This window comes from Micromonospora craterilacus, assembly GCF_003236315.1.
Classification (GTDB): Bacteria; Actinomycetota; Actinomycetes; order Mycobacteriales; family Micromonosporaceae; genus Micromonospora; species Micromonospora craterilacus.
Genome location: NZ_POTY01000009.1, coordinates 1 through 51,925 on the forward strand (window position 1 = coordinate 1; position 51,925 = coordinate 51,925).

Consider the following 51,925-nt stretch of genomic DNA (forward strand, 5'->3'; position numbering starts at 1 on the left):
CCAACTCGACGACACCGTCCCCCCACCAATCAACCGACACTGGCCCTACCACACCGACCCCACCTACGAAACCGCCGTCCGCGAACTCGCCGGCCGCCTCGACCCGAACGGGTTCCCCCCGAGCCGCGGCCGATAACCCGCCGCGGGTCCGGCCGCCGTCACCGGCACGCGCCGTGGACGGGTCGTCGCGCTACGCGGTCGCCGCGATGCCGCGGCGTGGTCTCCGCCGCGTCGCGTGGCGGCCTGTCGTACTCCTCCGGCAGGATGCAGGGCGTGTGTGCCGACCGCGACGACCAGCCGACCGGAGCTGCCCGATGACTGACGAGGGATTCGACCGCCCGGGCGAGGGGGTCGGTCGGGTGCTCGGCACCGCCGACGCCACCCCGCTGCAGTTCTGGACGGCGGTGTCCCCCGGCAGCTATCTGCAGCTCGACGACGTCGTGGTCACCCGACGCGAGCTGCCCGACCGGGAGCCGGTGACCATCGCCGGGGTGGTCACCCAGGTCCGGGCCCGGCACGAGGGCGCACAGTTCGACTCCGACGTGTTCGCCATCGCCGACGGCACGCTGCCGGCGCAGGTGCAGGAGGCCGCCGAGATCACCACCACCCGGGTCGACCCGGAGTTCTACGTGCCGCCGCAGCCCGGCGCGCTGGTGCACCGGGCCGAGGGCGACGCCCGCGCCCGGGCGCTGCACTTCGACCGGATGGAACGCCGCATCCCGATGGGCACCGGCCGCGACGGGGTGCCGGTCTACCTCAACGCCGACTTCCTCGACGGCACCCGGGGCGCGCACGTGTCGATCTCCGGCATCTCCGGGGTGGCCACCAAGACCAGCTTCGCCACCTTCCTGCTCTACTCGGTGTTCCGCTCCGGGCAGCTCGGCGGCGACGCGGTCAACGCCAAGGCGCTGATCTTCAACGTCAAGGGGGAGGATCTTCTCTTCCTCGACCACCCGAACGCCCGGCTGGACGACGCCACCCGGGCCGCGTACGCCCGGCTCGGCCTGGTCGCCGACGCCTTCCCCGACGTGCGGGTGTACGCCCCGCCGCGGGTCGGCGACTCGTCCGGCACGCCCGACGTGAGCAGCCGGCTCACCGGCGTGGACAGCTTCTACTGGACGCTCACCGAGTTCTGCGAGAAGCGACTCCTGCCGTACGTCTTCGCCGATGCGGACGACGAACGCCAGCAGTACACGATGGTGGTCCACTCGGTCGCCGCGCACCTGGCCCGGTACGCGCAGCCCGCCGACGGCGGGGTCAGCATCGACGGCACCCGCCTCGGCACCTACGCCGACCTGGTCGACCACATCGTCGAGCAGCTCAGCGACGACGAGACCCGCGGCGACTGGGCGGGCAGCGCGGTGGGCCTGGGCACGGTCAACGCCTTCGCCCGCCGGCTGATCGGCAGCAAGAAGGACCTGTCCCGGCTGATCCGCGGTGACCTGGCCACCCGCCGCCCGCACTCGATCAACACCGCGGAGTCCGCCCAGGTCACCGTCGTCGACCTGCACAACCTGCCGGATCGCGCGCAGCGCTTCGTGGTCGGCGTGACGCTCAAGAGCGAGTTCGAGCGCAAGGAGAAGGCCGGCACCGCCAAACCGCTGCTGTTCGTCGTGCTCGACGAGCTGAACAAGTACGCCCCCCGGGAGGGCTCGTCGCCGATCAAGGAGGTGCTGCTCGACATCGCCGAGCGGGGCCGCTCGCTCGGCGTGATCCTCATCGGCGCGCAGCAGACCGCCAGCGAGGTGGAACGGCGCATCGTCACCAACTCGGCGATCCGGGTGGTCGGCCGACTCGACCCGGCCGAGGCGTCCCGCCCCGAATACGGTTTCCTGCCGCCCGCGCAGCGGCAGCGGGCGCTGCTGGCCAAGCCCGGCACGATGTTCGTCAACCAGCCCGACATCCCCGTCCCGCTCTGCCTGGAGTTCCCGTTCCCGGCCTGGGCGACCCGGGTCTCCGAGGCCGGGGCCGCGCCGTCGCAGACCCTGCGCTCGATCACCCAGTCCGCCGACCCGTTCGCGGTGGTCGGCTCCGGCGGCGGCGGTGCCGACGACGACATCCCGTTCTGACAGGGGGCTTCTGCCTTGAAGATCCTGCACACCTCGGACTGGCACGTCGGCAAGGTCCTCAAGGGACAGTCCCGGGCCGAGGAGCACAAGCAGGTGCTGGCCGGCGTCATCGAGATCGCCCGGCAGGAACGGCCCGACCTGGTCGTCATCGCGGGGGATCTCTACGACACCGCCGCGCCGACCCCGGAGGCGACCCGACTGGTCACCCGGGCACTGACCGCGCTGCGGCGCACCGGCGCCGACGTGGTGGCCATCGGCGGCAACCACGACAACGGCCCGGCGCTGGACGCGCTACGGCCGTGGGCCGAGGCCGCCGGCATCACCCTGCGCGGCGGCGTACGCGAGGACCCGGCCGAGCACGTCATCGACGGCACCACCGCCGGCGGAGAACGCTGGCAGCTGGCCGCGCTGCCGTTCCTGTCCCAGCGGTACGCCGTCCGCGCGGTGGAGATGTACGAGCTGACCGCCGCCGAGACCACCCAGACGTACGCCGACCACCTGGGTCGCATCCTGGCCCGGCTGACCGACGGGTTCACCGAGCCCGACCGGGTGCACCTGGTCACCGCCCACCTCACCGTGGTCGGGGCGACCTCCGGCGGCGGCGAGCGGGACGCGCACACCGTGATGGGTTACGCGGTGCCCGCCACCGTGTTCCCCGGCACCGCGCACTACGTCGCGCTGGGGCACCTGCACCGCGCCCAACGGGTCCAGGGGCCATGCCCGATCCGCTACAGCGGCGCCCCGTTGGCGGTGGACTTCGGCGAACAGGAGAACGTCCCGTCGGTGACCCTGATCGAGGTCACCGCGACCACGGCGGCGCAGGTCCGGGAGGTGCCGGTCACCGCGGCGACCGCGCTGCACACGGTACGCGGCACCCTGGCCCAGCTCGCCGAGATCACCCCACCGGAGGGCTGGCTGCGGGTCTACGTACGCGAACAGCCCCGCGCGGGTCTGCGCGAGGAGGTGCAGGAGCTGCTCCCCCACGCGCTGGAGATCCGGATCGATCCGGAGCTGGTGCCGGCACCCGGCAGCGGCACCCGGGTCGCCCAACGCTCCGGCCGCTCGCCCCGCCAGCTGTTCGCCGACTACCTGGACAGCCGTGGCCACGCCGACGACGGCGTCCGGGAACTCTTCGACGAACTGCTCGAGGAGGTCGATCACTGATGAGACCGATTCGGCTGGACCTGGCCGGCTTCACCGTCTTCCGCGACGAGACCACCATCGACTTCACCGACGCGGATTTCTTCGCCCTGGTCGGGCCCACCGGCTCCGGCAAGTCGACGGTGCTCGACGCGATCTGCTTCGCGCTCTACGGCACGGTGCCCCGCTGGGGTGGCACGCGCGGGCTGGGCAACGCCCTCGCTCCGTCGGCGACCGAGGCGCGGGTCCGGTTGGTGTTCGAGTCCGGTGGCGCCCGCTACGTCGCCACCCGGGTGGTGCGCCGGGACAGCCGGGGCAACGCCAAGACCGCGAACGCCGGGTTGCAGCTGATGCCCGACGGTTTCGACGTCACCAAACTGGACACCGGGCTCAGCCCGGAGGACCTGGGCGAGGTGGTCGCCGGCACCCCGGCCGAGATGGACACCGCCGTGCTGGAGGCGGTCGGCCTGCCGTACGAGCAGTTCACCAGCTGCGTGGTGCTGCCACAGGGTCAGTTCGCCGACTTCCTGCACGCCCGGCCCGCCACCCGGCAGCAGATCCTGGTCAACCTGCTCGGCCTCGGCGTCTACGAGCAGGTGCAGCAGCGGGCCACCACCCGGGCCGGGCAGGCCGAGGCGAAGTTGGAGGCGGTCGACCAGTTGCTCGCCGGGCTCGCCGACGTCGACGACGCCACGCTGGAGCGGGTGGCCGGCCAGGTCGACCGGATGACGGAGCTGGCCGAGGCGGTGATCGCCGCCGTACCGGAGCTGGATGCGGCGCGGGCGACGGCGCGGGAGGCGAGCGCGGCGCTGGCCGCGCTGGACACCGAGTTGGCCGTGCTGGGCGCGGTCCGGGCGCCGGACGGGGTGGCCGAGGTGGCCCGGGCGGTGACCGCCGCGCGGGCCGAGGCCGACGCAGCGTCGAACGCGGTGTCCCTGGCCGAGGAGCGCGAGGAGAAGCTGCGCGGTGAGCTGGCCGCCGCCGGTGACGAGAGCACCCTGCGGCTGGCGCTGCGGGCGTACGCCGACCGGGAGCAGCTGACCGGCCGGGCGGAGCAGGTGCGGGCCGCGGTGGAGACCGCCGGTGCCGAGCACGACGTGGCCGTGCGGGCGCTGACCGAGGCGCGGGCGGCGGCCGAGCGGGCCGAGGAGGAACTGGCTGCGGCGTTCCACGCCCACGAGGAGGCGAAGGCCGCCGACCAGGCGACGGCGCTGCGGGCGCACCTGACCGACGGGGCTTCCTGCCCGGTCTGCGAGCAGACCGTCGCCCGGGTGCCGGCGATACCCGCCGGTTCGGCGGTGGCCCGTGCGGTCGCCGCCGGCAAGGCCGCCCGGGCGGCCAGCGAGGCGGCCAAGCGGGTGGTCGGCGAGCGGGACACGGCCGCCCGCGAGCGGGATCGGGTGCTGCTGCGCGCCCGCGCCGAACACGACGAGTTGGGGGCCCGACTGGCGGAGCTGGACGAGCGGCTCGCCGGCGCGGCCACCGCCGAGGCGCTGCGGGCCACCCTGGCCGAGCACTCCCGGCTGCGGCAGGGGCTGGACGAGGCGGCGGCGGCGGTCCGCGCCGGCCGGGACGCCGCGCGGCGGGCCCGGGGTGCGGTGGACGCGGCCGAGGAGCGGCTGCGGGCGGCGTGGCGACGCTTCGACGACACCCGGGACGGGTTGGCCCGGTTCGGGCCGCCGGCCGCCGACCGGGACGACGTGGCCGGCGCCTGGACCGTGCTGGCCGGCTGGGCCGGGGTCGAGGCGGGGCGCCGCCGGTCGGAGCGGGCCGGGTTGGCGGTGGCGGTCACCGAGGCCGAGACGGCGGCCGGCGCGGTGACGGCACGGATCGCCGGTATCTTCGCCGACGCCGGGCTGCCGGCCCCCGACGATCCGGTCCGCGCCGCCACGGTGGCCGTGGAGCGGGCCGAGGCCGAACGCCGCCGGCTGGTGGAGCGCCGCGAGCAGGCCGGGGAGCTGCGCACGCAGCGGACGGAGCACGAGCGCCAGGCGCAGGTGGCCCGGGCGCTGGCCGGGCACCTGCGCGCCAACAACTTCGAGCGGTGGCTGCTGGCCGAGGCGCTGGACCTGCTGGTCGACGGCGCGTCGGGGATCCTGCGGGAGCTGTCCGGCGGGCAGTACGACCTGGTCCACGACAAGGGTGAGTTCTTCGTCGTCGACCACCACGACGCCGGCCTGCGCCGGGGGGTGCGCACCCTGTCCGGCGGCGAGACGTTCCAGGCGTCGCTGGCCCTGGCGCTGGCGCTGTCCCAGCAGCTGGCCGGGATGTCCACCACCGCGGCCAGCCTGGAGTCGATCGTGCTGGACGAGGGCTTCGGCACCCTCGACGCGGCCACCCTGGACACGGTCGCCGCCACCCTGGAGAACCTGGCCGCCCGGGGTGACCGGATGGTCGGCGTGGTCACCCACGTGCCGGCCCTGGCCGAGCGCATCCCGGTCCGCTTCGAGGTACGCAAGGACGCCCGCTCGGCCCGGGTGGAACGGACCGGCCGATGAGCGTGCGCCCCGCGGTCGCGGACGAGAGGCCAGCCGCATGAGTCGGTTCTTCGTCGATGCCTGGGATCCGGCCTACGGGGCGTCGTTCGAGGCGTCGGCGGGCGGCCCGGCCGCGCCGAGCAGCGCTCAGGTCGAGGCGGAGCACGAGCTGCCCGTGGTGGACTGGCGGGCCATCGGCCCCCGCCCCGGCGTCCGGGCCCCCGACGTGGTGCTGCTGGTCGACGGGGTACGCCGGATCGACGCCAGCGTCTGGACGGCCGAGGAGGACGGCGGCTCGTACCCGGGCCTGGCCGCCTCGTACGCCGCCGGGGTGGTGCGCTGCGACCTGGAGCGCGGCGCGGCGCAGCTGGCCGGCGCCAAGGTGGGTCGGGGGCTGTTCACCGCCAGCCCGTCGGCGACCGACGTGGTGGCCGGCAATGTCCGCTATCCGGTGCACCGGGTGACCGGTTCCGGGGAGCTGGCCAAGCTGCCGGCCGCGGTGCAGGGGCCGTTGACCGCCCTGGAGGTGGAGGTCTCCGCCGCCGCCCGTACCGACAGCGACCTGCTGGTGGTGGACGGGCCGCTGCGCAACCGGCGGCAGTTGCCGCGCACCCTCGGCTACATCAAGACCCAGCACAGCCAGTACCTCGACGCTCGGCTCACCTCGGTGGTCACCGGGCTGACACCGGGGCACCGCTCGCCGGTGTTCCGCCTCGGCACCGCCTGGGGCGGCTGGTCGTGGTATCTGCGGCTGCCGGTGGCCCCCGGCGCACCATGGGCGGGGATCGTCCGGTTGGAGTGCTCGGCCGACCTGGAGATCGCCGACGCGGTGCGGCTGGCCGACCTGTCGCTGGTCACCCTGCCGCGGTTCGCCTCCACCCCGTACAAGGATCCCCGGGCCCCGCAGAACCTGGTCCCGATCGCCGGCCTGGAACGTCTGCTGCGCTCCCGGCTGGGCGACGCCCGGCTGCTGCACCGCGTGCTGACCGCCGCCGCCCGCGCCGCCGCCGGGACCGAGCGCTGATGGGTCGGCGGCGCGACACCGACCGGATCGCCGAGGAGGTCGACACCGGGCACGCCGAGCTGATGCCGGATCCGGACCGGTCCGGGTCGTGGACACTGCTGCTGGACGGCGCACCACAGTCGCATGTGGACCTGGCCGACCCGACCCACCTGGAATTCGAGTACGTCCGCCGGCTGGCCGCGGCGATCGACCTGATCGCGCCCGCCGGCGCCCCGCTGCGGGTGCTGCACCTCGGCGGCGGCGCGCTGACCCTGCCCCGGTACGTCGCCGCCACCCGGCCCGGCTCGACCCAGCGGGTGGTCGAGGTGGACGCCGCCCTGGTCGAGCTGGTCCGCCGGGCGCTGCCCTGGCGGGCCGACCCACGACTGAAGGTGCGGGTGGGCGACGCCCGGGCGGCACTGGCCGCCAGCCGGGACGACAGCTACGACGTGGTGGTCGCCGACGTGTTCGCCGGCGCCCGGACGCCGGCCCGGCTGACCTCGGTGGAGTACGCCACCGAGGCGGCCCGGGTGCTGCGCCCGGCGGGCTGGTATCTCGCCAACCTCGCCGACGGTCCCCCGCTGCGTTACGCGCGTGGGCAGGTCGCCACCGTGCGGGCGGTGCTGCCCCGGGCCTGCCTGGTCTCCGACGCCGCCGTGCTGCGCGGGCGCCGCTACGGCAACCTGGTGCTGGTCGCCGGCCGTCAGGAGCCACCGGTGGCGGCGCTGGCCCGCCGGGCCGCCGGTGACTGGTTCCCCGGCCGGGTGCTCGCCGACGCGGACCTCGACCGCTTCGTCGGCGGCGCCGCGGTGGTGCACGACAGCGACGCCACCGACTCCACTCCGCCACCGCCGGGAATTTTTTCCGTCCGACGTTGATCCGTTCAGTGCGGCCGTGCGTACCACTCGGCAGCCATGCCCGTGGGGGGACGGCTTCTGTCCATGGACATCTCGGAGGTCTGCATGCACGCACTGGCGGCCGGTTGGCACGGTGACCGGGTGCGGGTGGACTGGATGTCCGCCCGGCCCCAGTCGCGGCCGACCACGTCCACCCGTGGGGTCGACTCCCGCGCGGCGACTCGCCAGAATAGCCCGGTGACGCCGCGACCCGCCCCTGGCCGCCACCAGGCCGCGACCACCGAGGCCGCCCACTCCGACCAGCTGATCCGCACCCTCTACGCCGAGCACGCCGGCCCGCTGCTGATGTTCGTGATGCGGCTGACCGGCGGCGACCGGCAGCGGGCCGAGGACATCGTCCAGGAGACGCTGCTACGGGCCTGGCGCAACGCCCACCGGCTGGGCACGCAGGGGCAGGGGTCGCTGCGGCCCTGGCTGGTCACGGTGGCGCGCCGGATCGCCATCGACGAGCACCGCAGCGAACAGGCCCGCCCGGCCGAGACGTACGACCGGGACCTGACCGCGTTCGCCGAGTCGGACAGCACCGACCGGGTGCTCCGCACGATGACGGTCGCGGACGCACTGCGTACGTTGAGTCAGTCGCACCGGGAGATCCTGGTGGCGACGTACTTCCGGGGCCGTACGGTGCCGGAGGCGGCCGAGGAACTCGGCCTGCCACTGGGCACCGCGAAGTCGCGGGTCTACTACGCGCTGCGCGCGCTGCGCACAGCTCTGCAGGAGAGGGGGGTGACGGAATGAGCCGGGTAGACCACATGGACGTCGCCGCGTACGCGCTCGGCGTGCTGGACGAACAGGACATGGAGCGGTTCGAGGAACACCTCGCCACCTGCTGGGCCTGCGCCGCCGAGCTGGAGTCGATGGTGCCGGTGGTCGGGCTGCTCTCCGACATCGACGAAGAGTCGATCACCGCGATGGAGCAGACCCAGTCGAATCCGGTCCTGCTGGACCGCACGCTCGGGGCGCTGCGTACGCATCGCCGTCGGGCCCGGTTCCGGCAGGTGCTCGCGACCGCCGCGGCCGTGGTGGTCTTCGGCGGGCTGACCGGGGTCGGCTTCGCCAGCCTGACCGACGACAGCGCCCCGCCGAACCCATACGCCGGGCCGAGCACCGGTGTCCCGCTGGACCCGCCGACCAACCGCCCCGGCAACCCCGGCGACCCGGGATTCGGCGGCAACGCGCAGGAGGGCGACCAGCGCAACGTCACCGACCCGAGCACCGGGGTCGAGGCGACGTTCTTCCTCATCTCGAAGGACTTCGGCACCAAGGTCGACTTCACCCTGGGCAGGCTGCCGGGCCCGCGCACCTGCCGGCTGGTGGTGGTACGCGAGAACGCCAGCAGCGAGGTCATCTCCACCTGGACGGTGCCACCGGGCGGCTACGGCACCAACAGCAATCCGCAGCGGCTGGTCCTGTCCGCGACCACCTCGACCAAGCTGGACGACGTCAAGCACTTCGAGGTGCAGTCGGTCGACGACAAGGGAGTTGCCAGCCCGCTGGTGCGGGTGCCCGCCACCTGACCCCGTACGCCAGGTAAGGCCCGCCTCCGGGGGAGGCGGGCCTTCGCCGTTCCGGGGTACGGATACGCACTCACACGGACAGACTCGGCGTTCGGTTCAACGGCCCCCTTGTGAAATTAGCCACCGTTGCGGGTTCAACCTTGACAGCGCTCCCCCCGTACTTCCCGGTGACTGTCAAGCATGAGGAGGGCACGTGGCAAAGATGAAGCGGACCGTCGTCGTCGCGAGCGCCATGGTCGCACTGACGGCCTGCGCTCCCACCGGCTACGACGGATCGAACTCCGGCGCGGCCGAGCCGGTCGCCGTCGCCGCAGCCGAGCCCACCGTGACCGCCGATCCCGAAGCCAGCGCGGAGCCGGGTGCCTCGGCCTCACCGGGCACGGAGGCCGAGACCGACGCTCCTCTGCCCGACGGCGTCGAGCTGACCGCGAGCCTGACCGGCAAGAAGTTCCCCCGGATGGGCAGCGCGGTCGTCAACCAGGACGGCTTCATCCTGTACCGATTCGACCGCGACACCAACGACCCGCCGTCGTCGAACTGCGTGGACCAGTGCGCCGAGGTGTGGCCGCCGGCGCTGACCGACGGCAACCCGCGGCTGAAGGGCGTCTCCGACGACGCCGTGGGCACCATCACCCGCGAAGACGGCACCCGCCAGATCACCCTCGACGGCTGGCCGCTCTACACCTACATCGGTGACAAGAAGGCGGGCCAGTGGAAGGGCCAGGGCGTCGGCGGCACCTGGTTCGTGGTCAACCCGGACGGCAGCAAGAACCTGGAGTGCCTGCCCAAGGGCACCCCGAAGGCGGTCGCCCCGCCGTCGAAGACCAAGTCCGACAGCTCCGACTCGGACTACACGTACTGACCTGGGCAGCCGGTGCCGGCCGCGGGCCCGAACGGGCCCGGCCGGCACGGCCAGGATCCGGACGCCGGCGCGCACCGGCAACGCCGCCCGTCCCGACGATGGCATCGGTCCCGGAAACGGGCCGGTGCCATCGTCGTCCGTCAGGCCTGCTCCCACGGGCTGGGCACCGGGAAGTAGGTGTCCAGGAAGGGCGTGACGACCTTGAGCTGGGCGGCCAGGTCCTCCTCCGTGGAAAACGCGTCGTTCAGGCAGAAGACGTGCCGGTCCCGGCGGGCCAGCAGATGCGCGAGCCGAGCGGGCGTGTCGGGATGGGACAGCTCGGCGATGGTGTAATCCAGTTCCCCCGGTACGGCTCGTCCGGTGTGGAATCCGTAGTAGTGGTGGAGCGACGAGGCGATCGAGATGTCGGTCATGCTCCGGAAGCGGCTCCCGGCGGTCCGGCCATGCTGGACCGGGAACGTCTCCTCGATCTCGTACAGCACGCTGCGCCGCAACGCGTGGGGCATGTGCTTCATCTTCTGGGTGAGTACGGTGCCGAAACGCTCGGCGATCAACACACGGTTGTTCTTCCCGGCCGCCGAGGAGGGAATGTCCTCGGCGGTCGGGGCACCGGGCGGCACCAGGGCGGGCGACGGGAAGAACCGGGAAATGCCGTTGGCCAGGAAGAAGTCCCGGGGCAGGACCTCGGTGCCGAGGAAGACGTCGTCGTTGAAGTAGAGGAAATGCTCGGAAAGCCCGTCAATGTGATGCAGCTGGCTCTCGATGGCGTGCGAGTTGTAGGTGGGCAGCACCGACGGATCGGCGAAGATCTCCCGGTGGCTGACCACGCGGAGCCCCGGTGCCGACTGCTCCAGCCAGGGCGGCACCTGGTCGTCGGTCACCAGGTAGACGTGCCGCACCCACGGCGCGAACAGGTGCAGCGACCGGAGCGAGTAGCGGAGTTCGTCGCGGCTGAGGAACCGCGCGGCGCTCGCCGCCTCGCTGTGGTACGGAACGCCCGTCGCCGCGGCACGACGCCGTAGCCAGTCGGGGTCGGTGCCGTCGACCCACGTGTAGACCACGTCGATCGGGAACGTGACGTCGTCGGGGCGTGGCCCCGCGAACTCCGACCTGGTCCGGGCGGTCGCGGTGGCGGTCGCCGGCACCAGCCCGGTGAACAGCGACTCGGACGCGAGGACCGACGGTGCCGAGACCTGGACCTCCTCCGCCACCGGATTGCGACGGGGTGCGACCAGAGCGGTACCCTGCCGGGTCCAGAACTCCACCTCGCACCCGTACGCCTGCCCCAGCACCAGCCGGCGCCGGGGATCCGTCCAGTACCAGGTCAGCCGGAGCACGGGAGCATCAGCGAGGCGTTTCCAGGACTTCGGCTCGAACCCGGCCACCGGTGGCTGCTCATTGCTCTTCCGGGGCACCGTGACGTAGCCGGGGACCCGATCGCAGGCGGCCGCGAGAGCCGCGTACGCCCGGTCGCGATCCGCGATGTCCACCGCGACCACGGATGACCGGTGTGATCCGCCACGGACCCGGAAGTGTTCGACTCCGGCCTCGTCGAGCGCTGCCGTCACCGCCGCCAGGTTCTCGGTCCGAGCCCGCAGCGGCGTGACATCCGCGGCCACCCGGGCGACCCGGGGCGCCTGGTCGGCGACGACGACGGTCCGGTCGCCGCCGGCCAGCAACTCCGGCTGCCGGCGGGCCAGCCATTCGCCCCGGCGACCCGCCAGCTGGGTGTCCCGGGCCGCCCGGGCCACCCACTGCTTCAACTGGTGCCGGGTCCGCGGGCTCACCTTGCTCGCGATGGCCCGACGGGTCTGTGGGCTGAGTACCCGCCGATAGACGTCCACGATCCCCGACGGCTCGGCGACGGCCCGGGGGATCTCCGACGGGCCCAGCCCCGGCTCGCTCACGACTGTCCTCTTTCCTCTGCGCTCGGCCTACGGCCGGTCGACGACCACGAACGACAGCTCGCTGTCGATCGTGTAGTACGGCGACACCCGCAGCTTGGGATCCGGGTCCTCCTCGATCAGGTCCAGTCCGATCTCCTGGGTCAGGTGAATCTCCGGATATCGGTAGATGAGCTTCTTGTCGACCACGTCATCGACGATCCGGCCCAGCCGGACCTCATCCTGACCATGCCGAAGATAGACGTCCCAGTCCTCGTATCGGCCCAACCGAAGGTCGGCCAACGTCTCCAAGGGCACCACCATCGTCAGTGTCCCGTCGGTCGCCGGAACGGTCGGAACGCTGAGCGAGCCCGGCAAGTCGCCCCGCCGACGGAGCACCGCCCCGTCCGGGGCGCCCGGTCCGTGCCAGCTGAACACGATCGTGACCGCCTCACCATCGAGGGCGATTTGACGTACCTCGGCGTGGGCGGCCCGAACCCAGCTCCGCACCGCTAGGAAACCGTCGGTCGTGCGGTACGGCACGTGCGCCCGCAGTCCTGAGCGCTCCCCGGCAGTTCCGCCTATGGAAACATCGGTCAGGACCCGGCTGTCCAGCCGGTGCGGGCGCATCCGGCGTCGGCCCCTCTTCCCTTCGGCCAGAAAGACGTTCCACCTGCCTTCGGGGAGGGCGGCCGCGTCGAGCGTACCCACGGCCCGGAGACCGTCGGCCGAAGGGGCGAGAGCGACCTGGACAACCTCGCGGCTGTCGCGGTTACTGAGCACGACCGACGCGTCGCCGGAGGTCGCCGCATCGAGGGACCATTGCAGCCCGAGATCGGACAGCACGAGGCAGTCTGCGACCGGACCGTCGGCCGAAAGCGAGACCCGACGCCGGATCGCCGCCTGCAGCCGGGTGCTGGTGCCGCGGGCACGACGGATCCGGGTCAGCCGCACGAGAGCCCCCATGCTCGCCCGCCGAGCGAGGTCGTTCCCCGCGATCCCCCGCAGCACTGGGTCGGCTAGGGCCCGGCCCAGGTGCGGCTCCCGGAGCAGTTCGCCGCCTCGAGCGAGAACCGACCGGGCTAGTCCGGCTCTCGGCACCCGGCGTCCGGTCCGCCGAGGCGGGGCGGCTCCGCCGAGGCGGGCGGCCAACACCTCCGCGCAGTCGCGAGCGAACTCGGCGGCAAGGTGTGCGGGATCGAAGCGGGCAGAGTTGGCCACGGCCACCCTGCCCATTCGGACTCGAAGATCATCGTCGCGCATCAACCTCCGCAGCGCGACGGCGTACGCGTCGAAGTCATCGGTCGGGACCAGCAGGCCGTCCTCGCCGTCGTCGATGATTTCGCGCGGACCCACCGGGCAATCCGTGCTGACCACCGGGAGGCCGAGCCGCATGGCCTCGACGATCGTCATGCCGAACGACTCGCGCTCGGAGGAGACGGCGGCAATGCCGCCCTTGACCCATTCCGTCGACATTTCGTCCCGGCGGCCCATCAGCCGGACCTGGTCGTACACGCCCAGCTCACGAATCAACGCGGCGAGCGCATTCCGCTGCTCGCCGTCGCCGTAGATCCGCAGGGTCCAACCGGGGCAGTCCACCGCCGCCTTGGCGAACGCGGCGATCAGCCGGTCGTACCGCTTGATCGGGTCGAGCCGGCCGGCGGCCACCACGATCCTGCTCCGACCGTCGGCGGGCGGGAGACCGGATGGCGGAGTGCTGTTGGGCAGCGCCTTAATCTGCGTGTCCGGCACCGGGTTGCCGGAGCGGAAGGCAGCCGCGTCCGCGCTCGTCACCGTGTACGCCAGGTCGATCCGCGAGTAGCACCGGCTGATCTCGGCCTTCAGCGCCTCGTGGATCAGATCCTGTGTCATGTGCTCCTGCGCGACACGCACCGCGTGATCAGGCGCATGCCGAGCCACGGCAAGGTTGAGCCCCGGTCGGGTGCCCACGACGACATCGGCGTCGGTGGACTCGAGGTAGCTGACGATCCGCTCGTCCGTCAGCCTGCTGTAGTGCAGATGGAGTTCCTCGCTCTCCGGTACCACCGTCGACGGTTCCCGGTGCCGCGGGTCGGACCGATCCGGCTGCTGCGGCCTAGTGTCGACCAGTGGTACGACGGTGATCCGCTCGTCGACGTCGAACATGGTCCGGTCGAGCCGTCGGAGCACCGACGCGACTTCGACCTCGTGGCCGCCCTCGACCAGTGCGGTCGCCAGGTTCAGCACGGCGCGGTTGGTGCCACCCACGCCATAAAAGTTGTGGAGCAGGAACGAGAACTTCACCGCTGACCTGCCGACTCGTAGGGGCTGGGAACGGGGAAGTATGCCTCGAGGAACGGCTCTAGGACGGCCATCTGCTGCTGGAGTTGGGTGTACGTCGAGAATGCGTCGTTGATGCAGAAGGTGTCCCAGTCGCGCCGGGCCTCGGCCCGCTTCAGCCGGGCAACAAGATCCGGTACCGCGAGCTGCACGTAACCGTAGTTCACGTGACCGGGCAGTGCACGCCCGGTCAGGAAGGCGTAGTAGTGGTGCAGGGAGTAGGTGATGATGATGTCGGTGGCGCTGCGGAACTGGCTGCGCGCAGTCCGAGCGTGCTCCGCCGGAAACTCCCGCTCGATCTCAGCCAGAATGCTCCGCCGCAGCGGGTAGGGCACGTGCTGGCTGCCCTGGGTCAAGGTCCGGCCGAACCGTTCCTCAATGAGCCGCCGGTTGTTCTTGATCATGGCGTCGATCGGGGTATCGAGGCTGGTGATCGGACCGATCGGGACACGGTTCTGCGACAGGAAGAACTTGGTACTGCCGTTGGCCAGGAAGAAGGTCTGGGGCGCCAACGGCCGACCGAAGAACATGTCGTCGTTGAGGTAGAGGAAATGCTCGGCGAGGCCGTCGATGTTGTGCAGCTGGCTCTCGATGGCGACCGAGTTGAACGTCGGCAGGGCGCTCCGGTCGGTGAAGATCTCCTCATGGTCGACCACGAAGATGTTCCCCGCGCTCAGATCGAGCCAAGACGGGCGCTGCCGATCGGTCACGATGTAGATGTTGCGGACCCAGGGCGCGTTGAGATGCAGTGATCGAAGCGAGTACTTCAACTCGTCCCGATTGATGTACCGCGACTCGCTCGCGGCCTCGGCGTGGAACGCCTCGCCCTTGACCTCGGCCCGGCGGCGCTGCCATTCCGGATCCGCGCCGTCCACCCAGGTGTAGACCACGTCGATCGGAAAGTCGATGTCGTCCGGGAGCGCGTGGTCGAACTCCGGCCGGGTGCGGAAGCGCGGGCCCCGTTTTGTCGCAGCGGCGAGTCGGGTGAAGCGGTGCTCGCCGGCCTCCACCGGGACCCCAGCCATCGAGACCGCAGGCATCATCCGGTTGCGCCGCGGTGCACGCAACACGTCGGCGTTTCGATCCGGCTGCCAGAACTCGAGCTCGCACCCGTAGGCGGCGCCAAGTACCAGCTTCATCGTCGGGTCTACCCGAAACCAGGTCAGGCTGAGCGCCCGGGCCATGTAGAGGTCCGTCCAGGCGGCCGGGTCGGCGGCGTCGCGCAGCACGGTGGTGATGGGCGGCTTCGGCAGCACCTGGCTGACGTAGCAGGCTCCGGTCGCGCCAAGCTTCTCCAGGGCACCGAGGGCGGCGACGCGGTCTTCCTGGCTGACCCCGACCACCGGCGTCCGGTCGTCCATGCCCCGAACAAGAAAGTGGTCCACACCGTGCGCGTCGAGCGCCCCGGTCACCGCGGCGACGTTGAGCTGACGGGCGAGCAGGGGGGTGAGGTCGGCATGCACATGAGCACGCCGACGCCGCCCGTCCACCGACACCTCGCGGACATCGGCGCCGCCTGGCGGAACCGGAAGGGCCGCCGGCAGCGGCTGGGGAAGGGGGGACGTGAGTTTCACGGTACTTCCTTCATCAACGTGACCGATGACATCGAGCGGCCGGTCGACATCGTGAGCAAACCGCCACTGGCGGTGATCGCCAGCACGAGCGGCCGGCCCGTCGAGTCCACCGCGACCGTGTGGCTGCCGGCGATCGTGGTGGGTTCCCGGAACCACGGCCCGGCGACCCGACCATCGGGCCGTACCCAGGTCAGGCTGGTCGCCGAGGCGTCGTCACGGACGGCGACCAGCACCCCGCCCGCGTCGGGGACGTACCGGGCGGCGATCGGCCCAGGCCCACCGTGACCACCCAGATCGACCAGGCTGGACGGATCCCAGACCTGACCGTCGTCGGTGCGGAACGACACGCCCGACGCTGAGTCCCGGCACCGGCAGAAGAGCATCCGACTGCCGTCTGGGATTTGGACAACCGTGGGCGGGCCGGCGGGCGCCTCGGTGGGCAGCATCGAGAACTCGGCGGTGAGCCCCGCCGCGGATACCAGCCACCGGGCAACGCCCTGGCGTCCCGCGGCGAACACCTCGACGGACTCGTTGTCCAGTGCCACCGCAGTCAGACCGTCCTGGACGTCCTGGCCGCCAAGATCCTTCCAGGAGGTCCAGATCGAGCCGTCGTACAACCGCGCACTCAGGCCCTTGCCGGCGTTCCTCGCGAAAACCAGCAGCCGGCCATCGGAAACCGAGACGGCCTGCGGCATACCGATGTGGCGCCGCTGCGCCGGTGCGCTGTGCGCGTCAGGGTTGCCCAGCGACTCCCACCGCACCTTCCGGTAGTCACCGGAGGACGGCAGCAGGACAGTCCACAGGTCGCGGCCGTGCTCCTCAGGGTCGGCAGTCAGCCGCTGCCGGACGGCGAAGAGGCGCCAACCCCCGTCTGCCGTCGGCAGCACGTCCACGTGCGGCAGCAACTTACGCCCGGGCACCAGCCGGCCGCGAGTCAGCTCGCCGGGGCGCCCTTCCCCCCAGTGCACGACCTGTCCACCGCGTACCGCGAAGGCCGAGAGCCGACCGTCGGCGGCCAGGCCGGCCCAGGAGCGCGAGCCAGGATAGCGCAGCGTGGTGCCGGAGGCGTTGCCGGCGCCGATCAGATCCCCGCTCACCTTCCGGTCGCCCAGGCCGGCGGGATCGTCGCTGGGACGGCGGTCGGCCCAGCCGTACACATCCTTGTAACGCTGCTTGCCGGCGCGCGCCTCGGGGCTGAGGTTGGATGGCCACCGCCGCACGTAGTAGCCCCGGAACGCCTCCACCGACGTCCGGCAGCCGCGTTGCTCGACGAACCGCCGGGTCGCCGCCTCATGGGCGAACAGCCCGGTGACCGTGTGGAAGACGTGGTCGGAGTAGTCCCCGGAGTCCGCGTACCGCGGGTTGGCACGGTCGTGCACCTGCAGGTCGGGGTCCGGGTCCATCGTCCACAGCAGGGTGGGTTCGAACCGCCGCAGCAGCAGCACCAGCGACTCGATCAGATTCTCGCGTGAATAGCTGTGGGTGCTGGTCACCGGCGACCCGAGCGGGAGCATGGTCGGCGTGCACTCCGCCTGGCCCGTCCACAGCTCGGGCAGCATCCCGGCGCCCGGCGGCGCGTTCGGCGGGAGCGCACACCACAGGTTGAGTGAGACGAGCTGGATGTGCGGCGCGTCGACCATGATCGACAGATCCGCCTCGGCGCCACCGGCCAGCGTCGTCACCTCACGCCGCCACTTGGCCTCCCGATCGCCCAGCACCATGTCGGCGTACGCACGACGCAGCCCGTTGAACCGGGCCGCCGCGAACGCCTGGAAGCCCACCGGTGCGCTGGCGTGCTCCGGGGTACCGCCGGGCGCGTTGCGGCCGTCAGCCTCACCTACAGTCAGGCAGACCGTCAGATGCGCCTCGCTGCTATGCAGCTGGCTCACCAGCAGCGGGTTGAGGAAATAGAGATCGTCGTCCTGGTGCGCGATGATGGCCATCGAACGCGGGCGGCCGACAGACGTGGCGCGGCCCCCTGGACCGGTGGACGGACCGGCGATCCGCCGGCCGTGCGCGAACGGCGGCCGCGCCCGACCCGGCTGGTCACTCATCGGTGCTCTCCCCGAGAGGTGGTGGGGCCAGCCGCCGGCGTCGTGCCCAGCTGCTGGTCGTCGCGGAGGCCAGCACCCGAACGCATCGAGGGCAGGGTGGGCGCGTCCAATCGAGGACCGACCCGGAGCGCGGGAACCGTTGACGCGTCCACCTGTCTGCCGTGCCGGCCGACACCGTGGGACTGCCGCCACAGCGCGGTGGCCCCCAGCTTCCGGCGCTCCGCCACCTCGTCGTCGGGCAGCTCGAACGGCGCGGGGAAGGGCAGGTAGCGCGGCAGGAAGTCGGCCAGCATCCGCTCCTGCTCCTCGAGCGCGCGAGGGTCCGAGTCGGTGTCGTTGAGGCAGAACACGTCGCGGTGCCGGCGGGCCAGCAACTCGGCGAGGCGGGCGGGCGTCGAGGGGTGGCCGAGGTCGGCGTACTCGTACTCGATGTCGCCGGGGACGGCCTGAGCGGTCAGGTACGCCCAGTACTGGTGCAGCGACGACGGGATCGACAGGTCGGCGTGGCTGCGGAACCGGTGCCGCGCCGTCGCGGTCACGTCCGCCTGCAACACCGCCTCGATCTGGTGCATGATGCTGCGCCGCAGCGCGAAAGGGGTGTGCTTCATCTTCTGCGTGATGGTCACGCCGAACTGCCGCTGGATGTGCCGGCGGTTGTTCTTGCCGGCGGCGTTTACCGGCAGGTCGCTGGACTTCGCCTCGCCCAGCCCGAACTGTGCCGGCGAGAGGAAGAACTTCGCGATCCCGTTGGCGTGGAAGAAGTGGGTCGGCAGCAGTGGCCGGCCCAGGAACACGTCGTCGTTGAGGTAGAGGAAGTGCTCCGCCAGGCCCTCGATGCGGTGCAGCCGGGATTCGATGGCGTGCGAGTTGAACGACGAGAGCCCGCCGAGGTCGGCGAAGAGTTCGGCGTGCGAGACGACGGTGATCATCGGGTGGTTCGGGTCCAGCCAGCTGGGCAACTGGCTGTCGGTGACCAGGAAGATCTTCCGGAGCCAGGGCGCGAAGCTGTGCAGCGAGCGCATCGAGAACCGCAGCTCGTCCCGGTTGTGGTAGCGCGAGTTGTTTGCGGCCACGGCGTGCAGCGGCCCGCCCGGGCCGCCCAGCGCGGTCTTCTTCCGCTCCAGCCACTCCGGATCCGAGCCGTCCACCCAGGTGTAGACCGCGTCGATCGGAAAGCCCACCCGGTCCGGGGCGCGGACGGCGAGGTCGCGGCGGGTGCCGTAGGTGTGGTCGTCGGCCTCGGGGACGAAGTGGCTGAGCAGGGCCGCGGCGACCCGGACCGGTTCCGCCCGGGCCGGCGCCTCGTCGATCACCGCGTTGTGCCGGGGCGCGCGCACCACGTCGCCCACCCGGGTCCACAGCTCGATCTCGCAGGCGAACTGGGCACCCAGTACGACGTCCGTCCGGGCGTCGGTCACCGGGAACCACACCTGGATCACCTCGGCCGGCGTCAGGTCCGGCTGGTTCCGCCCGGGCTGCACCTCGACGGTGCGCACGTGCGCACCGGCCAGCGCCGGCGCGGAGCGGACCAGGCGACGCACCGAATCCCGCTGTTCCACCAGGACGGCCACGGAGCTACGCAGGTAGTCGTCGTTGCGCAGGCAGTGGTACTCGATGCCGGCGGACTCCAGGGCGGACGTGACGGCCGACAGGTTGCGGTGCCACATCTCCAGCGGCGTCGCCGCGGCGACCACCTCGGCTTCGGTGCGGACGCCGTCGTCGGTGACGGTCACCCGCGAGCCGAGCGGGTGTACGGTGTCGCCGCCGCGCGGCCGGGTGAAGGTCCGCACGAGGCCGAGCCGTCGGTGCTCGGGGAGCAGATGGAGCAGCCGACGCCGGAGGGCGGGCGGAAGCATGCGGTAGACGCGCAGAGCAATCATCTGGTACGCCGTTGCGATCGGAGGGTCACCTAGCTGCGACCCGCGTCACCGGCGGCGTTCGTCAGCCGCGACACCGGATGAGACGTGCCCCGACCGAACAACCGCTCCAGCAGTCATCGCCCACGTGCCTTTCTGAACAGCTCCCCGTTGCGCGCCGTGCGGCAAGCCGGACAAGGAACGTCCGCACGCCGGTCCCCGGCATGCATCCTGGCCCGCACCGATCTCGCACCGCGTCGCCGAGACGGTGACTGGGCCCGCGCAGGTGGGACCCTAGCAGCGAGTTCACCATCGACATACCAAAGGCTCGGCGGAGCCGTCCCGAACGAGCGCCGGCGACGCCTGACAGATCCGTCATAGAAATGAATTGCCCGTAAAATCCTGGCCGTTCAGCTGGTCCGAAACCTGAACGGATGGTGGCCAGGAAATGTCCGAGGAACGCCTACCGGACCGGCGCGCAGGCAGGGACCACCCGGGCGCTCGGCCGAGGTGGCAGAGTGGGGTGGTGACCGGGAGCGAACCCACCGCGAGCCGGGCGCTCCGGCCGCCGCCCGGCTACCGCCTGGCCGCGTCGGTCCGCCCGCTGACCTTCAGCTCGTACGACCCCTGCGCGCGGATCGTCGACGGCACCCTCTGGTGGGCGACCCGCACCCCCACCGGGTCGGCCACGCTCGCCCTGCGAGCGGTCGCTGGCGACCTGGTCGCCGAGGGATACGGGCCGGGTGCCGACTGGGTGGTAGAGCGAGCCGACGCGGTCGCCGGGCTACGCGACGACCTGACCGGATTCGCGGCGCTGGCCGCGACGCATCCCGTGGTGGCCCGGCTCGCCGCGCAGCACGCCGGGCTGCGGATGCCGGCCACCGGGCTGGTCTTCCCCCGGGTACTCCGGGCGGTCCTGGAGCAGAAGGTCACCGGCAAGGAGGCCTACCGGGCGTACGCGGCCACCGTCCGCCATTTCGCCGAGCCGGCACCCGGGCCGGCGCGACTGCTGCTGCCGCCCGAGCCGGCGACGGTGGCCGCCGCCCCGTACTGGGTCTACCACCCGTTCGGCGTGGAACAACGCCGCGCCGACACGCTGCGCCGGGCGGCGGCCGTCGCCGACCGGCTGGAACGCTGCGCGGACTCTGCGGAGGCCAGTCGCAGGCTGACCGCGATCGCCGGCGTCGGTCCGTGGACCGCCGCCGAGGTGGTCCGCGTCGCGTACGGCGACCCGGACGCGGTCAGCGTCGGCGACTACCACATACCGAACACGGTGGCCTGGGCCCTGGCCGGCGAGCCGCGCGGCGACGATGCCCGGCTGCTGGAGCTGCTGGAGCCGTTCCGTGGGCACCGGGGCCGGGTCTGCCGGCTGCTGGAGGCGGCCGGGGTCCAGGCCCCCCGCTACGGGCCGCGCGCCCCCATCCGCTCCTTCGCCCGCTACTGAACAACCGCCACGGGCCGCCGTGCCCGGACCACACCGAAGCGCCGCGGGCGGCCGGGCGCGGCTCAGGCGGCCTCGCGCAGGTCGGCAAGGCAAACCGGGGTACGCCGAAGCAGCAGCTCCGCCAACTCGGCCACCGAGCCCACCTCGCCGAGCACGTCCTTGCCGCCGCCGAAGCGGTGGGGATAGCGGTGCACCAGTCGATAGACGTAGCGGCCGCGAATCAACTCGACGCTGACCCGCCATCGACCGCAGCACCCGCAGACCAACTCCGACACCCCGCGAAAGTAGCTCTGACCTGCGGTTTTCCGATTCGCCCGGTGATGCTGGGACGGGCGCAGGACGGACACGCCGCCCAACGGCCGGCAGTGATCTGCCTCACCGCTGTCGGTGCCGTCTGGTTGACTGGTCGCCGTGGACCTGCCGATCAACCCGCCGGTGGAGCCGATGCTGGCCCGCAGCGTCGCGTCGATCCCCACCGGCCCGGGAATGACCTACGAGCCCAAGTGGGACGGCTTCCGCTGCATCGTCTTCCGCGACGGAGACGAGGTGGAGCTGGCCAGCCGGGGCGGCAAGATGATGACCCGATACTTCCCCGAGGTGGTGGAGCAGGCTCGCCGACAACTGCCGGCACGCTGCGCGGTGGACGGCGAGCTGATCGTGATCCGCCGCGACGGCCCGGACGGTCAGCCCCGGCTCGACTTCGAGCTGCTGGCCCAGCGCATCCACCCGGCGGCGTCCCGGGTGAAGCTGCTCGCCGAGACCACCCCGGCCGACTTCGTCGCCTTCGACCTGCTCGCCCTCGACGGCGAGAGCCTGATCGACCAGCCCTACCCGAGCCGCCGCGCCCGGTTGGAGCAGGCCCTCGCCGCGGTGCGGCCCCCGGTGCACGTCACCCAGATCACCACCGACGCCGACACCGCGCGCCGCTGGTTCGACGTGTTCGAGGGCGCCGGGCTGGACGGGCTCATCGCCAAACCCGCCGACCTGCCTTACGAGCCGGGCAAGCGGCTCATGTTCAAGGTCAAGCACGCCCGCACCGCCGACGCGGTGGTGGCCGGGTTCCGCTGGCACAAGTCCGGTCCGGTCGTCGGCTCGCTGCTGCTCGGGCTCTACGACGACGCCGGGGTGCTGCACCACGTCGGGGTGAGCGCCTCGTTCACCATGGCCCGGCGGGCCGAGCTGCTGGAGGAGCTGGCCGCCTACCGCGACGTCGGCTCGGAGCACCCGTGGGTGCACGGCGACCACGAACGGGGCCAGCGCATCCCGGGCGGGGTCAGCCGGTGGACCGGCACGAAGAACCTGGAGTGGGAGCCGCTTCGCCCGGAGCTGGTGGTCGAGGTGGCGTACGACGCGATGGAGGGCGACCGGTTCCGGCACACCGCGCGGTTCGTCCGCTGGCGGCCCGACCGCGACCCGCACTCGTGCCGATACGATCAGCTGGACCGGCCGGTCCGGTTCGACGTGGACCAGGTCCTGCGGGGCGACCCCGCGGTGCCGGTCGGGTCCCCACCCGACTCCGCCTAGCCTGGCCGCCGACCCGACCACGGAGGCTCGCTCGTGACCCGTACGCCCGACCGGATCCGCCGCTTCCGGCTCACCCTGGCCGGTCTGGCCGCCGCCGCGCTGGTCGCCGCCGGCTGCACGATGCCGGCCTTCGCGCCGCGCTCCGACACCGAGGGCGAGGCCGCGGCGCCGGGGGCGACGCCGACCTGGCGGGCCTGTCCCGAGGTACCCCGGGAGTTGGTCCGGCGAAGCGCGCCGGGGATGCGGTACGAGTGCGCCCGGATCAAGGTCCCGCGCGACTGGGCCGGCGGCAGCGGGGCCACGGCTGGCCCCGGTGCTGGTGAGACCTTCGAGATCGCCCTGCTGCGGGTCCGCTCCGACAAGCAGCGCAACCGGATCGGCTCGCTGCTGGTCAACCCGGGCGGACCGGGCGGTTCCGGCGTGGACACCGCCGTCTACCTCTCCTTCGGCGAGCAGTTCGGCGGCCTACCCGACACCATCCTGGACCGGTTCGACATCGTCGGCTTCGACCCACGCGGGGTGGCCCGGTCCAGCCCGGTGGAGTGCATTCCGGATGCCGACCTCGACGCCTCCTTCGGCTACGACCCCGATCCCCGCAGCCAGGAGTCGTTCGACGGTTTCGTGGCGCTCAGCAAGCGAATCGGGCAGGGCTGCGGCGACAAGTACGGCAACCAACTGCCGCTCTACTCCACCGAGCAGGCCGCCCGGGACATGGACGCGATCCGCGCCGCAGTCGGCGACGACAAGTTGACGTACCTCGGCTACTCCTACGGCACCTTGCTCGGCGCCACGTACGCCCAGCTGTTCCCGCAGCGGGTGCGGGCGCTGGTGCTCGACGGCGCGGTCGACCCCCGGCAGGGCCTGATCGCCGGGTCGGAGAGCCAGGCCAAGGGCTTCGAGCGGGCCTTCGGCAACCTCCACCGGTGGTGCGCGGCCAACGCCGCCCGCTGCCCGCTCGCGCCGGACGCCCGGGCGGCGGTCACCTCGGCCATCGACAAGGCCCGGGTCTCCCCGGTCCGCGCGGCCGACGGCCGCGAAGCCACCGCCGGCTGGGTCTTCTACGCGGTCATCTCGTCGCTGTACACCGAATCCGGCTGGCAGGAACTCGCCCGGGCCATCAACCGCCTGGAGGAGGGCAACCCCGACGACGTGTTCCGGCTCGCCGACGCGTACGCCGACCGCGACGACAACGGCCACTACACCAACCTGTTCGACGCCAACATGGCCGTCAACTGCGCAGACGAGGAGGAGCGGCCAAGCCTGGACCGGATCCGTCAGTTGCAGTCGCAGTGGCGCCAGCAGTACCCGCTGTTCGGCCCGGCGCTCGCGGTCGGCCTGGTCTCCTGCACCGAGTGGCCCGGCGGGAGCGACCCCTTCCCCACCGGCCGAGCCGACGGTGCCCCGCCGATCCTGGTCGTCGGCACCACCGGCGACCCGGCCACACCCTACGAACAGACCCCGGCCCTGGCCGAGATGCTCGGCGTCGGCCGGGTGCTCACCTGGGAAGGTGAGGGGCACACCGCCTACCCGCAGACCGCCTGCATCACCCAGGCCGTCGACGCGTACCTGATCGACCTGACCGTACCGGTCGAGGGAAAACGCTGCCCGGCCCGCTAGCCTCGGGCTTGGACAAACCGTTGATCAAGCTCGTCGGAACAGGTCCTGGTTTGTGGCCGATTGCCGCACTGATGGCCCCGACCCCGTGGCCCGGCATTCATCTCAGCGCTCCGCCGATCGCGGTGGTCGGCCAAGGGCTGGCCAAGGCCGGGCCGCGCAGATGCTATGGCCTACGGCCCGCGCGCAGCATGCATTGCCTGCCCCAACCCCGCCGTGCACAGGCCGACCATCGAAGTCAGGGCCGTGACGATCCCCCTTAGCCTGAATCCGTGGAGCGGGTCACTGTGTGGCTGTGTCCGGATCGGCGTGTAGATGGCGAAAGTGCCCTTCTGGGCTGGGATGATCGGGTTTCTCGTCGACCGGATCAGGCCAGCTCGGAGGTCCCGCCGCCCGCCAAGCGCCCTCGCAGCAGCCGCAATCGCGCACCAAGGCAGTGAGCCAGCCGGACCAAGGTCCTCGACCAAGATCCGACTGGCTCAAAACTGCTCTACAGGATCAAGTGGGCCCGGCTACGCCGGACGCACGCGCACGCGCTACAGCCGTTCCGGCCCCGCGCGCACGCCCACCAACACCGAGCCAACCACGAGCCCGACCATCGACCAGCCGGGGCCGTGGCGATCCCTTCACCAGCCACTCTCAACGAGTGCTTCCGGGGATCGACGCCGCACCGCTACGCGGCACGCCACCGATCCTACGACCCGCATTGATCGATTGATCGAGATTCATGTCAGGTTGCTGACGGCAACCGTGACGGCAACGCAGGCAACGACTACCAACTTGCACGCCCTCGCGCTACTCACCGTCACCTCGCCTCATCGTTCGCATGCCTCACATCAGAGCCCACCATCTGGCAATTCCGGAGAGGTTAGGTACTCCGTTGGCCCCTTTCCATCTTCCCAGAAAACCCAAAGGCGCATACATGTTGGGCAATGCAGAACAATTCTCGCCAACCCGAATAGGTGGGAGCTATCGAGATCCACATCGAATTCACGACGAGACAGCAAGAGCAGGCTGTCGTCGGGATCGTCATCCCTTAGGATCGTCCCGCACACACAAATCATCTTGGCCACCACTACCCGCCCATAAATTCCAAGCCACCGATCGGCTGCTTACCCCAGCTTCCGATCATCCCATTGACTCTTCCCAGCGCATTGCCGAACTGGCCTGCCGACAGGCCCGTGCCACTAAGGTCAACGACCACGCCACCCCCATTCACCTGAGAATGTTTCTTGGCGACATTGGTCAGGATGTTGTTGATGGATCGGCTTGTTGGCGAATAGACATCCCAGGCAACACCATCCACCAGCAGATCGCTAGTCATTCCTCCTGATCTTGTGCCAACCGGATCACGAAGAACAACGTTACCTCCACGAGCCGCCATGTGCTGCGCAGCCGCAACCTCAGATGCGGACGGATTCGCTGCCGACACTCGGAGAGATCCCAAATTTGGGCCAGCGATTATCTCTTCCCCGCAGTTGTGTACGAGGACCGGCGTGTTGCCGGCGATCACATAGTACGTGTGGATGTTGGCGACGGTCAGGTCCCGCATGGTCTCGTTGCCAACATAGTTGTGGACCTTGACGACCGTGGCACGACCGCCTCGGGTGCCAAGTTGCTCGCCAGGCCGCAGGTACGCCGCGTCGATCCAGTCCTGTCCGGTTTCGCTCCAGAAGGGATGGTTCTGGGTCGTCTCGAGGACGACGAGCCGGCCATCGAGGGTCCGGACAGTGAGATCGGTCAGATCGCTGTCCTGGTTGACGTGTACCGCCTCAACAGACTCGGCTGCGGTAACGCCCGATTCAGGGTCGTGCGCGATGACCTCATCACCCTCGCCAATATCACCGATCGGCTTCTTGGTCCCGTCAGCCATGAGCACGGGGGTATTGGGGTCGAAGCTATGCAGGCAACTCTTCTTCGGAAGACGCCTAAGGTGCTTCGCAAAGCCCATCGAGGCAAGGTCCATGGCATACCCGCCGCACTCGGCACTGGCGCCAGCAGTGCACGCCTTGAAAGCCTGAACAGCGGTATAGGTGGTGTCGACAATTCGGCACAGGAGGATGGCGCCGCAAAGGAGGGCTCCCACTAGTTGCTGGCGAGCAGTGGGGCCGGGACCTTTAGCGACACGTGATTTTGCGTAGGTGTAGTTCTTTTTGTAACTCTCGGAACACGCCCATGCGCTTCCGTTAAGACAGAGCCCGCGCTGGTTCGCCTTACCGTTCCCCTGCGCTGCGTCCTGATTGACGGCATCGATGAAGTCCGAATAGATCAGACCTGATGGGTCTGACCAGGTGACTGGATTGTTGTTCGAGTAGGCGTACCCGTTCCACTGCTGGGGGTCGGCGAGATCCTGGAGAGGATCAACGGAGATGAACGCGCCTATGCTGGAGTCGTAGAATCGGGCACCCAGCAGCGTCAGGCCGGTCGGGTCCTCCGTGCCGCCGACAAACCCGCGCTGGCCGGACGGCCAAGCCACACCATTCGAACCTCTCAGGTTGCCGTAGGGGTCGGCGTATTTGATGGTGTCGACGCGGGTGACCGAGTTGACCGCCCATCGCGGTGAGCCCTGATGGTCGGAGCCTAGCCAGATGACGTCACCCGCCCCGGTGGCCGACGCGGTGCGAGAGGCGATCACACCTCCCGCATGTCCGTAGTAGCGGGTCGCCGTCTTGTTCTGCCCGGAGACGGTCAGTTCGTGCCCGGCGACGAAGACCGTGGCATCGCCGTTCGGGTCGATCCGCGCGATCCGGTTGCCGTCGACGTCGTAGTGCATCCGGGTGGCGCCGTCAGGCCCGCTGATCTCGGTGAGCTTGCCCTGGGCGTTCCAGTCCAGGGTCTCGGTGACGCCGCCGACTTGACGGTAGGTGAGGTTGCCGTTGGCATCCCAGTCGTAGTGGTCGACCCGCTCGCCGGTGGTCACCGTCCGCACCGCGTGCGGCTGCCCGCCCGTTGAGGCGTACCGGTAGTCGGAGGTCAGGCCGGTGCGCCGGTCGGTCACCGACTCCCGGGAGCCGGCCTTGTCGAAGACGTACGACTTCCAGTACGGCGACACACCACCCACGTCGCCCGCCTGCGGGTTGGTGGCGCAGACATTGTTGCTCTGCGTCCACGCCTGGGTCAGCCGGCGCAGCTGATCGTACTGGAAACACTGCACGTCGCTGTCGGCCGAACGCTGGTTGCCGTCGTTGTCCTGCGGCCGGTTGGCCATGGACAGCACGTTGCCCGCCGGGTCGTACCAGTAGGCCAGGGCGGCGACGTTGGTGACGCTGGCGTCGCGGTCGAAGTAGAAGTCGCTGAGCCGCCGGGTCACGTCGTCGTAGACGTACGTCTGGTACGCCTGCGGCTTGTTGTCGACGCCGAGCGTGCGCTTGAGCAGTTCGCCGTAGGGCGAGTAGGTGGCGGCGTCGACGTAGACGTTGACGGTGCCGGATGGGTAGGACGTGCCCACCAGTCGGGTCACGTTGCCCAGGTCGTCGTAGGTGTAGCCGAGCGTTTCCCGTTCCAGACCGCCGACCCTCGGCAGGCCAACCCGATCCGGCGAACCGTCGACCTTGAAGGTGGCGGTGGAGACGTACGTCCCGGCGGCGCCCGCCAGGCCGGGCATGGCCGGGACCACCGACTCCTCGTCGCGGATCTGGTAGGCGTCGTTGTAGTCGAAGATCTCGCGGGTGAAGTGGTAGCCGTTGACGATCGAAAGCTGCTTGGTCAGGTGACCCTTGGCCCGAGTGTCGTAGGTCCACTCGGCGACGAGTTGCCCGCTGGCGTGACGCCGCTTCTGTCGTCCCAGGACGTCGTACTCGGTGGTGACGACCTCGTGCTTGGCGTTCGTCGAGGAGGTCACGGTATCTGCGTTGTCGTAGGTCAGCGTCGTTGTGCCCGTATCCGGGTCGGTGGTGCTCACCCTCCGGCCACGCAGGTCGTACTCGTACCGCCAGATCTTTCCGGTCGGGCCAGTCACGCTCGCCAGGTCACCGCGCGGGGCGTACGTGTACCTGGTGGTGTCGTATCCGCCGGTGGGGGTGGGACCGTGGAACTGCCGCAGCTCCGTCGTCCGGTCGTGGACATCGCTGATAACGACCGTGGCGGTCGCCCCCTGGGGCGGTGTCGTGGCGACCTGCCAGCCGACCGGGTTGCCGCCGTAGCTGGTGACCGTGGCCCACAGCTGGCTGCCGCCCGACCAGAGTCCCTCGCTAGTCACCCGGCCGACAGCGTCGTGGCTGAACACCGTCCGCACCCGATCCGCGCCGGGGTTCAGCTGCAACAGTGCGTTGGCGGGCGCCCCGGTGAGGTACGCCGGACCCGCCTTGTACGACTCGAGGCCGCGGTCGTTGTAGCCGGTCGACGACACCAACCGCTGCCCGCCGAGGGCGTCCTGCTGGGTCTGCACTGGGCGGTAGAGGGAGTCGAAGAGCCCGACCTCCGTGATGTAGTTGCCGTTGGGACCGATCCGCTTGCTCGTGACGGCCAGCGGTCCGTCGGCGCGCACCAGGTAGCTGAACTCCATGTTCGGCGTCTGGGTCGCCTGGGCCCGGCCCGGAAGCCACACCTTGGTGAGCCGCCCCAGCGGGTCGTGCGCCAGGTCGGTGCGCTTGTTGTTGGCGTCCACCACCGAGGTCGGCTCGGCCCAGGCTGGCTGCTGGGTGGTGGTCACCTTGTGCTCTAGAGGGTTCGTGGTGACGGTCTGGGTGACCGGGCCCGGCCCCTCGGGGGTGTAGTCGGTCCTGGTCACCCCGCCGCGGGCGTCCGTGGCGGTCCTGATCCGCCCGAGGGCGTCGTAGGTGCTACGGCTGGTGGTGGCGTAGACCGGCCCACCGTTCCAGGTGTCGACGGTTTCCTCGCGGGTGACCAGGCCCTTCGTCGGCGTGGATCCGTGGGTGTTGGAGCCGTCGTGGTAGGTCCTGACGTCGGAGACGACATCAGCCGGACGGGACACCGTGTCAGTGCAAGCCTTGGCGACGGTCTCCACCCGGGACACCGCCGCCCGGATCCACGCGGTTTCGTTCTTGACATACGTGGTGCGGGTGCAGGTCTCGTCACCCGCACGGCTCGTGTCGCCGAGGTCGGAGACGGTCTCCGGCTGGCCCTCGGTGTCGTAGGTGGTACGGGTCTCCGTCCGCGCCCAGGCGTTCGTCGCGAGAAGCTTGCGGCTCTTCTCCACCGACGGGCCGGAGAGGTACGCCCGATCGGTGCCGCCGGCGTGGCTACGCGCGGCGGTCTCGCGGGTCCAGTACTGCGTGGTCGACGCCTCGACCACGGCCGAGCCGTCGAGAGTCGCCTCCTCCAACGGGAACCCGGCCAACGCCGGATGATCCGAGAAGGTGTTGTTCTCCGAGTCGGACACCTGCACCGTGCGCCGGCCACCACCCGGCAACGGCTGGTCGTGCAGGCCGCGGTAGAACCGCTTGCGGGTGGTCAGCGGCACCCCCCGCCCCGGCTCACCGACCTTGGTCACCACCTGTGAGTAGCCGCGCCACTGCCCGTACGTGCGGTGCTTCTTCTTGGTGAACTCGGTGTCGTCGTAACCCCACAGCGTCGACGTGCCGCCGTTGGTGGTGGAGTACTCGTAGCGGGTGGTGATGGCCGGTTGGTCGGCGGTGCGGTCGATCTCGGAGATCTCGGTGACCACATACTTGCGGAACCAGTCCAGCTTCGGCTCGGTGTAACCGTCCGGCGTCCAGTACACGGGGTAACACAGCCGCGAGTTGTTCTCCACGGCACCCGGCAGGTCGTTGAGGTCGCAGTCGGCTTCGGAGTACGTGACGTGCAGGTCCGCGCCCGACTCGGTGCGGATCGTCTGGAGGCGCCACCGGGAGAACAGCGGTGCTCCCGCCAGCACGTTGGCCCGGTTCGACAGCTCGACACCGGTGAACCGCACCGGCGGGTCGGTGACGGTGCCACCGACGTGCCCGGCGTGCACGATCTCCTTCAACCACAGCGACGCCGACCCGGCCACCTTCGGCGCCTTGAACTCGTGGCTCAGGCTCCACGACTCCACGTCGGAGAAGGTGCTGCCGCTGCGAACCTGCGTGGTGATCTTCGTCAGCCGCTTCGTGTTGAAGAAGACCGGCGCCAGCTTGTCGGTGCAGGGTGCGGCGTCGCACTGCTTGTCCCACGGGACGTCCGGCCAGTTCGCCTTGACCGGCTTGCCGTCCTTGTGGCACTCGGTCGCCAGGCAGCGGTCGGCGACGGTGAACATCACCCGGCCGGTTGCGGCGACCGTTGGGTGGCTGGTGTGCAGCCCGTACTCGATCCGCGTCAGGTAACCGCCTCGGTGGAACGACTGCCGGTTGTCCTTGTCGTCGGCCGCGCCGTAGTGGCCGGTCTCGCTCTCGTAGTAGTAGCGGACCGTGTTGCCGTGCACGTCCACGGTCTTGTCCAGCAGCCACCGCCAGGCCTGCTTGCAGGACGAGTCCTTGAAAGCGGTGGCATGGCACTTCTCGCTCGGGTGGTTGCCGAAGACCGGGATCGTCCAGCGGGAGTTGGCCGACGCGGCCTCGCCGGCGAAGAAGTAGCGGGTGCCGTCCGGCGTGGTGATCGTCCAGCGCTCGGTGGTGGCGTTGCCCGCCGTTGCCGCGCTGCCTTCCAGCTGGATCCGCCAGTTGCTGTCGTGCTGAGCCCGCCAGACGCCAGTGTTGTCGTCCTTGATCAGGGACGCGTTGGTGCCGTTGAGCGAAATGGTGACGTTCGGCGAGTCACCCTTCCAGCACTGGTCGTAGGTCTTCTTGTCCTTGTTGTTCGGATCCGTGCCGCCGACCGCATCACGGTCGTCGGTGCAGGTCACGTAGGAACGTTCGATGAAGCCCGGCGCGTACTCCCACCCGTCGCCGACCCACGACGCCTGGTTGTTGGCGCCGGCCATCCGCCCGTCGACCATCTGCGACGAGTAGTCCAGCGACACCTCGGGCAGCGGCCCCTCCGCCGGGGGCAGGCGCAGCGGGTTCGAGTACGAAAACCCACCGGAGCTGTCCCCCGCCGTCCACGAACCCGACGCCTTCAGGTCGGTGGCCTTGTAGTCCCCGTCCTCTGAGGACTCATCGGCCGTGATGGCGAACACCATCTGCGCCGCGCCGGAGAGGCTCACCTTGGTCGACACCGTGCTGGTGACCGGATTGTTGGTCGTCTCGACCGGGTCGACCTCCTGGCATTCCGACCGCTGCGGGGTCGTCGCTGCACAGGCCGGCAGTCGCTTGAGCGTCAGCCGCTCGCCCCAGCCCGCGCCGTAGAGCTGCCGGATCCCGGCGTAGTCGAAGGTTGCCTCGACCGACCCGGCGTCTCCGTCGACGACGACCACCGGGCCGCTGACGCCGAGCTGCCTGGAATGCTGCTCGTTCAGGAGCCGCACCCGGGCCTGATCGGGGGCGCGCTTGTCGGCGACGGCCGAGGCCGTCACGGGCAGACCTCCGGCCAGCGCGCGTACGCTTCGTCCCGACTGCCGGTCGCCGTCCAACCGTCGATCCGGCTGCGCGCCAGCGACCGCCAGGTTGGCCTGTCCCGCCGCCGGCCACGTCGCCTGCTTCGGCCCGGTCCACCTGCCGCCGTCGTCCGGTAGCGGGGTCCGGTCGACCGGCGCGCGGCGGGCCGGCTCCGCCTTGGTCGCCTCGACCGCGCGGTCACCGGACGGCACCTCGGCCGCCTGAGCCGGCTGGGCCACGGCAAGGGTCGACGCCACCAGCACCGCGACGGTGCCCAGAGTGATCAATCGACGTGATCGAGAGGGGACGGTGCGTAACTGCGACATGGCACCTTCCTGACGCTGAGGAGGGGAGTGAGGGGAAGCCAAAAGGGCTGGCGAGGGGGCGGCGCTTCACCGCCCCCTCGTGCGATCAGCCAGCGGCGAGGCCGGCAATCCGATCGGGATCGACGGTCGAGGTCCAGATCCGGACATCGTCGACGACGCCGCCAAGCGGCGACCATCGGCGACCGTCGGCGGCACCGTTGCATCCGATCAACGTCGGCCCTGCCGCCATCCAGGGCGAGGCTGGCCCGTTGGCCTCACCCTGCACCTCGCCGTCGACATACAGCCGCACCTTGCCGGCCGCCACGTCGTAAACGCCTGCCAGGTGTGTCCACTTGCCCAGTTCCGGTGGCCCCTGCGACTCCGCCGTGTGCCAGGTCGCTGAGGTGCTGTCCCCGGTCGACGGGATCCCGAAGTGCCACCGGTCCTGAGTCGGGTTGTACTTCAGGTAGAAGCCGCCATGCACATTGCCGACCTGCGAGACCACCGTGTGGTGATCGGTCGTCTGTTCGAGCAGCACCCAGGCGGTCACGGTGAACGAAGCGTCGGTGCGAACCACCGGGCCGGCGCTCTCAGCGCAGGAATTCGCGGCCAGCTCCAGACCCAGAGCGCCGTCACGGCCGTAGCCGCGGTCCCGAGCCCAGCTGTACGGGCCAGTAATGGTCAGGTCACGGCCATTGCCCGAGTAATCGGCCAGGTACGTCGGCGTGTCGCTGGCCGGACCGTCCAGCGGCCACATCCCCTCCAGCTTCACCGCCGGGTTGCCGCCGTGCACCGCGGCCATCTCCGCGTCGGTCAGCGCGCCCCGCCAGACCCGGACCCCGGAGATCGCCCCGTCGACGTGATCGCCGTAGACACCGGCGTACAACGCACAGCCGATTGTCATCGATCCACCAGCCCGCCACGGCCCTCCGGTCCGAGCGACCCAGGCCGCCGGACGACCATTGATATAGAGGCTCATCCGCTGGGCGGTGGCGTCGTAAACGCCTGCCAGGTGGGTCCATTTGCCCACATCAGCAGTGATCGCCAAAGGAGAGCGGGTGAACTGGGATGGCGAGTTCTCGTCGTCCGCCGGCTTCATCATCAGTGACCAGTACGGGACGCCGCCGGAGTATCGAGTGCCGAGATACCAACCACTGACCCGGTTACCGTCCTGCCCGATGACTGTCTGGTTGCCAGCGCCGACGGCGGCCAGCTTGACCCACGCTGCGACGGTGAACGACTCGTCTGTGCGCAGCACCGTGCCCTCCGTCAGTGCGCACCGAGTGCCGTCGAGCACCATCGCCGACTCGGCCCGGCCATACTGGTCGTCGGCCCAGTCGACCTCCTCGGGCAGTATCGCGTCAGAGGAACGATCGGTGGTCTCGGAGCCGTTAGCGTGCAACGGCCAGTCACCAACGGGGCCGGCGGGCAGCTCCGTTGCGGTACGCGCGATCTGCGCGTCCGAGAGCAGGCCCTGCCAGATTCCGAGGTGATCGATGGAGCCACTCATCTGGTTCCAGGCGGAACTCCCGGTCCCAACACATCCCACGAGGAGTCGTTCCTGAGCATTCCACGGCGCGAAGGGAAGGCTCCCCTCGGCTGCAAGCCGCCCGTCGAGGTACAGCCGCGCCACCTTGGCGACTGGGTCCACCGTTACCGCCACGTGCTGCCACGCATTCAGTGGTGTCGCCGCTGGCGCCGAGATCGTGGTGAACGTCGCGTCGGCGATGTCGGCGTTGCTCAGCGTTAGCTGCCACCGGTCACTCGGCCCGTTGTACTGCAGGTAAAACGATGAGCGGGACGTACCGCCCTGGGCCACCAGGGCACGGACACTGAGCTTGTCGGCGATTTTCGCCCAGCCCGCGACGGTGTACTCGGCGTCGGTGCGAACCGCTGGCGACGTCGCCGCACAGCCCGTTCCGTTGAAGGTCAACGCGGCGTTGGCATTGCCCTTACGGTCGGGGCCGTAGCCAACGCCGGTGCCAAGCGTGAAGTTCCGGCCTTGGCCGGAGTCGTCGAGTGCGTCGCCGTCGAAGCGCCAGGCGCCCTGTGCTTGGGCTTCGGTAATACGGCCGGTGAAGAAGTTATACGCGGTACGTGCCGAGTAGTTCCCGGCGTTGTCCTGCGCCCACACGTAGACGACGGTGCGGCCGGTTTCCGGAGTGAACGTGATCGTCGTCGTACCGGTGGATGCCTTGAACTGCTGCTGGGCGTCGACGCCGATGCCGTAGGCGAACTGCTTCATTCCGGAGCGGGCATCCGACGAGGTGAAGGAGAGCGTCACCGGTTGACCGGCGATCGGGGTGCCCGAGGTGCGGGTGACCACCGGGGCAGTGGGTGGGGTGTGGTCAAGCCGGAAGTAGCACCAGCCCGTCCAGGAGGTCATGTCTACATCTACTCCGTCGGTGCCGCGGACCCGCCAGTTGTAGTTGCCCTCGGCCAGGGTGGGGGTCATCCAGCCGCGCTCCTTGCCGGAGGGGGTCCAGTCGGACGTGTGATCGGCGGGGCTGGTCGGGCCGTTGAGGTCGAACTGGATCTTGACGGTGCCGTCGCCGTCGTTAGCCTTGCCGAACAACGTCGGCGTGCGGTTGGTGATCCACGGACCCGGCGACGACGTGGCGCAATTGCCGCCGGGCGTAGTTCGGATCGCCACTGGCGAGGTCGGCTTGTGTTGGTAGTCGGTCTTCAGTTTGACGTTGGCCGGGTCGAACTTCGCCCACCGGCCACCACTCTCAGTCCCCATCCGCAACCCGAAGGTGATCGAGGTGTGGCCGGCGTCCGCGTGCCGCTGGACGTGATGCTTGACCTGTGAGCCGTTGAATGCCAGCCAGTCGGCCTTCTGACCGCACCCCGCGTTCGCCTTGCCGAGCTTGGTCTGCAAGGCCCCGTCGTGCAGCCACTTGTCCTTCATGCCGTTCCACGTCGGAGTGTTGGCGGCCAGAGAGTTCGTCTGCCAGATGGCGATCGACTCGCCCGCGCAATCGCCGGTGTGCACCAGCCATGCATCCAGGCTGGCCGCTCCGGTCAGCCGCTTTCCGACCAGCGCCGAGGTATCGAAGTAGAAGTGTGAACGCCAAATGTCCCCGTGGCTCTCATAGTTCGACCCCACACGCGCCACCTCACGCGGCCAATCCGTGCCCGAAGTCCACTGAGTGGTCGGCCGGGAATCGTTAACCGGAGCCCAACTGGCCCACTTCCTGTCGTACGTCGGATCGATGAAGACCGGGAAATGCCCGGCGTCCAACACTTCAGGGGCGGCGGCGACAGTCAGGGAGCCGTCTTCGACCTTGACGTCGACCGGGGCGACCGTTGCAGAGTCCGCCGGACCCCGTGTGGTCGACCGGTCCGAGTCGAAAGCGGAGGGCTCGTCGGCCGCGAGGAACGCAGAGCGCGCGCCGCTGGCCACGGTCCTCGTCGGAGGTGCAGAGTCCCACGCCACAGCCGGCGGAGCCGCAGCCAGTAGACCGTCGGGGCCGGAGATGGTGACGGCGCCGTCCACCACGGACACCTCGGCCGAGCCGCCCACGACGTAGCGCGTCTCGCGGACCAGAGGATTGTCCGCCGCTGCGGCGCTCTTCACCACGAGCAGGTGGGAGAAGCCACCGCGCTCGGCACGGACCACCAGGTCGACGTCCGGGTACACGCTCGGGTAGGTGATGGTGTCATCAGCGATCACGCCCTGCGGGAGTGTGCTCGGCCAGCCCAACGAGAAGCTCGCGCCGGCGCCGGTCATCGAGGCGAACGCGCCCGTCCCGCCTCGCGAGAAGACCACGTCGGCCGCCGACGCGACCGGACGCACAAAGCCGTCGGTCCCCACCACCAACGTCGTGTCGATCTCCCGCCAGGAACCGTCCCGCTTGGCCCACTGCGGCTCGGCCCACGACTCGAGGGTGAAGTCACCGGACGGCTGGGCGAATACCTTCGTCGTCTCCGACGCCGCCGCCAGCACTTCGACGGCCGTGTCACAGGACTCCGCCAACGCCTGCGCCGCGAACTCCGACTCCGCCGTCGGCGCCGCCCCGACAGGGCAGGGATCCGCAGGCTCGGCGGCGGCGCGATCAGGCGGCCACACCACCTGAAGCGAGGCCGCCAGCAACACACTGGCCACAGTGGACGAAAGCCAGGCAGAACGGACCGACGGCACAGCCGCACCCCCGTAGAGCAGCGTGATCAACAGTTGCGGCACAACGTACAGAAAGATCAGCCCCAACGCCATAGCGGAGGCCAACGACTACCCTCCGTGGCCCTACTCTGGGTGGACGATTGGAGCCTGCCTCCTCGGCAGATCGAAAGTCCATCGCTCGGCGGAAGGAAGGTGAGCTGATCGGCAGATTGAAGGTAGGGCCTTCGGCAGAAGGAAGGTCGAGAGTACGATCAGGCCATGCGCAGAGCTGGTGACTACCTGCCCCGACGAGCGGCCGACCTGGTCCTGGAGGCCCTGACCGACACCAGGGTGGTGGTCGTCAACGGCGCCCGGCAGGTTGGCAAGAGCACGCTCGCCGAGGTGGTGTTGCGACACCACTCCGACGGCGTCGCGCGCTTCCTCGACGATCCGGGCACCCGCGCCGCCGCAGCGGCGGATCCGGTCGGCTTCGTACGTCACGACGGCCTCATGCTGATCGACGAGGTGCAGCGGGTCCCGGACCTCTGGCTCGCGATCAAGAACCTGGTCGACCGTGACCCTCGGCCGGGCCGTTTCCTGCTCACCGGCTCGGCCCGTTTGCTGGGCCTGCGGAGCGTGCCGGACTCCCTTCCCGGGCGTTCCGAGACCGTCGAGTTGTGGCCGCTGTCGCAGGGCGAGATCGATGGCACCACGGACAACTTCGTGGATGCCGCCTTCGCGCACGGCGCCGACCTACGCGCGCCGGTGACCGACCTCCGGCGCCGGGATTATCTGGCCCGAGCCGCCCGGGGCGGCTATCCCGAGGCGATCCGGCGGGAGGCGCCCCGACGCCGCGAACGCTTCTTCGAGGGCTACCTGGCCGACCTGATCGCACGCGATGTGAAGCAGGTGGCGGAGATCGAACGCGTCGGCGACATGCGCCGCCTGCTTTCCCTGCTGGCCGCCCAGACGGCCGGTCTGCTCAACGTCAACCGGCTCGCCAGCGAACTGAGCATCACCGCGCCGACAGTTCGCAGCTACCTGCACATCCTGGAGACCATCTACCTCATCCGGATCGTCCCCGCGTGGTCCGCGAACTCGACGACCCGAGCCACGGCCACCCCCAAAGTCATCTTCGTCGACTCCGGGGTGGCCGGCTACCTCACCGCCGGGGCGGTCTCGGACGCGCCGCTCGGCGGCCTCCTGGAGAACTTCGTCCTCGGCGAGTTGGGCCGCCAACTGACTTGGGCACGGCACTCCCTCCGGCTCTACCACTACCGGGACCGCGACCAGTACGAGGTCGACGCGATCCTGGAGGACAACGCGGGCAATGTGGTCGGGATCGAGGTGAAGGCATCGGAGACCGTCCGGGGTGAAGACTTCCGTGGCATCCGGCTACTCCAACGCCGCCTCGGCGACCGGTTCCGGGCCGGCTTCGTCCTCCACTGCGGCACGGACTCGCTCAGCTTCGGCGAAGGCCTGACCGCTCTGCCCATCTCGGCCCTCTGGACAACGGCCTGACCCCTGCCTCGCCAGTTCGTCGGCGTCCAAGCGAAGGGCCGACCCGCTCAACCACCGGAAACGCGGTCAGCCCTCGCCGAGTCGGGTTCCGACGCCTCGGCGTATAGCCGTACGACACGTTCGATCGCGTCCCGGTCGCCCTCGACGCGTACGGCCCCGTCGCGCTCGGCGTCGGCGAGCGACAGGCCGCCGAAGAGCACCTCGCTCCAGACCGTCGACTCGGTGGTCACGGTCGCCACCGGGTTGACCGCGACACCGGGCTGGATGTCCAGGACACGGCCGACGGCGGCCAGGTGGTAGTCGCGCATCGGCGGGTCGGGCCGGCGGGCGTCGTACAGGCGAAGGGCAATGGGCGGGAGGTCGACGGGCGCGGGCGGTGCCATGGCGCGCATGGCGAGGATCATGGCGTCCGGGGTCATGCCACCGTGGGTGCTCGGGTCCGGACCGGCGGAATACCACCGCCCCAGCGACCCCAGGACGGACTCCAGCCCACGACCCCACTCGGTCGCGGCGTACGCACGGGTGCGCGCCAGATCGGTGAGGGTCACCTGCTCGACGATGCCGGCCTGCTGCAGTGACCTGAGCCGGTCGGCGAGGACGGCCGGGGTGATGCCACGGACCGCCTCCTGCAGGTCGGCGAAGCGTCTGGGTCCGAGGATCAGTTCGCGTACGACGATGAGCGCCCATCGGTCGCCCACCAGGTCGAGGGCGTTCGCCGCCCGGCAGGCGTCGCCGAGGTGGGCATAGGTCCGCTTGACAGGCAACCGACTAGTCACTCTCTTCACACGAGCAAGAACTATGTTTAAAGTACCACCATGGAGAGCATCGACACGAGCGCCGCCCCTCCCGTCGTCGACCGCGAAACCTGGCTTCGCGAGCGGGACGTTCTCCTCGTCCGGGAGAAGGCCCACACCCGGGAGGGTGACGCACTCGCCGCCGCGCGCCGCCGCCTCCCGATGACCGAGATCGCGCCCGTCAAGCTCGTCGGCGAGCGGGGCCCGACCTCGATGCTCGACATCTTCGAAGGGCGCGACCAGCTCGTCGTCTACAAGCACATGTGGCACCTCGGCAAGCCGTTCGAGGGGCAGTGCGAGGGCTGCACCATCAGCATCTGGAACTTCCAGAACTCGGTCTACCTCGAGGCACGCGGCATCACGTTCGCGGTCTTCGGCGAGGGGCCGTACGAGGAGATGGCGCCGTTCCGGGAGTTCATGGGCTACACCCACCCGTGGTATTCGACGTACGGCGTCGACGAGCCCGCCTTCGCCGACAGCGGCGCCATCGCCTGCTACCTCCGCCAGGGCGACCGGGTCTACCTCACCTACGAGACGACCGGCCGCGGCGTCGAGGCGATCATGGGCTCGCTCAAGCTGCTCGACATGACCGTCTACGGCCGGCAGGAGGCCTGGGAGGACTCCCCCGAGGGCTGGCCGCAGGACCCGACGTACAGCTTCTGGCGCAAGGACGGCCGCCCAACGGCGCAATGGACCCGCCCGCAGGTCACGCCGGTCCGGGCAGCGGACGAGCACCACTGCCACTGAGTGCGACGACGCGGGCATCAACGACCCCGCCGCGCCATTGGACGGGCCTGTGCGGTCGCATCAGGTGCGCCCCGATGGCGGTACGGTGCGCCTGATGTCCGCTTTGGGGCTGGGGTCCGGCGCGGAGCTACCCACCTAGGAGCGCGCCGATCCGTGGTGCGTCCGGTGTCGGGTTTGGGGTTTGGTGTCCGGTGGTCGGGGCTGGCCGGCGGGGAATGATGCCGGGCCGCGGGTCGTTGTACATGGCACACCGCCGGCGCCCTCCGCGCCGTGAGCCGGTAGCCCCCGGAACCCTGGCCCGCGGGAATGCGGGACCGGCCGGGATCGTTACACCCCCCGGACGCCCGAGCAGCCCCCCGCCGGGCGTACCCCTAAACCCCCGCAGCACCGCGATCCCCTTCACGGGTTGATCCGTGCCGCACACCCCCGAACGGAAGGCGTGACTCATCATGCGTACCGACATCCTGCGTAAGACCGCCCTGACCATCGCCGCCACCGCCGCCACCGCCGGCGGCATCGCCGGCCCCGCCATCGCCGCCCAGGCCACCCCGGGCGCGCAGGCCGCCACCGCCACCGTGCAGGCCGGCCGTAAGAGCAGCGAGCGTGAGCTGAACGTCCGCTACGAGGCCCAGCCGAACTTCTACTACTGCGGTCCGGCCGCGACCCGTAACGCCCTGTCGGTGCAGGGCAAGGACATCAACGTCGACGCCATGGCCAAGGAAATGGGCACCACCGAGGACGGCACCAACTCCATCAACGACATCACCCCCGTCCTGAACAAGGAAACCGGTAAGAACGTCTACAAGTCGGTGGAGATCTCCGGCGCGAAGGCCGACAGCAAGCAGGCCGACAAGCTGCGAGACGACGTCGTCCGTACCGTCGACGACGGCCGCGCCGTAGTCGCCAACATCGCCGGCACCGCCACCGACACCGACGGCACCACCCACTCCTTCGAAGGCGGCCACTACATCAGCGTCGTCGGCTACCGCGACAACGGCAAGACCGTGACGATCGCCGACTCCGCCAACCCGAACACCGCGTCGTACCGGATCAGCATCGACAACCTGGCCAACTGGATCGCCACCCGCGGCTACACCGCCAGCTGACAACCCAACAAGTGTTAGGAAGGGACCCCTCCTCCACACCAGGCGTCAACAAGGACCCCTTCCTTTCAGCCAGCAGCCGAAGGGCCGACCCCACACGGGGTCGGCCCTTCGGCGTGTCCACGGCCGGACGCAAGGTTCCTCGCCGTCCCCACGGCCGGCCCGACGCGGGCTCCGGCCAGGCCGGACGTTCGAGGTCAGCGGTCGCTGCTGACGGGTACCGGCTCGGCGTCGTCGGGGGACTCGGCCGGTGCCAGCCGCCGGGCACGGCGGCGCAGCCACCAGGTGCTGGTGAGGCCGGCGAGCACCGCGACCACCAGCCCGGCCCAGGAGAGGTCCTTGAGCCAGTGTTCGGCGGCCCGGCCCACGGTGAAGAGCAGGTACGTGGTGCCGAACGCCCAGACCAGGCCGCCGGCCACATTCGCCAGCAGGAACCGGCGGTACGGCACGTGCAGCGCGCCCGCCAGGGGCCCGGCGAGGATCCGCAGCAGGGCCACGAACCGGCCGAAGAAGACTGCCCAGACCCCGTGCCGGGCGAAGCTCTGTTCCGCGCGGGCAAGGTGTGCCGGTCCGAGGTGTCGGGGGAACCGCCGGCCCAGCCGTTCCAGCAACGGTCGGCCCCCGCGTCGGCCGACCGCGTACCCGATGGAGTCGCCGACGATGGCGCCGGCCGCGGCGGCGGTGGCCACCCACTCGGGCTGGATCACCCCGGTGGCGGCGAGGAGGGCGGAGCTGACCAGCACGATCTCGCCGGGCAGCGGAACGCCCATGCTCTCCACGCCGATCACCCCGGCGACGATCAGGTAGACCACGCCGGGGGGAAACGCGGCGAGCCAGTGCTGTACGTCTACCACCGCCACCCCTTCCGATCCGACGTCGAACCCTACCCGGGTCCGACGGGTCGGACGGCCCGCAGACCGGGCGGCCACCCGGCCGGGCCACCGGCACCCGTGGCGGGGCGGCGAAGGGGGTCAGGCCGGGGTGACGAACTCCAGCCGGTTGCCGTGCGCGTCCTCGGTGTGGAAGCGGCGCATCCCCGGCAGTTCGTTCCCGCCCCAGGTCACCGGGTATCCGGCGGCGGCCAGTCGGGCGGCGAGGGCGTCCAGGTCGGGCCGGAGCAGGGCGGGATGCGCCTTGCGGGCCGGGCGGAAGTCGTCCTCGACGCCCAGGTGCAGTTCGGCGCCGTACCCGCTGAACCAGCAACCGCCGCGGGCCGCGAGGGCCGGTGGTTTGGCCTGCTCGGTCAGGCCGAGCAGGCCGACGTAGTAGGCCCGCGAGCGGTCCTCGGAGCCCCGCGGGCAGGCCAGTTGAACGTGGTGGATCATGGTTGCACCTCCCGTCCACACGATGGCATCGGGTTGCACTTATAGCAAGACGGACGTACGGTTTTGTTGACAGCGAGAATCGGCGGTAAGTGTTGCCTAACCACGGCGGCGCTCCGGCCGGTGCGACAGACTGCTCAGGACTACTCACGGTCGCTGGTGTGAAGGAGTACGACGTGGCGAGCCTCGACACCTTCGGTGCGAAGACCCAGCTACGCGTCGGAGACGCGAGCTACGAGATTTTCAAGATCAGCCAGGTGGAGGGCCACGAGCGGCTCCCCTACAGCCTGAAGATCCTGCTGGAAAACCTGCTGCGGACCGAGGACGGCGCGAACATCACCGCCGAGCACATCCGCCAGCTCGGCGCCTGGGACCCGACCGCGGACCCGAGCGTCGAGATCCAGTTCACCCCGGCCCGGGTGCTGATGCAGGACTTCACCGGCGTACCGTGCGTGGTCGACCTGGCCACCATGCGTGAGGCCGTCCGCGAACTCGGCGGCGACCCCACCAAGGTGAACCCGCTCGCCCCCGCGGAGCTGGTCATCGACCACTCCGTGATCGCCGACCTGTTCGGCCGGGAAGACGCCTTCGAGCGCAACGTCGAGCTGGAGTACACCCGTAACAAGGAGCGCTACCAGTTCCTGCGCTGGGGGCAGACCGCCTTCAACGAGTTCAAGGTGGTCCCGCCGGGCACCGGCATCGTGCACCAGGTCAACATCGAGTACCTGGCCCGCACCGTGATGGAGCGCGGCGGCCAGGCGTACCCGGACACCGTCGTCGGCACCGACTCGCACACCACGATGGTCAACGGCCTGGGCGTGCTGGGCTGGGGCGTCGGCGGCATCGAGGCCGAGGCCGCCATGCTGGGCCAGCCGGTCAGCATGCTGATCCCGCGGGTCGTCGGCTTCAAGCTCTCCGGCGAGATGCCGGCCGGCACCACCGCCACCGACCTGGTGCTCACCATCACCGAGATGCTGCGCAAGCACGGCGTGGTCGGCAAGTTCGTCGAGTTCTACGGCCCGGGCGTGAGCGCGGTGCCGCTGGCCAACCGGGCCACCATCGGCAACATGTCGCCGGAGTACGGCTCCACCGTGGCGATCTTCCCGATCGACACCGAGACCGTCCGCTACCTGGAGCTGACCGGCCGCGACCCGCAGCAGGTCGCGCTGGTCGAGGCGTACGCCAAGGAGCAGGGGCTCTGGCACGACCCGGCCGCCGAGCCGGAGTACTCCGAGCACCTGGAGCTCGACCTGGGCACCATCGAGCCGTCCCTCGCCGGCCCGAAGCGTCCGCAGGACCGGGTGCCGCTGGGCAGCGCCAAGACCCTGTTCCGCTCCGCGCTGACCGACTACGTCGCGGCCGACCAGACCGGCAGCGACGCCGACGCCCGCGGCGGTGTGCGCACCAACCCGCCGTACGGCACCGCCGGCCCGGCCGACGAGGCCAGCGCCGAATCCTTCCCGGCCAGCGACTCCCCGGCCAACGAGGTCAACGACCCGGCCGACGCCCCGCGTGACCTGGTGACCGCCGCCGTCGGCTCCGGCGGACGGGCCAGCAACCCGATCCGGGTCACCGGCGACGACGGCGTCGAGTACGAGCTGGACCACGGCGCGGTGGTGATCGCCGCCATCACCTCCTGCACCAACACGTCCAACCCGCAGGTCATGATCGGCGCGGCGCTGCTCGCCCGCAACGCGGTGGACAAGGGCCTGAACCGCAAGCCGTGGGTGAAGACCACCCTCGCGCCCGGCTCCAAGGTCGTCATGGACTACTACGAGCGGGCCGGCCTCACGCCGTACCTGGAGAAGCTCGGCTTCCACCTGGTCGGCTACGGCTGCACCACCTGCATCGGCAACTCCGGCCCGCTGCCGGAGGAGATCTCCGCCGCAGTGAACGAGGCCGACCTCGCCGTCGTGTCGGTGCTCTCTGGCAACCGCAACTTCGAGGGCCGGATCAACCCGGACGTGAAGATGAACTACCTGGCGTCCCCGCCGCTGGTGGTCGCGTACGCCCTCGCCGGCACGATGGACATCGACCTGGCCAACGAGCCGATCGGCGAGGACAGCGAGGGCCAGCCGGTCTTCCTGCGCGACATCTGGCCGAGCACCGCCGAGATCCAGGAGGTCATCGCCTCGGCGATCGGTGCCACCGGCTTCAGCGCCGCGTACGCCGACGTCTTCGCCGGTGACGAGCGCTGGCAGTCGCTGCCGACGCCGACCGGGGACACCTTCGCCTGGGACGGCGAATCCACCTACGTCCGCAAGCCCCCGTACTTCGAGGGGATGGCGCACCAGCCACAGCCGGTGGCCGACATCGCCGGTGCCCGCGTGCTGGCCAAGCTGGGTGACTCGGTGACCACCGACCACATCTCCCCGGCCGGCTCCATCAAGGCCGACTCCCCCGCCGGTGAGTACCTCGCCGGGCACGGCGTGCCGCGGCACGAGTTCAACTCGTACGGCTCCCGCCGGGGCAACCACGAGGTGATGATCCGGGGCACCTTCGCCAACATCCGGCTGCGCAACCAGCTGGTCCCGGGGGTGGAGGGCGGCTTCACGGTCAACCACCTGACCGGCGAGACGACCTCGATCTACGACGCCTCGATGACCTACCAGCAGGCCGGCGTCCCGCTGGTCATCCTGGCCGGCAAGGAGTACGGCTCCGGCTCGTCGCGGGACTGGGCGGCCAAGGGCACCATGCTGCTGGGGGTCAAGGCGGTCATCGCCGAGTCGTACGAGCGGATCCACCGCTCCAACCTCATCGGCATGGGCGTGCTGCCGCTGCAGTACCCGGTCGGGGAGAACGCCGACTCGCTGGGGCTGACCGGCACCGAGACGTTCACCATCACCGGGGTGACCGCGCTCAACGACGGCTCGACCCCGCGTACGGTGCGGGTCACCACCGACGGCGGCCTGGAGTTCGACGCGGTCGTCCGGATCGACACCCCCGGTGAGGCGGACTACTACCGGCACGGCGGCATCCTGCAGTACGTGCTGCGCCGCATGATCGCCAACTGACGTACCACAAGGCCGAAGGGCTCCTTTCCGTGCGGGAAGGAGCCCTTCGTGATCTGGAGGTACCCGGTGTCGGGTTGGCGGGCCCGGGGTTGCCGTCCCCCGGGGTCACCCGACGCGGCGACGGGCCTCCCGGAGCTTCAGGGCGTGCTCGACCAGGCTGATGAGCACCTCCTTGGCCGACTCCCGACGCCGGGCGTCGCAGAGCAGCACCGGCACCTCGGGGTCAAGGTTCAGCGCCGCCTGCACCTCGTCGAGCCGGTACTGCCGCGCCCCCTCGAAGCAGTTGACCGCGACCAGGAACGGTGTGTCCCGTTCCTCGAAGTAGTCGATGGAGGGGAAGCAGTCGGCCAGCCGGCGGGTGTCGGCCAGCACCACCGCGCCGATCGCGCCGAGCGCCAGCTCGTCCCAGACGAACCAGAACCGGTCCTGGCCCGGGGTGCCGAACAGGTACAGCACCAGGTCGTCGCTGATGGTGATCCGGCCGAAGTCCATCGCGACGGTCGTGGTCCGTTTGGCCTCGACGCCGGAGATGTCGTCGATGCCGACTCCTGATTCGGTCAGCACCTCCTCGGTCCGCAACGGACGCGTCTCGCTGACCGCGCCGACCAGCGTCGTCTTGCCGGCTCCGAAGCCGCCCGCGACCAGGATCTTGATCGCTGTGGGCAGGATGGCTGCCTCCGACGGCCGCTCAGAGTGCCCGTAGTCCATGGATAACCGCCTCGAAGATGCTGTGGTCGGAAACGCCGACGGCGCGGTGCGGCTCCCGGATCTGTACCAGGTTGCGCGCCACCAGGTCGCCGAGCAGGACGCGCACGGTGCCCACCGGCAGGTCCAGATGTGCCGCGATCTCGGCGACGGACTGCATCCGCTGGCACAGGCCGACGATCGCCAGATGCTCCGGGCCGAGCCCGGGCTCCGGCGAGACGTCCCGACGGGTCGCCGTCACCAGGGAGATCAGGTCGAACGTGCCGGTGACCGGTCGGGCCCGGCCGCCGGTCACCGCGTACGGACGAACCACCGGACCGGCATGGTCGTCCACCCACTGATGGTCGGCGGACTTCCCCTTCACCGCCATCCGGGCTACTGCTCCCAGTTGGGCTGCTCGGCCGATCGTGACGGCGACGCGACGTACTTGCCGACCCGGGTGACCAGCATGGCCATCTCGTACGCGATCAGTCCCACGTCCGCGTCCTCACTGGCCAGCACCGCGAGGCAGGCGTTGCGGCCGGCGGCTGTGACGAACATGAACGACGACTGCATCTCGATGATCGTCTGCTGCACCTGCCCGCCACCGAACCGCTTGCCGGCACCCCGGGCCAGGCTCTGGATGCCGGCCGCCATCGCCGCCAGGTGCTCGCCGTCGTCGCGGCTGAGCCCCTTCGAGGAGGCCATCAGCAGACCGTCACCGGACAGTGCGACCGCGTGTTCGGCCTGCTTGACCCGACCGACCAGGTCGTCCAGCAACCACGTCAGGTCGGCACTCGAAGCCGTCTTCTGCGCCACTTCGTCGTCCTCTTCTCCCCGGCTCTACGCCATTGCTCATCTGGGACTGACCGGCGGTCGCCCGCTATCGCCGGGCTCCCGATCTCAGTCAGGTCGCCTGTTGGTCAGCGTCGCCGGACTCGTCCGCGTCACGCCGACCGCCTCCATCGAGCAGACGGGCGGCGTCGGAGCGTCCACGCTGGGTGCCCGTCTGGTACGAACTCATCATCCGTCGAACCTGTTCGGGTTCGCGGAGGACGTCGTCGCCCTCCGCCACGCCCTCGCGCTCGGCCCGCAGCGCCGGCGCGAGACTGGCCTGCCGGACCCGGACCGGCAGGCCCGACTCGGTACGGGTCGGCTCGGCCTCGGCCGCCGCGGCACCGCCCGACTCGGTCCAGGCCGCCGCGGTGCTCGACAGCGGGGATCCGGCCGTGGTCGCGGCGTCGGTCGGCTGGCCGCCGCCAGCGGTCACGTCGGCGGGTCGCCGCGCCAGCCGGATCGCCCCGTCACCAGTCGGCGCCGAGGTGATCGGCAGCGCGATCGGAATGGTCGGGCCGTCGAGTGCTGTATGTCCCGGACGGCGCCGCGACCGGGTCGGCAGCCCGGCACCGTCGGTGCCATCGGTGGGCCCGAGGTGAACCTCCACTGGTGCGTCCCCGCCGTGTTCGACGGTGCCGTCCGGCTTGCCGACTGCGGTGTCGGCTTCGGCCGGGGCCCGGGGTGCCGGAAGGGCGACCGGCGCGGCGGGGGCCACCGGCGCGGCCGACCACGCATCCGGGTCGGCGGGAGCCGACCCGGCGGCCGGGGCCGGAGTTTCGGCCCGGTTTTCGCCCAGGGCACCCGGCTCGGCACCGTCGGCGATGATCAAAATACTCGGAATCAGCACCACGGCGGTCGTCCCACCGTACGCGGACTCCTTCAGCTGCACCCGCACCTCGTGCCGGTCGATCAGCCGGCTCACCACGTAGAGCCCCAGCCGGGACGCGTCGGCGAGGTTCAGCTCGGAACGGTCCACGATCCGGTGGTTGGCCGCGGCGAGGTCCCCCTCGGTCATGCCCAGACCGCGGTCCTCGATCTCGATGGCGTACCCGTTGGCGACCAGTTGGCCGCGCACTTCCACGCTGGTGTGCGGCGGGGAGAAGGACAGCCCGTTCTCGATCAGCTCGGCGAGCAGGTGGATCACGTCGCCGACGGCCCGCCCGGCCAGCGACACCCCGCCGATCGGGAGCACGGTGACCCGGCTGTAGTCCTCGATCTCGCCGACCGCGCTACGGATCACGTCCACCATGGGCACACTGCGCTGCCAGGCACGGTCGGGCGTGGAGCCGCAGAGCACGATCAAGTTCTCCGCGTTGCGCCGCATCCGGGTGGCCAGGTGGTCGACGCGGAACAGGTCCTCCAGTTCCTCCGCGTCGCGCTCCCGCCGCTCCATCGAGTCCAGCAGGGTGAGCTGGCGATGCACCAGTGACTGGTTGCTCCGGGCCAGGCTGAGGAACACCTCGCTGACGGCGCGACGCAGCTCGGCCTGCTCCACCGTGGTGCGGATGGCAGTCTCCTGCACGGCGTTGAAGGCCCGACCCACCTGGCCGATCTCGTCGGCACCGAGCTGCAACGGCGACGCCTCCTTGCCGACGTCGACCTGCTCGCCGCGGCCGAGCCGCTCCACCACGCTCGGCAGCCGCTCGTGGGCGAGTTGGAAACCGGCGTCACGTAGCCGTTGCAGCTGCTGCACCAGGGCCCGCGCGGTGGTGACCGAGACGACCACCAAGGCGATGACCGCCAGCAGGCCGAGACCACCGGCGAGCACCAGCCGGACGACGACGCCGGCCGCGACGGGGGTGGCCCGCTTGACGAGGTCGTCTCCACCGGCCAGCACGGCGTCGCCGATCTCGATCAGCGAGGGGCTGGTGGTGTCGGCCCACTCCTTGGCGGTGAACGGCAGCCGGGAGTTGCCGGAGCCGAGCATGACCTGTTTCTCCAACTCGGCCAGCCGCCGGAAGTTCGGGCCGGCGATCAGTTGCGCGTAGCGACGCTGATCGGCGTCCGGCAGGCTGATGACCGCCTGCTCGGCGAGGAACTGCCGGGCACCCACCACGCGGGCGAACTCCGCCCGCTCGGCCGGGGTGATTCGGCCGGCGGCCAGCACACCGGCGAGCAGGGCGTCCTCCTGGGACAGCAGCTCCCGGGCCCGGTTGAGCCGGATCAGTTGGGCGGTGTCGTCGGCGACCTCGTCGTCGTCGAGATTGCCGAGCTCGTGGTAGATCTGGTAGATCGACTCGATCAGCTCGGTGAACGCCTTCCCGACCTCGCTGCGGCCGATGTTGCGCCCGTCGACGGCGGTGCGGGTGTCCCGCAGCGTGTCCAGTCCCCGATTCAGCTCTGTGACGCGTTCGCGCAGGTCCTCGCTGCCGAGCAGGCTGACCTGCCAGTTGTCGGCCGACTGGGCGAACTCGGCGGCCAGCTCGTCGGTACGCTGCCGCAACTGCTCCAGCTCACCCCGCTGCGCCTCGGCCGGCCGCCCCAGGTACGCCAGCGAGGTACGCCGTTCCAGCTGCAGTTGCAGCAGCAGCGGCTCGCTGGGGTCGAACACCCGGGCGTCGAGCGCCCGCACGCCGACCAGGTTTACTCCCTCTCGGACGGTCACCCAGGCGGCGAAGGCCCAGAGTGCCACCAGCACGGCCAGCAGGGCCACGACCTTGGTACGCAGATTTGAACTGCGGGAGTTCATCACACCGTCCCTGGCCGTTAACTAGCTGATCGGTCGGTCAGGAAGGCGTCACATGCACCGACCCCGGCGCACGCTAACAGCGTCGCTGCATCAACTCAAGCGCTCGTGATCATGCCCTGGTCGCCCCGGGGCGACACTGCGCCGGCCCGCCGTGCGGGCCCGGCGCGGTCGGCGAGAACGCCAGCTGCCGCGCCGCGAGCAGCGCCGCCCGTACGTTCGACACCGGCGCGCCGAGGCCCTTGTCGTGCCACAGTGGCGGGTGCTCGATCAGGTCGGCGCGGGTGGTGCCGCGCCCGAGGTTGTCGACCAGCCGCAGGATCCGCTGCGCCGCGGAGTGCGGCGTCGCGTTGCTCCCATGGTCGTCGCCGGGGATCCCGCGCACGACGTGGACGCTCCCATGATCTACGCCGTGCGCCGTCGGGCCGTCCCCCGCCGCGTCGCCGGGTTCACCGGGGGGAATGCGGGCGCGACCCGTCTCGCTGTGCCAGGCTCAGGGGCATGGACGACGAGACCATCCTGAGCCGGATCTCCGATCTGGTCGACGAGGAGCACCGGCTGCGCGCAGCGGCGCAGGCCAACGAGGCGGGCACCGACGACGAGGCCCGCACCCGGCTGCGTGAGCTGGAGGAATCTCTCGACCAGTGCTGGGACCTGCTGCGCCGGCGGCGCGCCGCCCGGCAGGCCCACGGCGACCCCGACGCCCAGGGGGCCCGCCCGGTACCCGAGGTCGAGCGCTACCTGCAATGAACGAGCGCACCGGTCGACGCCACACGGACGACGCCGAGCGCGGCGAGGTGACGGCCTCAGCGAGCGCGGCCGGGTGACGGCGTGAACCCGGCGGGCTCCGGGCGGCGGTCCACCCGCCACCCGGAGCCCACTGGTCAGCGCAGGCCCGCCTCGCGCGACAGCGCCTCGGTCAGCGCGGCCGGGTCCACCACGTTCGGCGGCAGACCGCGGGCCGCGAACCAGGTGGCGACGACCTGGACGTCCCGGGCCAGGAAGTCCCGCCCCTGCGGGTTCGCCACCACGTCGACCACCTGCGGCAGGTCGATCAACACCAGTCGCCCCGCGTGCACAAGCAGGTTGTACGGCGACAGGTCGCCGTGCGCGTACCCTGCCCGAGCCAGCACCACCAGGGCCTCGACCAGTTGCCCCCACAGCTCACGTAGCTCGGCCGGGGCCGGGCGCAGTTCGGCCAACCGGGGTGCGGCCCGCCCCTCGTCGTGATCGCCGAGGAACTCCAGCATCAGCTCGGTGCCCCGCAGCTGCACCGGGTACGGCACGGCGACGGTGCCGTACCGCTCGCCGATCTCCCAGAGCTGGGCCAACGCGGCGAACTCGGCCGCCGCCCACTGCCCGGCGATCATCTGTCGGCCGAACGCCGTCCGGCCGGCCATCGCGCGCATCTCCCGGGACCGGCGCACCCGACGCCCTTCCAGGTACCCGGCGTCGCGGTGGAAGAGCCGGTGCCGGGGGTCGCGGTAGCGCTTCGCCGCGAGCAGGCAGGACCGGTCGGTGCCGGGGACGGCCCGGCGGACCAGGTGGACGTCCGCCTCCTTGCCGGTCTTGAGCACCCCCAGTTCGGTGTCCTTCGCGGCCAGCTCGGTGACCAGCCAGTCCGGGTGGGGTTGCGGACCCTGCACGGCATCGTCCCAGGACGACCAGACCGCACCGGTGTCCGGTTCGGGTTCGTCGTCGGGGTCGGCCGGGGCGGGTCCGGAGGCCCGGCCGTGCTTCAGGAAGTGTGGTTCGTCGTCGTCGAAGCGGCGCCTGCCGCGGGCCCGGCGCTCTGGCGCCGAGAAGTCGTGATCGCGCACTGCGCTGGTCGTCCCTTGTTCGAGGTGGTTGGAGGCCGGAATTGACCTGCGAAGACGGCCATGACCGACCCCCTCTCCTCGACCGGGCGCGCGCCCGGGATGCACGATGCGACGACCATGCTCGCGGCGACCACGCGCCGGGTCAACCGGTTTACGGTTCAGCCACCCATAGCCGCGGCGACTGCGGCGATCACCGTGTCGACGGTCGCGGTCGGCGCGAACCGGGTGTCCGTCCAGGGCCGGCCCCGGTGCAGCCAGATGCTGGGCAGCCCGACCGCGGTGGCACCACCGATGTCCGCCTCCGGGCCGTCGCCGATCACCCAGGCACCGCGCAGCGGCATCCGGACCCGCTGGGCGGCCAGCGCGAAGATCCTGGGGTTGGGTTTGCTGACCCCGGCCTCCTCGGAGATCACCCAGTCGGCGACGTACCGGTCCAGCCCGGTGCGCCGGATCTTGGCGTCCTGCAGGCGTACCGCGCCGTTGGTTACCACCACCGGCATCCAGCCGGCGTCGTCGGCGATCCGCAGCGCACAGGCGACCAGCGGGTCGAGCCGGGTGAACTCGACGACCCCGTCGTGCAGTTCCTCGACCAGGTCGATGGAGGGAATGCGCAGCCGGTAGCGGTCCCGGATGGCGTCGGCGACGTCCCAGCGGTCGGTGAGCCCGTCGGCGTCGATGGACAGCAGCCATTCGAGGTCGCCCGGCGGGGCGCCGATACTGTCGAGGAAGCGCTCTGCCCAGGTGCGGAACGGCCCGGCCCGGTCCAGCAGGGTGTTGTCCAGATCCAGCAGGAGCAACGGCACTTGGGAACCTTACGGGAATTTGGTGCCCCGCCGACAGGGCCGCGGGTTACCTGCTCGCGTCAGGCTGACACCGACGCTCGGGGCGCACCCTGGTGCGCTGGTCGGTCGCGCAGCATCGAGTGCGCCGTCCGGGTAGCCGCCAGGGCGGCCGGGTCGAGTACGGCGACCAGCACCTCCTCCCCGCCGTCGGCACCCCGGGCCAACGGTCGGCCCTGCGGGTCGTAGATCGCCGCCCCGCCGTTGAACCGCCACGGGTCCGCGCCACCGACCGAATTGGCGAAGGCCACGTACATCGTGTTGTCCAGCGCCCGCGCGGCGTAGTAGAGGTCGCGCCGGTGTTCGGAGCCGACGAGGTAGCCGCTGGGGCAGAGGTAGCCGTGCGCCCCGTCGTCGGCGGCGGCGCGGCCGTGCTCGGGAAAGCAGCCGTCGTAGCAGATGCCCAGACCGAGCCGCCAGTCGTCGACCAGCAGGGTGGCTCCGCGCCGGCCGGGCTGGAACAGTTCCCGCTCCCCGCCCCAAAGC

36 protein-coding genes are annotated in these 51,925 nt (G+C 70.5%); 16 read left to right on the forward strand and 20 right to left on the reverse strand.

What is annotated here, in order from left to right:
- Positions 1-314 precede the first annotated feature (314 nt).
- The 8 genes from C1I95_RS03150 to C1I95_RS03185 all read left to right on the forward strand — a co-directional run bounded on the left by C1I95_RS03150 (position 315) and on the right by C1I95_RS03185 (position 9,985).
- Positions 315-2,069, forward strand: a complete 1,755-nt coding sequence (locus tag C1I95_RS03150) for an ATP-binding protein (protein WP_111212232.1) — start codon at positions 315-317, stop codon at positions 2,067-2,069.
- 15 nt (positions 2,070-2,084) lie between these two features.
- Positions 2,085-3,233 carry an exonuclease SbcCD subunit D gene (locus C1I95_RS03155; protein ID WP_111212233.1) on the forward strand — a complete coding sequence of 383 codons (1,149 nt, stop codon included), beginning with the start codon at positions 2,085-2,087 and terminating at the stop codon, positions 3,231-3,233.
- The gene (locus tag C1I95_RS03160; protein ID WP_111212234.1) at positions 3,233-5,707 is read left to right on the forward strand and encodes an AAA family ATPase; all 2,475 of its coding nucleotides are present in this window, start codon (positions 3,233-3,235) and stop codon (positions 5,705-5,707) included. Before C1I95_RS03155 ends, C1I95_RS03160 begins: the two co-directional genes overlap by 1 nt.
- A gap of 37 nt (positions 5,708-5,744) precedes the next feature.
- A complete protein-coding gene (locus C1I95_RS03165) occupies positions 5,745-6,710 on the forward strand; it encodes a hypothetical protein (protein ID WP_111212235.1) in 966 nt (321 codons plus the stop codon).
- Positions 6,710-7,567 carry a spermidine synthase gene (locus tag C1I95_RS03170; RefSeq protein ID WP_111212236.1) on the forward strand — a complete coding sequence of 286 codons (858 nt, stop codon included), beginning with the start codon at positions 6,710-6,712 and terminating at the stop codon, positions 7,565-7,567. The genes C1I95_RS03165 and C1I95_RS03170 overlap by 1 nt, the downstream gene beginning before the upstream one ends.
- Positions 7,568-7,651: 84 nt before the next feature.
- A complete protein-coding gene (locus C1I95_RS03175; RefSeq protein WP_111212260.1) occupies positions 7,652-8,344 on the forward strand; it encodes a sigma-70 family RNA polymerase sigma factor in 693 nt (230 codons plus the stop codon).
- Positions 8,341-9,123 carry an anti-sigma factor family protein gene (locus C1I95_RS03180; protein ID WP_111212237.1) on the forward strand — a complete coding sequence of 261 codons (783 nt, stop codon included), beginning with the start codon at positions 8,341-8,343 and terminating at the stop codon, positions 9,121-9,123. The genes C1I95_RS03175 and C1I95_RS03180 overlap by 4 nt, the downstream gene beginning before the upstream one ends.
- A 193-nt stretch (positions 9,124-9,316) precedes the next feature.
- A complete protein-coding gene (locus C1I95_RS03185; protein WP_111212238.1) occupies positions 9,317-9,985 on the forward strand; it encodes a COG4315 family predicted lipoprotein in 669 nt (222 codons plus the stop codon).
- A 140-nt stretch (positions 9,986-10,125) separates the two neighbouring features.
- On the opposite strand, the gene C1I95_RS03190 is transcribed toward C1I95_RS03185, so the two are convergent.
- From C1I95_RS03190 to C1I95_RS03210, 5 genes are read right to left on the reverse strand one after another with little or no spacing between them, the layout of a single operon-like run.
- Complete coding sequence (locus C1I95_RS03190; protein ID WP_199523588.1) at positions 10,126-11,892, reverse strand: stealth family protein; 1,767 nt, start codon at positions 11,890-11,892, stop codon at positions 10,126-10,128.
- 27 nt (positions 11,893-11,919) lie between these two features.
- Positions 11,920-14,151, reverse strand: a complete 2,232-nt coding sequence (locus C1I95_RS03195) for a glycosyltransferase family 4 protein (RefSeq protein WP_111212239.1) — start codon at positions 14,149-14,151, stop codon at positions 11,920-11,922.
- Positions 14,148-15,761, reverse strand: a complete 1,614-nt coding sequence (locus C1I95_RS03200) for a stealth family protein (protein ID WP_199523589.1) — start codon at positions 15,759-15,761, stop codon at positions 14,148-14,150. Before C1I95_RS03200 ends, C1I95_RS03195 begins: the two co-directional genes overlap by 4 nt.
- Positions 15,758-17,815: a PIG-L family deacetylase gene (locus C1I95_RS03205; RefSeq protein ID WP_111212240.1), complete on the reverse strand. Its 2,058-nt coding sequence runs from the start codon at positions 17,813-17,815 to the stop codon at positions 15,758-15,760. The genes C1I95_RS03200 and C1I95_RS03205 overlap by 4 nt, the downstream gene beginning before the upstream one ends.
- Positions 17,812-19,695 (reverse strand): stealth family protein, encoded by a 1,884-nt coding sequence (locus C1I95_RS03210; RefSeq protein WP_111212241.1) that lies wholly within the window; start codon positions 19,693-19,695, stop codon positions 17,812-17,814. The genes C1I95_RS03205 and C1I95_RS03210 overlap by 4 nt, the downstream gene beginning before the upstream one ends.
- Before the next feature lie 502 nt (positions 19,696-20,197).
- Between C1I95_RS03210 and C1I95_RS03215 the strand changes: the two genes are divergently transcribed.
- Positions 20,198-21,115, forward strand: a complete 918-nt coding sequence (locus tag C1I95_RS03215; RefSeq protein ID WP_111212263.1) for a DNA-3-methyladenine glycosylase family protein — start codon at positions 20,198-20,200, stop codon at positions 21,113-21,115.
- A 62-nt stretch (positions 21,116-21,177) separates the two neighbouring features.
- On the opposite strand, the gene C1I95_RS03220 is transcribed toward C1I95_RS03215, so the two are convergent.
- A complete protein-coding gene (locus C1I95_RS03220; protein WP_111212242.1) occupies positions 21,178-21,390 on the reverse strand; it encodes a hypothetical protein in 213 nt (70 codons plus the stop codon).
- Between the two features lie 136 nt (positions 21,391-21,526).
- Here C1I95_RS03220 and C1I95_RS03225 point away from each other — a divergent pair, with 136 nt between their 5' ends.
- Together C1I95_RS03225 and C1I95_RS03230 are read left to right on the forward strand one after the other, a co-directional pair.
- On the forward strand, positions 21,527-22,639 hold the full coding sequence (locus C1I95_RS03225; protein WP_111212243.1) for an ATP-dependent DNA ligase: 1,113 nt from the start codon (positions 21,527-21,529) through the stop codon (positions 22,637-22,639).
- Between the two features lie 33 nt (positions 22,640-22,672).
- Positions 22,673-24,256: an alpha/beta hydrolase gene (locus C1I95_RS03230; protein WP_438941276.1), complete on the forward strand. Its 1,584-nt coding sequence runs from the start codon at positions 22,673-22,675 to the stop codon at positions 24,254-24,256.
- Between the two features lie 833 nt (positions 24,257-25,089).
- On the opposite strand, the gene C1I95_RS37425 is transcribed toward C1I95_RS03230, so the two are convergent.
- The 3 genes from C1I95_RS37425 to C1I95_RS03240 form a co-directional block, all read right to left on the reverse strand.
- Positions 25,090-25,317, reverse strand: a complete 228-nt coding sequence (locus tag C1I95_RS37425) for a DUF8617 domain-containing protein (protein ID WP_499877969.1) — start codon at positions 25,315-25,317, stop codon at positions 25,090-25,092.
- An 11-nt stretch (positions 25,318-25,328) separates the two neighbouring features.
- Positions 25,329-31,991 (reverse strand): polymorphic toxin-type HINT domain-containing protein, encoded by a 6,663-nt coding sequence (locus C1I95_RS03235; protein ID WP_111212244.1) that lies wholly within the window; start codon positions 31,989-31,991, stop codon positions 25,329-25,331.
- A gap of 85 nt (positions 31,992-32,076) precedes the next feature.
- Complete coding sequence (locus tag C1I95_RS03240; protein ID WP_158566268.1) at positions 32,077-36,180, reverse strand: LamG domain-containing protein; 4,104 nt, start codon at positions 36,178-36,180, stop codon at positions 32,077-32,079.
- A 171-nt stretch (positions 36,181-36,351) separates the two neighbouring features.
- Between C1I95_RS03240 and C1I95_RS03245 the strand changes: the two genes are divergently transcribed.
- Complete coding sequence (locus tag C1I95_RS03245; protein ID WP_111212246.1) at positions 36,352-37,593, forward strand: ATP-binding protein; 1,242 nt, start codon at positions 36,352-36,354, stop codon at positions 37,591-37,593.
- A 47-nt stretch (positions 37,594-37,640) separates the two neighbouring features.
- Here the strand turns inward: C1I95_RS03245 and C1I95_RS03250 are convergent, their stop codons facing one another.
- Positions 37,641-38,357, reverse strand: a complete 717-nt coding sequence (locus C1I95_RS03250) for a winged helix-turn-helix transcriptional regulator (RefSeq protein ID WP_158566270.1) — start codon at positions 38,355-38,357, stop codon at positions 37,641-37,643.
- Between the two features lie 51 nt (positions 38,358-38,408).
- Between C1I95_RS03250 and C1I95_RS03255 the strand changes: the two genes are divergently transcribed.
- Entirely contained in the window at positions 38,409-39,134 is a 726-nt protein-coding gene (locus tag C1I95_RS03255) for a DUF899 family protein (RefSeq protein ID WP_111212248.1), read from the forward strand.
- A 449-nt stretch (positions 39,135-39,583) separates the two neighbouring features.
- Positions 39,584-40,240: a C39 family peptidase gene (locus tag C1I95_RS03260; protein WP_111212249.1), complete on the forward strand. Its 657-nt coding sequence runs from the start codon at positions 39,584-39,586 to the stop codon at positions 40,238-40,240.
- A 194-nt stretch (positions 40,241-40,434) separates the two neighbouring features.
- Here C1I95_RS03260 and C1I95_RS03265 read toward each other — a convergent pair whose 3' ends face one another.
- Entirely contained in the window at positions 40,435-41,091 is a 657-nt protein-coding gene (locus tag C1I95_RS03265; RefSeq protein WP_111212265.1) for a DedA family protein, read from the reverse strand.
- 117 nt (positions 41,092-41,208) lie between these two features.
- Positions 41,209-41,562, reverse strand: coding sequence for a VOC family protein (locus C1I95_RS03270; protein WP_111212250.1), 354 nt, complete (start codon positions 41,560-41,562; stop codon positions 41,209-41,211).
- A gap of 158 nt (positions 41,563-41,720) precedes the next feature.
- Between C1I95_RS03270 and C1I95_RS03275 the strand changes: the two genes are divergently transcribed.
- Positions 41,721-44,573, forward strand: a complete 2,853-nt coding sequence (locus C1I95_RS03275) for an aconitate hydratase (protein ID WP_111212251.1) — start codon at positions 41,721-41,723, stop codon at positions 44,571-44,573.
- A 105-nt stretch (positions 44,574-44,678) separates the two neighbouring features.
- On the opposite strand, the gene C1I95_RS03280 is transcribed toward C1I95_RS03275, so the two are convergent.
- The 5 genes from C1I95_RS03280 to C1I95_RS03300 all read right to left on the reverse strand — a co-directional run bounded on the left by C1I95_RS03280 (position 44,679) and on the right by C1I95_RS03300 (position 49,165).
- Positions 44,679-45,281 carry a GTP-binding protein gene (locus C1I95_RS03280; RefSeq protein WP_111212252.1) on the reverse strand — a complete coding sequence of 201 codons (603 nt, stop codon included), beginning with the start codon at positions 45,279-45,281 and terminating at the stop codon, positions 44,679-44,681.
- On the reverse strand, positions 45,262-45,648 hold the full coding sequence (locus C1I95_RS03285; RefSeq protein ID WP_111212253.1) for a DUF742 domain-containing protein: 387 nt from the start codon (positions 45,646-45,648) through the stop codon (positions 45,262-45,264). The genes C1I95_RS03280 and C1I95_RS03285 overlap by 20 nt, the downstream gene beginning before the upstream one ends.
- Positions 45,649-45,653: 5 nt before the next feature.
- Entirely contained in the window at positions 45,654-46,076 is a 423-nt protein-coding gene (locus C1I95_RS03290; protein ID WP_111212254.1) for a roadblock/LC7 domain-containing protein, read from the reverse strand.
- Between the two features lie 88 nt (positions 46,077-46,164).
- Positions 46,165-48,783: a sensor histidine kinase gene (locus C1I95_RS03295; protein ID WP_111212255.1), complete on the reverse strand. Its 2,619-nt coding sequence runs from the start codon at positions 48,781-48,783 to the stop codon at positions 46,165-46,167.
- Positions 48,784-48,892: 109 nt separating this feature from the next.
- Positions 48,893-49,165 carry a hypothetical protein gene (locus C1I95_RS03300; protein ID WP_111212256.1) on the reverse strand — a complete coding sequence of 91 codons (273 nt, stop codon included), beginning with the start codon at positions 49,163-49,165 and terminating at the stop codon, positions 48,893-48,895.
- A 116-nt stretch (positions 49,166-49,281) separates the two neighbouring features.
- On the opposite strand from C1I95_RS03300, the gene C1I95_RS03305 reads away from it, so the two are divergent.
- Positions 49,282-49,530 carry a DUF2630 family protein gene (locus tag C1I95_RS03305; RefSeq protein WP_111212257.1) on the forward strand — a complete coding sequence of 83 codons (249 nt, stop codon included), beginning with the start codon at positions 49,282-49,284 and terminating at the stop codon, positions 49,528-49,530.
- Positions 49,531-49,664: 134 nt separating this feature from the next.
- Here C1I95_RS03305 and C1I95_RS03310 read toward each other — a convergent pair whose 3' ends face one another.
- The 3 genes from C1I95_RS03310 to C1I95_RS03320 form a co-directional block, all read right to left on the reverse strand.
- The gene (locus C1I95_RS03310) at positions 49,665-50,600 is read right to left on the reverse strand and encodes an RIO1 family regulatory kinase/ATPase domain-containing protein (protein WP_111212258.1); all 936 of its coding nucleotides are present in this window, start codon (positions 50,598-50,600) and stop codon (positions 49,665-49,667) included.
- A gap of 158 nt (positions 50,601-50,758) precedes the next feature.
- Positions 50,759-51,403: an HAD family hydrolase gene (locus C1I95_RS03315; RefSeq protein ID WP_111212259.1), complete on the reverse strand. Its 645-nt coding sequence runs from the start codon at positions 51,401-51,403 to the stop codon at positions 50,759-50,761.
- 59 nt (positions 51,404-51,462) lie between these two features.
- Positions 51,463-51,925: carbon-nitrogen hydrolase family protein (locus C1I95_RS03320; RefSeq protein ID WP_146605622.1), on the reverse strand; the 463-nt coding region annotated here is incomplete at its 5' end.

Excerpts from the sequence above, each read along its gene's own strand:
- C1I95_RS37425 (WP_499877969.1), bottom strand. The coding sequence starts at position 25,317 with ATGATTTGTGTGTGCGGGACGATCCTAAGGGATGACGATCCCGACGAC.
- C1I95_RS03170 (WP_111212236.1), top strand. The coding sequence starts at position 6,710 with ATGGGTCGGCGGCGCGACACCGACCGGATCGCCGAGGAGGTCGACACC.
- C1I95_RS03205 (WP_111212240.1), bottom strand. The coding sequence starts at position 17,815 with ATGAGTGACCAGCCGGGTCGGGCGCGGCCGCCGTTCGCGCACGGCCGG.
- C1I95_RS03245 (WP_111212246.1), top strand. The coding sequence starts at position 36,352 with ATGCGCAGAGCTGGTGACTACCTGCCCCGACGAGCGGCCGACCTGGTC.
- C1I95_RS03255 (WP_111212248.1), top strand. The coding sequence starts at position 38,409 with ATGGAGAGCATCGACACGAGCGCCGCCCCTCCCGTCGTCGACCGCGAA.
- C1I95_RS03270 (WP_111212250.1), bottom strand. The coding sequence starts at position 41,562 with ATGATCCACCACGTTCAACTGGCCTGCCCGCGGGGCTCCGAGGACCGC.
- C1I95_RS03165 (WP_111212235.1), top strand. The coding sequence starts at position 5,745 with ATGAGTCGGTTCTTCGTCGATGCCTGGGATCCGGCCTACGGGGCGTCG.
- C1I95_RS03285 (WP_111212253.1), bottom strand. The coding sequence starts at position 45,648 with ATGGCGGTGAAGGGGAAGTCCGCCGACCATCAGTGGGTGGACGACCAT.
- C1I95_RS03150 (WP_111212232.1), top strand. The coding sequence starts at position 315 with ATGACTGACGAGGGATTCGACCGCCCGGGCGAGGGGGTCGGTCGGGTG.
- C1I95_RS03295 (WP_111212255.1), bottom strand. The coding sequence starts at position 48,783 with ATGAACTCCCGCAGTTCAAATCTGCGTACCAAGGTCGTGGCCCTGCTG.
- C1I95_RS03235 (WP_111212244.1), bottom strand. The coding sequence starts at position 31,991 with ATGTCGCAGTTACGCACCGTCCCCTCTCGATCACGTCGATTGATCACT.
- C1I95_RS03260 (WP_111212249.1), top strand. The coding sequence starts at position 39,584 with ATGCGTACCGACATCCTGCGTAAGACCGCCCTGACCATCGCCGCCACC.
- C1I95_RS03210 (WP_111212241.1), bottom strand. The coding sequence starts at position 19,695 with ATGATTGCTCTGCGCGTCTACCGCATGCTTCCGCCCGCCCTCCGGCGT.
- C1I95_RS03305 (WP_111212257.1), top strand. The coding sequence starts at position 49,282 with ATGGACGACGAGACCATCCTGAGCCGGATCTCCGATCTGGTCGACGAG.
- C1I95_RS03180 (WP_111212237.1), top strand. The coding sequence starts at position 8,341 with ATGAGCCGGGTAGACCACATGGACGTCGCCGCGTACGCGCTCGGCGTG.
- C1I95_RS03175 (WP_111212260.1), top strand. The coding sequence starts at position 7,652 with ATGCACGCACTGGCGGCCGGTTGGCACGGTGACCGGGTGCGGGTGGAC.
- C1I95_RS03280 (WP_111212252.1), bottom strand. The coding sequence starts at position 45,281 with ATGGACTACGGGCACTCTGAGCGGCCGTCGGAGGCAGCCATCCTGCCC.
- C1I95_RS03160 (WP_111212234.1), top strand. The coding sequence starts at position 3,233 with ATGAGACCGATTCGGCTGGACCTGGCCGGCTTCACCGTCTTCCGCGAC.